This is a genomic window from Hahella sp. CR1 (assembly GCF_029813005.1).
In the GTDB taxonomy this organism is placed as follows: Bacteria; Pseudomonadota; Gammaproteobacteria; order Pseudomonadales; family Oleiphilaceae; genus Hahella.
Genome location: NZ_JAPELK010000006.1, coordinates 57,184 through 114,854, shown reverse-complemented (window position 1 = coordinate 114,854; position 57,671 = coordinate 57,184). Strand labels below are relative to the sequence as shown.

The window sequence follows — 57,671 nt, the reverse complement described above, 5'->3', positions numbered from 1 at the left end:
CTCCAGAGCGCCGTCCCGCAGACGGTAAACGCGGGTGTCGCCGACATGAAGGATATGCGCGATGTCGGATTTGAACACCACAGCGCTGAACGTACAGACGTAGCCTTTTTCCTTGTCATAACGATAAACGCTGCGCTGCCCTTCCGCATACAGCCAGGAGTTGGTCGCCCGCAAAACCCGTTGGGCCGCGTGCTGCACAGTCCAGGCGTCGGAGGTGCAGAAGTAGTCTTCCAGAAAGCTTTTCACCGCCGTCTCACTGGCGACCTGACTGACCGAGCTGCTGCTGACCCCATCGGCCATCGCAAACGCAGCGCCTTTCATCGTAAGTTGCGCGCCCTTGGGAACACAACCGCCATGAAAATCCTGATTGATCTCTTTGCGGCCTTTATCGGTCCATTGACCGAAGGAAAGCGTCAGCTCATTGCACATAAATGTAGTGAGCCCCGACGTCCGTTCGCAGACGCCGGGGCCGGCAACTGTCCTCAGGTGTTGTGTAATCAGGCGCCGATCAAGCCATCGCTTCTTTACCGGACGCCGCCAGTTTGCGTTTCGGCGCTGTTTTGTAGTGAGTGCTGTACAGGGTCAGCCCGGTGAAAGCCAATCCACCCACCAGATTACCCAGCGCCGTCGGAATTTCATTCCAGATGAAGTAATCCATGATAGAGAAATCGCCGCCCATAATCATGGCCGAGGGAAACAGGAACATGTTCACAACAGAATGTTCGAATCCCATGAAGAAAAACAACATGATAGGCATCCACATCGCCAGAACTTTACCGGAAACCGTCGTAGAAATCATCGCGCCGACCACGCCCATGGACACCATCCAGTTACACAGCATGCCACGCAGGAAAATAGTCAGCCATCCAGCCAGACCATATTGCGCGTAACCGAGAGTACGGGCCTCCCCCACGCTGGCGATCTTGGTTCCCACTGCACCGGGGTCCGTATTAAAACCATAGGTGAACACAAAAGCCATCATGAAGGCCACCGTCAGCGCGCCGGCGAAGTTGCCCAGGAACACCAGCCCCCAGTTCCTCAAAACACCATTGGTCGTTACGCCCGGACGTTTATCCAGCAAGGCCAGAGGCGTGAGCACAAACACGCCAGTCAACAGATCGAAGCCCATCAGATAGAGCATGCAGAAGCCAACAGGAAACAGCATGGCGCCAACCAGAAATACGCCCGTCTGCACTGCGACGGTCACCGCGAACACCGCCGCCAACGCCAATATAGCGCCCGCCATATACGCCCTGATCAAGGTGTCTCGCGTAGACATGAAGATTTTTGATTCGCCAGCATCGACCATCTTGGTCACAAACTCTGAGGGGATTAAGTAAGCCATTGCAACTCTCACATCATGTTATAAGTTTCGTGATGGCATTTGGTGTTGGCCGGTCACGACCAATTGGCGTCCTTTTCCAGGAATATCTGTCCATACTCCTTATGCCCTGCTCATTTACAGTGATGGACTCACTTTGGCGTCGGCCACGCAAATGCTGACTCCAATAACGCAATTTAGAGGCCAGGGGTTCATTAAACCCATTTAAAAACAGCAAGTTATGTAGTATATCGCCCTATAATAGGGCAATTTAACAGCCACGCCGCATAGACCTTCGCTCGCATCCGGTGCAGCTTAGAGGGGACAGACATCAGAATTAGTGCAAAAAAATGGACCCGAACTCTCACGTCCGAGTCCATGGTACTGGTATCAGTATCGGAGCATTAGCCCTTTAACGCCGCTTCAGCACCGCAAGTGACGCCAGCTAAAGACCCCGGATATCAACCAATGCTACAGGCACGGTGATATATACGATGAGGACTCCTCCGGCGTATAGGCGCTGCTACCCCACCATGTTTGCCAATAATAGCTGAGACGATTATTGTCTTCTGGAACCCATTGCGGCTTCCATAGTCGCCATGCGGAAGACCAGTAGCGCAACATGTAACCGCCATCCGTGCGACGATATTCCGGTCTACCGCCATAGAAGGTATGGGTGAACACATAATCACCGTGAAAAATTTCTGGAAATTTATCCCCTACAGTCACGCATGCGACGCCAGGGTTGATATCGGCGTCAGGGTTTGCGCTGGCGGGGTGACCGATATCGAAAATGCGTAGCCGCTTATCCTCAACGTCGACATAGTCGGCGAATAACGCTTCCGCTTCCCTGTCACTTTCCGTTTCCTCCTCGTAACCGCAAAAGACGAATTCCAGGCTGTTTAGCCCGGTATCATCGCGGTCTCTTCCCTGAAAGGACTGAATCTTCCCTTTGACGCCGCAAATAGCCCGTTTATCGGAAGACAACGGATCGCTCCACTCTCCCATGTGGAGAACATTATCCGGCGCCACTTTCCTTCCACCGCTACAGGTGAACTCAATGGCGTTAACGCCGGTTTCGTCGCCTCCGTCATGAACGCTATTCCTCCTGACTTTCACATCCATGAAATGTTCCCCTGGGGGACAGGCGGACTTTAAGCCCCAGTCGGTAAAGACGCTTTCATCCTTTATTTTGACAATGACGGATCGGTTCCCGTTTTTGTCTGTACAGTACAGACGCATGGCTTCGATACCGCGCTCATCTTCCCAGTTATTAGACTTGGAGGGCCCTAATGAGACTTGAACGCCTGACGCATAGGCGCCATAAGGACACAGCACGCCATGCCAGTCTCCTTCCTGTTCGATATCGCTGGGTATCGGGGCCTCGTCAGTCTGGCTCCAGCGCACCGGCCTTAGCGGCGGATGCACTACATCTGCGACTAAAACGACGCTATCCGCATTTGAATGATATACCTCCAAGGTATGAAAGCCTTTCGACAGATAGCCGTTGAACTGACTCCACCCCCCACTCTCTCCCGTATCTTCGAGTACGGAGAGTCCATCGATGTACACAGTCACTTTGCTGGAGAGACTTTGTGCATTTTCAAGTCTGTACTTAAATGTCACAAATCCAGGCTCAACGAAGTATCCATTGAGCAACAGCCCCTGGTTGTCGTCATTACTTTCCCATATCTCTCTTTGCTGCGAGAGCAGAGATATTTTATCTTCATTATTGTAATACTCACGCCAAAGCCCATGATTCAGAAAACGACTCGGGTCCGGCGACCAGGAGCCTATACGTTTTGTTGGTGTTAAGTAGCTGCCATAACCTTGAATATTGGGATACTTTTCAAAACGTCTGAACAGATTCTCCCTACGCTTTATATAATTTATATAGAATCGTTCATCCTGATATTTAGCCAGCGCTTGATCACGCCCCTGATAGTGCGTTCTGTAGTTCAATGGATCAAACAACTCCCGATAGAATATAACGCCATGCAAACCGTCGCCACCATCTATCTCCTGTCTACCAAAATATTCAGGATTATTGTTATATATTCTGTAAAACCAAGCCTTCAAATCCAGATTTGAAAGCTCACTTCCTGTGTCGTCACTTACTTTTCTGGCGTATGGCAAAACAGTGGAGCGAATATAGAGTTGATTGAAATAGAGTTCTCTCTGCCGAAGGAGCCTTATATCCTGGGCGACGTCAACTTCACAGTCACCTTCCTCAATTAAATATATGTCCAGATTACCGTCTTTAAGAGTACAGTGCGTGTTTCCGGAAGAATCCAGCCACTGTTTGAGCTTTACATTTTCCGGCTCGCTTTCCACGAGCTGATTCCTCATTTCCTCATAGGCGGTAATAAAATAATTATGGACTTGACCTTCGTTTCCCAAATAGATTGACCAAGCGTCACTAGCCGCGTCAGCAATCTCTTGACTGGGCTGACGTACGCCGTCAATCAATCCTCCGAGCTTGTCCGCAGCGCCATTAAATTCAACAACCGCCCTGGACAAAAGCGTGTTTTGAATAGAGGTCAACTGTATGATTTGCCTGAGAAGACTGCTCAGCCCCTGCTTCGCCTCAAACCCTACGCCGCTGTTACGCATGGATCGGAGTTTGCCAATCTGTGGGTTGAACCTGTCCAGACCCGCCCGAAATTTACTGATGGACTGCGTTATCATCTGCTTGGCGTACTGTCTTTGCACTGTGCAGGCGAGCTCCGTCTGGGGCTTGTAGAGGCACCCCAGCGCCTGATAGTCCTTCACCTTTTCCAGAAATTGATAATAGCCAAAGCGGGCGTCACTCAATTCTGTTTTGCCGCGATTCATTTCCGTCACCACCGCATCAATTGGCAACTCTTCAATCAAGCGGGACAATAACTCAAAAAGACTCTCATCGAGCTCATCAATAGTTATAAAAACCAGATCCAGAGGCGAGTCATCGCCTCTGCCGCATTCATATTCCGGAAACAGATATTTATATGTCACGTCTCCAACACCCCGAGTGGGTGAGTTGTTATGACTTTCAATTACGGCTTTGGGAAAGCTGGCGGCCCATGCTTCAACGCCATCCAGATTACATGGGGATGCGAGGGATTTAACTGAAATTAGAAATAGAATAGCTCCGAGCGCTTTCATGTTCATAATTTAGTCCTTTAAACATGATGAAAGAAACCGACTTCAAATTCATATTTAAAGCGGAGCGATACAATACCGCACAGAGAGCTTCGCAATCCGTGCGCATATGATCTCTATATCGCCAAAATTTATACTAGTACCATATATTCAATACCGCCAAAAAATGAATATTATTTTTCGCATCAACCCATTTTCAAAAAGATACAATAAAGACACAAAATAATTACTTAAAAAAACCTGATACTCTATTGAAATTTTTACTTGATTGGACGCAGGCGTTTTCTTTTTTCGCTTTAAGCAGAAAGGCATGGAGGGTGGTCTATTCTCACTGCTGAAATAGCTGCTTCATACATCCATATGCCCAAACTCATAATGAATTTTCCGCTCCGCCGCCAGCAATTGCACGGTGGCGTGTGCGTTCAGCGCGCAGAAAACTTCCTGTCTGAAGGATTCGTCATGGTCGGTAAGAGAATCTTTGCAACGCAAAAGCGCGTTCACCAAAGCGGTGTAGTTGAGCACCCGCTCCAAGGCGCATTCCCCGCTTTTGCGCGCAATCCACTGCGCAATGTCTTTGATTTGCTCCAGCTTGCGATTGACCAGGGACAGCATCATCCCCGTATCCAGAGTTCCATCCCCGGCAGCCAACCATGAGTGATCAACCAACCGTACTTGCATAGATAAGTGACTTCTGTTGCGTATTTGAAGGGGCCATTCGTGGATCAGAATGGGCTTGAGAAGCGCTACTGGCTATTGATAGATATACCCCATGAACATGACAGAATAACTACAACCGTCATCGGCATGCTCCAAGTGCGCAACATCTTAAGTCTCGCCTCTTTAATGGCGCCGTTTTTTTACAAGTCAGCAAAATGCCTCGTGGATAAGATGGCCTCGCTGCGTTGAAAGCGACCGCACCAAGAGGCGCTCAGCGCAGATCCAATCATAGTAAAAGGAAATTTATCTATGTCGCGTTCATCTCAATCAATAAAATCTAACCGTTCTTCACCACACTTATTTATGCGGACATTCCCCGGCGTTTTGGCGTTGGCGATAAGCGCTGCGGCTGTCGTTACGATCGCCCACGCTGGCGAGTCGCCGCAGAAAGCCTCCACCGTGCGCTTTGAGGACTATCACTTTAGCAATCCCTTGCGACAAGACCTGCAAAGCGGCGCTATTACCGAAGCACAGGCCAGCAGCTTGTTTTACAGCAACCCGAAAGAGTTCGCCCGTCGCTACTATCCGAAAATCACCTTACCCGTGGAACGGAAAAAGTTCCGGGGCATCTGGCGCTATTACGACCATAGTCACTCTTCCAGCACCTTGCCGTACGACGGCGACGCCAGCAAACCAGTTTACGATGGCCACAGCGGAACGGACTTCTGGACCAGCTTCATTGATTTCGGCAAAACCGGCGAATCCGGCAACTATCTCGTTAACCCGTTCCCCAAAGGCGCCGACACGTTCGTGACTGGCATTTACGACGGCGTGGAGGATGCGCCCAATCAACCAGTGGGGTCGGCCGGCAACCATCTGTACCTGACCACCTACCTGAACAAAACGCCGGAGGATTGCGCTCGCGCATTTCCATCGGGCCCGGCCCTGAAACAATGTATCGATGATATTCCCAGCTGGAGCAAGATGAGTACGCGTTTGCTGCACCTGGAGTGTGGGACAGTCATGATCAACGATGTGACTGGATACCCGGATAACTGCGCGCCTGCGCCCTCCTCCCGCATCCAGTTGCCTGCTCGGGTCGGCTCTCTGCAACGGCTGGCGCGAATTGGCTACTCAGGTGACGCGGGGCTGCGCGGCACGCATACGCACATGGAAATTTCACCGCATTTGGTCGATCCTTTCAAAGGACGCTACAACACGGATATTTCCGATTCGTACTTTTTCGACCAGAACTGGGTGGAGCGCATTGAGAATTTCGCCGGCGGCGGCGATCCTCACTTCCGCATCAACGGCAGTTTCTTCCCTCAGGTGACCTATCAAGCGAGCAATAACTATAAGTTCACTTCCCTGTCGCCGATTCAACGGCTCTGGCTGACGGAGAAGCCGGGGGGCGTATCCGTACCGTCAAAAACCGTTGACCTATTGACGACGGCGGTGACCACAAGCGCTCCGGAATTCTCATCCCGGGTAGAGTATGACAATGACTATCGTCCATACACGCTTTACAGCGTGTCTTTCAAAACCAAAGACAACCTGCTGCCGCAGTCCGGCGAATGGGGCGTCGTGGCGGAAGACAACCGCGGCAAATTGAGCAATACGGCGTTCATCAATGTCACTGGCGGCGCTTTCAAGTTGAGCCAGCTTACCTTGTCTCCCAGTCGGGTCAATAAGAACGACAGCAGTAATGTTATGTTTCGTTGGAACGCAAAAAGTTACGACAAAATCTCCCGCTTCCAGCGCAAGATTACTCGTAACGGACAATGCATTAATCCAGCGACAGGCTCGTCTACAAGCCAGTGCTGGAGCGACTGGAACGTGCTGGCCACCAGCTCCTCCAACGCCCCCTACTCATATACCTACAATGTGGAACTGGCGCCGTCCAGCGCATACCGCAACTGGCAAACCGGTAACTATGTTATTTCCATAAAGGGCGAACATGCGACGGGCGTTTGGAGCGACGAGAAGACCGTTAACTTTTATCTCCAATAATCCGTTTCTTTAAGCCTTAGCAGCTTTATCCTTGGCGATAATGGGACCGTCACCATTGTCGCCTTTTTGCATTCTGCCGTTCGAATAGCCTGTCGTTTCTGCTGATTTAATACTTTGCTGACAGCGTCCATACGCCCTTTAAACAAAGTGTATAAAGCCGCTCGTATCAGTGTAATCCCACCTTTACACTGGAAAACCCTAGGTTTTTTCTTTCATATACTCTCAAAAGACTATCCCTTAATGGAGGACCATTCGGGCAGACTCAAACTTATTAACTATAGGGTTTAGATTAGTTTTGCTTAACATTGTTTATTTCGGGCGATTTAATAATCAATTCACCCTGTTTAAGTAACTACTCATCACATTAAGATGACATTGTTTTCGCTTTATATTTTGTCAAACTAATTGACATTAAAAACTTGTTATACAGCCAAAACCGTTGATATATATGCATGGCATAGGAATTGCTGAGGTCGATTTGCTTTGTTAAGTAAATCTACAATGGAGAGAAGTATTCATATGCTAAAAACATTAACCAAGGGATTGTTATTATCAGCGCTGACGGCGTCTTCCGCCTATGCAAGCCAAATCACCTGGGACCTGACCGAAGGCGTTCGTTACGGCTCATACAATAACTCTCTTTCTTATTCGAAAGACGGTATGAACCTCACCGTAACCGGCTGGAGCGACACAAAAGGTCCTGCGGACGATAAAATCGAAGGCGCCCGTCTGGGCCGCTGGAATGGTCTTGGAGTCTGTAACGACGACGAATACAGCAAGACTCGTTGCGCCACCCCAGAGCATTCCACAGACAATGATCCAGGTCGCGATGGCGATTTTGACATGATCATGTTGTCCTTCTCTGAAGCAGTCAGCCTGAGCTCATTTCAAAACGGCTGGTACGCCTACGATTCAGATGTCTCCCTGCTCGCCTACACCGGCGGCGCTTCTACCTACAATCTGAATGATAAAGATTGGGAAGGCCTGCTCAGCGACGGCTGGAACGTGGCTGGTAACTACTCCAACACCATGACCAAAGAAACCGCGACCAGCACGGATCTGGTTTCCAAGTTCTGGTTGATTGGCGCTTACAATCCCGCATTCGGTGAGTTGGGCGAGCTGTGCAACGAACTGAACGATCACTTCAAATTGAAGATGCTGACCATCGACACCGTTGAGTGTCCTGAGCCAACCGCACTGGGCCTTTTCGGCCTGAGCCTGGCGGGCCTTTTTGCGGCGCGTCGCCGCAAGGCCTCTTGATCTAGCATCCAAGTAGCGCCCGATTCCAAGCCGGCCTTGCGCCGGCTTTTTCTAGCCGTGTGGCCGAGCTGACTGAAAGTGGCGCTTATTGATTGATCCTAACGTCAAATTTACAGCGCAGATTTCAGAGTCAGTTTAATGCGCCAACAAACCCCACCCTTTGCCTTGATGGTTAAAGTCCCGACTCAGCCCTGACTACGATTTCTTTATGTTTTCAACATAAACCGAAACAGTTCCATCCCAGTAGCACTTAATGCATCGCCCTTCATCGAACTCGTGGCCGCACGCTTCATAGCCGTATAATTGGTGAGCGCATTCTGGGCACAACGCTGACATCTTCGAAGCTGAAGAAAAAAATTCGCTACCGCACTCATCGCATCGAGAAATGTGTATGTTCGATTCTTCGTGACTCAAAATATAGCCCTTCGCTTAACACCAGTGACGTCGATTAGAGTAAGGAAAGTTATCCATAGCATATTTTGTTATGTATCGATCTCTAGTTTTAAACACGGATTTTTTGATTGTTCTACAATATACCGTTGAGAATCCAATAGTACTTGCACCAAACTGAGAGGTTGAAATGGTGTAGCGTAGACTACATTCTCTTCATCGTTTTTTACGCAACACAAGTACAACTTGTCTAAATGCGCAACCACCGCGCAGCTATACTCCCTAGTACATGGAGCCCAATTAAAAACCTCGTACTTTAACCAAAACATGGAGTTCCACAACAATGCAAATTTTTCACTAACGCTATCCCCTTCCAGCTCGCATTCATGCTCTTGCCAATTAACTTTTTCGGAAAAACGTGTAATAGTTTTCCCTATAGCGCCATGTACTAAATATTGATCGTAGTGCACATTATCATTAGGTGTTATATTTTGACCAGCGACAAATATGTTTGCCTCTATAGTACCGTCGCCACACCCGACATACTCAATCGCAAATATCTTTTTATTTCCGAATACCATCTCCACCACCTCATTCATACTGTTCTGTGCAGCCACCTACTGTAAGCGCCTTTGAACAAATTCCCGGTCAGACTCTGAACACGAAACTGTTGTATTTACTGCTTCGGAAGCATCGTCACTGACCTTGTAGACAGTGTCTATATCAGTTTCCTTAATAGCGCGCGATCTCATTTCTTTGGTACTCCACGCATGCTCGTTCTACAAGCTTAATACTTCAAAGATACCCTCGCCAGTTAAAGCCATTGAATAATTGCCATTTTCTGGACTGTGTAGTTCCTCCCTCTCAACTACCTCTGACCCAGTAGTTCATCCACATCCAAAAAGCGCTAACGGCACCCATTTGCACTGGCTGAGCAGCCTTTATCGGAGGTTGGGAGAGCGGCGCCACTTCAGACTCAACTAGTTGATTTTTAATAATAAATATAAATTTGAGATAAATTGGAGAGAAACCGGATACCCGCGAGATTCATGAAAATCGTCGCCTCTCGATAATCGATCGCATTGACATTTGATCGATGCGTGAGGTGAAAAATGGATCAGTCGCTGTATTATCATTGGAACAATTTATGTCTTTATATGGGTCGCTTTGACGGGACCTATCATTGGCAACATATTGCCGATAGTTTCATTGTCAGTCTGGATAATGAGTTTGACGTTAAACTGGCGAATGGCGAGGTTATTTCCACGCGCTGTTTGATGATTCCCGCTAATGTCCGTTGCGATTTCATTTTAAGCAACCAACGTATTGCATTTGTGTCATCTCATTTCTGGCGCAATATTAAAACCACCCTGACTTATAACTATTATTGTTGTGAGCAGGACGGGCTTCTTTTTGATTTCCTGGACGCGTGTGATATTGCACGCGCTTTCCGGGACTTATATAAGAGACGACCGTGCGCCAATGACGCCAAGGAGATATTGGATCAGATTCTTAACCCTAAACAATATCCGCTTGCTCCACCTTTAATGGATCGTAGAGTTCGCAAGCTGATCGAATTATTGTTGAAGAATCCGGATCTTTCCCAATCCATCGACGATTATGCGGAACTTATGCCGATTTCCGCCGCGCATCTCAGTCGATTGTTCAAGCAGGAAACCAATATTTCATTCTCGCGCTTTCGCCTGGGGGTTCGTGTGATGTATTTCATCAAGCAGTTTTCCCGCAGCCGTAATTTGACTACCGCCGCGCATGATTCCGGATTCGCGGATCTGGCGCACTTAAATAAGTGCCACAAGTTATTGTTCGGCATCTGCCCTTCGCAGTTATGGCTGAGCGAATCTGAACTTAAAATCTGCGTGGCCTGAACAACCATAGGCGAGCCCAGTGAATTGAGAATAACTCTTAACTCCTGTGCTGATATCCGGTAAGAGATTTGTATAATGCAATCCAACCGTTTTCAGCGCAGGAGTGCCCCGTGTCCGACCGAGATTATGAAGAAATGCAAATTGGCGAGTGGCGCATCAATGTGGAAACGAACCGGCTCTATCGTGAAGCGGCGGAGCATCAGCTGAGCGATAAAGTCTGCAAAGTGCTTCTGGCGCTGGCGGAAAATCCCGGTCGGACAGTGAGCCGGGAAACACTGATACAGAAAGTCTGGAATGAAAACGAATATGTCGGCGAGCAGGCGCTGAATACCGCCATCTGGCAATTGCGCAAAGCGTTCAACGACAGCAGTGAAGCCCCTGAATACATCGAGACGATTCCTAAAAAGGGCTACCGCCTGCTCAAGGAAGTCTCCGTCATTCCGTATGCGCCCAAAACGGATATGGCCTCCCCACCTCCCGTTGAGCCTGTGGAAACTCCAGCTCCCGAACCGGAGACCAAAAAAGCGCCGAATAACGCCATAGAACCGCCGCCTGCTGAACCAGCAACAGAAGCGACGCCTCACTCGACCACATCCAGCGCCCCGCCACGGCGCAAAAGGTCCATGATAGTGGGCGGCTCGTTACTCCTGCTGGCGGGGGGCGCGCTTATCGTCAAGCTCATGTATGGCCGTGAGGATGCGCCGCCGGCGCTGACTTATTGGTGTGGCGTCGATGCAGGACGTATGGAGCGCCTGGGCATCGACCCCGCCAGCGCCTGCATGCTGGAGACGGATCTGGGTCAGTTTGGCCTGGCCATCGGCGAGCGCATGGCGCAGATCAGCTCCTCTTATTACCTCTCCGCGGACACAGGCGATATCGCCGGCGACATCTTCTTCTGTGAGAACAACCACAAGCGGCAAGGGCACAAAAATAACAGCCTGCTGAATTTCGTCACTTTAAAAGATCGCTGCATGGCGCAAGGCGACGGCGAAGTCGACATCGCCGAACGCGGCGGCGCTCGTGCGTCGCTGGTCTGTGCGGGATACCTGCCGCAATCCATTCATTTGCAGACGTCGACGGCGGAAAAACATTGCGCCCTGCCCGCCGCCTTAACCACGAATCACCCTAACGCCGTTAAAGATCCGGAGTACTGGTACGGGGTTCGCCGTGACGAACTAGCAGGTCTTGGCATTGATGAAACCGCCAGTTGCCTTCTAACCGCGGAAGACCCCACCTGGATCGACGCCATTGAGTTCGGCTGGATATGGGGCACACAACGCTGCACAGACAGCAGCTCGAATCCGGTTGGATGCGGCGTGGTCAGTCACAATGCGCAACGCACTGGTGCAACGGTGAGCGACTTCTTCACCCAGGAACAACTGCAAAGCCGCTGCGCCGACGGCGCGGACAAAGTCGCCTTAACCCCAACAGGCTGGTGGCGTCCTGAGCACAAAGACAAAACCTCGCTGGACGCCTACCTTCTATGCGAGCAACAGCAGCCCAAGGCGATTCAGTTGTCGTTCAAACCCGTCGTAGGCGACCCCGTTGAGAAGACCTGCGCGTTATATTATTAATCAGGCGGACAAATAGCTTCCTTCTATTTGTCCGTCACGACAGGGCCTGCGCATGTCAGGCCATGTTAATAGTCCGATAGATGAATGTTCCATTGGGATCTTAAAGGTACTGATCATGAATGCTAAAACCTGGCTGCTTGGGATATGGATCGCTCTTATGTCGACGACTTCGCTTGCCGCGGAGCCCAAACTGGTGATCAAAGAGAGTGATTCTCTGCAAGACGTGCTGCGCGGACAGGCGGACAAAAAGATCGGCGTGCTGCTGAATTCCGGCGTCGAGTTGCACGGGGTATTAAAAGAAGTCGGAGCCAAAGTGATTCGCCTGCAGGAGCTGCGCAATCGGGAAACATTCGATGCAGTCATCCCTCTCAGCGAGGTCTCCGCCGTGCTGATCGACAATCATTTATTCGATTGAACCGCCTGATTTCAGGCTCGCACGCGCCCTTCAATACATTGATTTAAAAGCATTAATATAAATTTGAGATAAATTAGAGAGCGATTGGATAGCCGCGAGATTCAGCGGCACATGGGGTCGCCCTAACATCCGTTTCATCAACAACGCAAACGGAGAAACCCCATGAACATCGCGCTAATTATTGCCCTTATTCTGACCGCTGCCGCCATCGGCGAACTGAGACACCGCTACAACAAAACGCAACGCAGCAACCAGAACAAAAAGAATGGGACTCACTGAGCCCATTCTTCGACGGTCAGGATTTATGAACGGGCTTATCCTTCAGCAACGGCTCTGGTATGGGACACTGCTTTTCCTGTGTTTCCCCGACCAGAGGTTTAATCGCCAGCTTGATGCCCGTCGGCGCGCCTTTGACGCACTGGATATAGCCCTTTACGTAGGACAGGCTTTCATCATGGTTATCGAGACGTCGAAACGGTTTGGTGACCTCCACTTCGCCGTCTTTGGTCTTCTGGCACAGTTTGGCCAGCACCGGTTGAGCGTAAAAACTGGACATCTTCGAACCGCGCATGCCGTTATCATTAGCGAACCAGCCGCAGGCATGCCTGTTCTGGTAGTAATTGGTCAAATGACAGGCGACATCGCCCCAGACAAACGCAATGGTGAGATCTTCAGGATAGGTCGGGTCCGTCACCGCCAGCGAACACAGCTCCTCTTCCGGCGCGATGCCCCGTCGCGTGACGTCCGCGCTGTCGAGACCATACTTGGCTGACTCGATTTTGAAGTGCGGCGTCGCCACCTTCAGAACCTCCGGCATACCGCAGTCTTTCTCGCCAGCTTCCGTTTTAATTCTGATATTCGTGGCCTGATAGTTTTGGCATTCCACTGTCGCCTGAACGCCATCGGAAGTCAGTAACTCATGCCCGCCATCTTTTTTCAGGCTGCAGATTTTCTGCAACTTGGCGGTGGTCAGCATGGTGTCCCCGGTTAATGTAGCCGCCTTGCCCCCTTCGCACTTGCGCAAGACAGCGCCAGGGTGACGCCCTTTCACCGGCGTAAACCAGGTATTGCTGGATACATTGAAGTGTTTTTCGGCTTCGATCAGCACCAACTCCCCCGCCCCTGTCGGCAAGCGGCACTCGCTGGCCTTGTTGACCCGCCAGTCGCGGAGATTGTCATCACTGTAGCCGCACCAGTATTCCGCATTCACATGAGCGGCGGCGAATAATAAACAGATGGGAGCCAGTATATATTTGAGAGTAGCCATGATGGGTTTTGTCAGTCTGCTTGCAGATGGTCAGGGGAAGTCCGTTTTGTTGAATGATTATAGGCGTTTATCCGTGGTTTTAAACCAAGCCGGACAAGCCTGACGCAACAGGTTATTGCAAGCTGGCGTCGCGCGCATTTGCTAACATAACTCCTTATCATCTCTTGTTTGGATTTTATTTTTATTCACGTTCATGCAGCCAAAGCTTTACGAATGGGGCGATAAGTCCCTGCTCTTTTACAACGGTCGACCACAGCCCCATCATTCAATGGGTATTACGCCCACCCTGTTAATGGGTAGTCAGCCGTTCGTCATTGAATTCTTGGGAGAGCGGTATTGTTCTAATACGTTTCTGCTGGAGCCCAACAAACCGTTTACAGTGAGTTCGGAAGCGCCGCGAATGGCGTTGCTTCCGCTCAATCCCGCCGCCGAGGATCATGTTTTTTTGCTGCGCAATTACGCCTGGGACCTCTGCGTAGAAGGCGTCTTTTACAAGCAGGATGGTGATTTGCTGCAGCAAACCTTATTCTATCTTGACGAAAGCGACATCCCCCATCCCATCGCCACCTGGTGTCTGTTCAACGCCATCTATGGGGAGGAAAGCCTCATTACGTTGAAGAAATACGATAAGCGTATCGCCAAGGCGGTCGCCCATATCATCCGCAATCCAACCAGCGACCTGTCCGTCGACGCGATAGCCGCGCAGGTGCATTTGAGCCCGACCCGATTCATGACCTTATTCAGCGCCTTAAACGGCCTGAGCTATAACAAATACAAGATCGTCAGTCGCCTGCAATATTTCTTCGAGCGCTACAGTATCGCCCATAACCTGACGCACGCCGCGGCGGAGGCGGGTTTCTACGATTTGTCGCATCTGAACAAGTCGGTGAAGATGTACTACGGCATGAGTCCAAGAGAGTTCCTGGCGGTTGGGCAAGATCTCATCACCATCAGCAGCCCTTCTCATAACCGCGCCTGGTACGCGGACTGGGTTCAATATGGCTACTTCGAACTGACGCAGGCTTATTCCGAAATCAGCGTACCGGAATTACTGGCGCATCTGCGTGACTATGTCAGAGCTGAATAGCTATTTCAGGGATGAATAACGCGCCTCAACACTTGTACTCGCTCTTAATGAGCGGTTTTGACATGAAGACAGCGGAAATTGACAAGTAAGACCCGCGCCGAATCTCTTAAAGTTCACTCCAACGCAGAGCAACCATCGCTCGCAACTTACAACGCTCTTCCAGGCCACTGGGAGAATTGCTCATCAAAGGCATTGGAGTCACATTATGAATCCCCTACTAAAACAACTCAGCCGATCCCTGGCGCCGACCATGTTCGCACTTTGCGCGCTTCCCGCATCCGCCACAGTGATCAATATCGACTTCACAGCGAACAACACTGAAACCGCCTACGTCGGCGCGGACGGCGTTCTCAGCACTGGCGGCGCGCACTGGAATCCAGTGGCGGTGGGCGACTCTCCCGCGTTCTTGCGCGATGAACAAGGCCATCAGTTTGACGCCAGCGTCGCCTGGACGGACCATGCCGGGGATGTCGTTTATCACCATGCCGGCGGCAATGAACTTTCAAATTCAGGCGTCGGCGCCGCGCCGGACGATATTGACGGTATCAACCGCGTCTTTTTCTCCGGCGCCAGCTTCTCGCCTTATCAGCTAACTATTTACGGCACGGACGATCTGCGCTTCGCCTTGCTGACGGCGTACAGTGAAATTGGTTATGCGCCGGATGCGCCCAACTCCCGCTACCGGGCGGACGGCGCCTGGGGCGACGGTATTTTCTATCAGGTGGACTTCGCCGAATATCCCGTGGATGGGAGCATTGCCGGCGTAGGCGATGCGTTCGGACTGGGCTTTGGGTTCGCTATCTTTGAAGGCGCCATCACCGGTCTGCAGGTCGCTGGCGAGTTTACGCCCTTTGACGCCGGAGAGCCCCATGACGTGCCGGAGCCAGCCGCTTGGGCGCTGTTATCTTTAGGCTTGCTTGGCGCAGCCGTTAGAAAAGCGGCGCGATCAAAAGCGCGGACAGCCGCCTGATCACCTCGCCGCGTTAGAGTCACTCATAAGAAGAGAGGCGGCAGGGATCGCCGCCTTAAACTTCATTGCGGGCGTTTTCCGAGATAAAACACCCGATTTCAATCTCGTTGTTCAACTTGGCGTCGGCATAGCTTTGGGGCAATTCAAACTCGTCCACTGCATCCCAGTGGCCGTTTTCATACAGCACGGCTGATTGCACTTCCTCGACCCGAATGCCGTCGTCCGCAAGATAGCGCGTCAGATTCTCGATTGCTTCTTCCCGGGTTTGCGCAGGAACGACGCTGCGACCATAGTAATAGGCGCTGCCATCCTGCGGCAGAGTACTCTCCGGCGCGACTTTACATTTCGTATCCACCACCCAGAACGATGTCATAAACACCTCGATTTAACGCGTTATTATTAACATGGCAATGATATTGGCATGTTGATAAACAGGCCCATGAATGCGCCTGCGCGGCGGCGATATTGCGTGGTCAGTGGCTCGCGCCGCCCGCCTGTTCGATCAGTAAATCATGAATGGCCTGACCGGCTTCCAGAATATGTTTTTTCAGCAACGCCGACGCCGCTTTCTTGTTGCGCTGGCGACAGAATTCCAATAAATCCGCGTGTTCCCTTTCGGCCTTTTCTATGCCGGTAGTGAACAACAATTGCAGACGGATATAGCGGTCGGATTTGATGTTAAGGCTACGCACCACTTCCATCGCCTGAGGCAGGTTGGCGGGATGATAGAGGGCGGCATGCAGTTCGTAATTCAGTTCGCTCCAGCTCTCCACCTGATCTCCGCTCTCCACCGCTTCCTCGAAGGCTTTAAGTATTTTCTCCGCTGCGGCCAGATCCAGATCAGTCATGTTGTCGATGGCCTGCTCCAGCACATGACATTCAATCAACGCCCGCAGCTCAAACAGTTCGCGAATTTCCGAAGGACGCAACTCTGTCGCCGTAGCGCCTTTGTGGGGCTCAAAACAAACCAGCCCCTGCGCTTCCAGTTGCAACAGCGCCTCCCGCACCGGGATGCGGCTGACGTTAAACTCTTTGGCGATGGCGTCCTGTCGCAAAGGTTCCCCCGCCACAATTTCTCCAGAGAGAATTTTTTTACGCAGAATATCTGCGACCATCTGTGTACGGGTTTTATAAACGGCTGCGGTGCTCATAACGGACAATAAATGATCCCGGGTGTCAAAAAAGGAGGCGATATTAACATGGCAATGATATTGGCATGTTAATACTCAGGCGCATGGATGCGCCTGCGCGGCGGCTAGCCGCGGGAGACAGGGCCTGACATGCGCAGGTCCTGTCGTTGCGGACAAATAGAAGGAAGCTATTTATCCGCCTGATTAATAGTATCATTTTAGGCGCTCGCTGCAGTAGTCAAGAAAATTTCCTCTGGGCGAGCGATGATTTGTGCGGGCGTGTTTATTATTTCACTTCAAATCCATGGGCGTAGGGGTCTTCGCTATCCACCCAGATAGTGTTGTGACCATAGACTCTGGCCCAACCTTGCACGCTGGGTCGTATCCCCTGATAGGAGCCCACTGTCGCCACATCTTCCACTCGGCCCTGGAACAGGCTGCCGATGATGCTTTCATGCACAAAGGTATCGCCGACTTTCAGTTTACCTTTGGCGAACCATTGCGCCATGCGCGCGCTGGTGCCGGTGCCGCAGGGAGAGCGGTCGATGGCGCGGTCGCCATAGAACACAGCGTTGCGGGCGTCCACGCCGGGCTGCTTAGGTTTGCCGGTCCAGAGTACATGGGATACGCCGCGTACGGTAGGGTCGTCAGGGTGAACGCATTCCACCACTTCATCGACAATACGACGAATCAACGGACTGAAGCGCAGAATCTGATCCACGCTGAAGTGCTCCAATCCGGGAAAGTTCTTTTGCGGATCTATGATGGCGTAGTAGTTGCCGCCATAGGCGACATCCACCACCAGTTCGCCAATGTCGGGAACCTGCACCGCCACTTCGCTGTGCGCAAGATAAGCCGGCACGTTATAGATTTTGACGCTTTCGACTTTGGCGCCCTGCTGCGCGTAATCAATGGCGATTTTGCCCGCCGGTACGTCCAGAATCAGTTTGCCGGGAACCCGGGGACGAATAATCGCGTTCTCGATGGCCGCGGTGACCGTTCCAATGGTTCCATGACCACACATGGGCAGACAGCCGCTGGTTTCGATAAACAGGATCGAGGCGTCGGCGTCCTCGGAACAAGGGGGATAGACAATGGACCCAGACATCATGGAATGCCCGCGAGGCTCAAACATCAGCGCCTGACGAATCCAGTCGTAGTGCTCCATGAAGTACTGCCGTTTCTGGCTCATGGTGCTTCCAGGTAAAGCCGGATAGCCTCCCGCCACCAGTCGCACCGGATTGCCGCAGGTATGCGCGTCGATACAGAAAAACGTGCCTTCTCTCATATCCATATCCCTTCTTGTCTTATTTTTGCAGTGATGCTTGGGCTGTCATTAGAACGAATTCAACCATCAGCAGCCATCGTAACTGGCGATGGATTGTCCGCCCTCAGATAAATGTATATTTTATACAATATTCAATTTCACAAATGAAGAGGACTTTCAATGCAAGAGCTGGACACGGACATCACGGTATTGGGAGGCGGTATAGTCGGCGTCTGTTGCGCCCTGTCGCTACAACAGGCGGGCATGAAGGTTAGTCTTATTGACGGTCGTGGCGTCGGCGAAGGGTGCTCCCGGGGCAATGCGGGACACTTCGCCACGGAGCAGATACTGCCTTTGGCCACGCCGGGCCTGTTGTGGAAGATTCCCGGCATGCTGATGGACCCGCTGGGACCAGTGGCGATCCGATGGGCCTATCTGCCTCATATCGCACCCTGGCTGGTTCGCTTCATGCTCAATACCCGCGAAGCCTCTTACAATCGCAGCGGTAAGGCGTTACAAGCCTTGAACGCCGCCTCCCTGCCCGCCTGGCGTCGCCTGCTGGCGGGCACAGGCGAGGAAAGCCAGATCCGGGTCAACGGCTCATTGCTGACCTTCGAACGCAACGCCAGCTTCCAAAGCTATCAAACTACGCTGGACACGCTGCGCACTCGCGGCGTCAAAACCCAGGTTCTGAATGGCGCTCAGGCGCGAGAACTGGAGCCCGGATTGGGGGCGACAGTCAAACACGGCGTATTTTTCCCGGAAACCGGCCATACCGCCAACCCCTATCACCTCACCCGCACGTTGGGGGCGCTCTTTCAAAGCCGGGGCGGAACCGTGCTGAACAAGATGGTGAATAGCGCTACGCCAACGACCGAGGGTGTGCAACTGCACTGTGATGGGGATCAGATTCGGGTTCCCAAACTGGTGCTGGCGGCGGGCGCCTGGTCCAAACCTTTGGTGAAGCAACTGACCGGGAAGTCGATCCCTCTGGATACGGAGCGCGGTTATCACCTGATGCTGCGCAACGCGGGCGCTTCTCTGTCGATTCCCGTCACCTCCGCCGAACGGCGCTTCATCATGACGCCTATGAGCGAAGGATTGCGTCTTGCCGGCACCGTTGAGTTCGGCGGTTTAAAACAGCCCGCCAACATGCGCAGGGCGACCATGCTCGCCACTCACGCCCGCGCATTGCTACCCGGACTGGACGACGCCCAGGGCGAAACCTGGATGGGATTCCGCCCTTCTCTCCCCGATTCGCTTCCCGTCATTGACCGTGTCGGCGAACGCCGCCAGATCATTCTCGCGTTCGGACATCAACATTTGGGGCTTACTCAAGCCGCGCTGACCGGTGAGCTGGTGCGTCAGTTGGCGACGGATCAAACGCCAACCATCGATCTACAGTCTTTGCGTTTGAGTCGCTTTTAAGTGTCGAATAGTCAGGCGTCTACTCCACGCCTGACTTCTCTGACAGGAATTTCCTAATAAGTATTACTCGAAATACGCCCAAACCATAAATATACACTTGTCTTAAAATGCTTTTCGCACGGCCATTTAACTTAATACCATTTAATTAATAAAGTTAACTTAACAGAAGTTGACACCCAATTAAAAATCCCTCTCATCTAGCGCAACATAAGCTCTCATAGAAAAATAAACCATTAGGCTTAACCCATTAAATATAAGCCTCAAATATATAATTATAAAAACAAAGTTAAGTTATCTTTTCCCGTGAAAAACCTCACAAAAGAAACTCTATTCCATATACTCTTCACCCCCATAAAAATATATTCAATTCGCCCCCTCGGTTTCTCAAATATACAAAGCAAGTCATTTCAGGATAAAAGATGAACATGAAAACACACAGGATAGGCTTTTGCGCAGTCAGCCTGTCATTACTCACCGCCACGTTATTGACTCCCTCTTTCGCTGAAGCGGCCAACTGTGAAGCAACGCCGGTCAGCGGAAAAATTTATAGCATTGTAAACAGAGAAACCGGATTGACGCTGGACATCGAAGGATACAGCAAGGCAGACGGCGCGGCGTTGATTCAGTGGCGCACAAAGGGCTCCGCCAACCAGAAATTCAGAGTCACGGATGTCGGCGGCGGCAACATAAAGATTGAAGCCACGCATTCCAATCTGGCGCTGGACGTTCTTAACCTGGCTCAACATGACAACGCCGATCTCATCCAGTGGCCTTATTGGGGCGGCCTCAACCAGCAATGGTTTCTGGTGAAATCAAGCACCGGCGGATACAGCATTCGGGCGCGCCATACCGAGAAGGCGCTCACCGCGCAAACGCCGGATATGGGCGCCCGCATCGTGCAGTCAACGGATACAGGCAGCGGCTTGCAGCGCTGGTATTTCAACCCTATTGACGGCGAATGCAGCCAGGTTAATGGATTCGCCGGGCAGCCCGGGTCTGACGGCCTCACCACCACTACTGGCGGAGCCGGCGGCGCGACGGTTATCGCCACCAACTGCCAGACGCTGACTTCCGCCTTGACGTCCGAAGGCTCCAAAACAGTCATCGTTCCAGACAACACAACGATTGACTGCCGTACGCCAGTACGTAAAGTCAGCGCCTGCGCCATGACCTGTCCCGCTTACCAGGACCAGAACAAAACCTTCTATAGAGTCCCGGTCGGCAGCCAGACATGTACGGAGCTCGGCGGCACATCCAATGACACCGTATCGGTCAACCGCGATGAAAGCCGGATACATATCAAATCCAATAAAACGCTGATGGGCCAAGGCGCAAACAGTCGCATCATTGGCGCTACATTAAATTTCTACGGCGTAAAAAATATCATCGTCAAAAACTTAACGATCGAAGGCGTGAATCCACATCTGGTAGAAGCTGGCGACGGCCTCACCATTGAGAACTCAAGTCATGTATGGGTGGACCATATTCGAGCCAAAATGATCAGTGACGGACATATTGATATCAAAAACAGCCGCAACTTGACGCTGAGCTGGAACCACTTTGATGGCTACAATCCTTATGTTTGCGGCAACCAACATCACTACACCATGCTGGTGCAGGATTCCCATGTCACGATAGACCACAACTTCTGGGACCGCGCATCCGGCCGCAATCCGAAGCTATATGGCTGGGATACTCGCGCGCACATTTATAACAACTACTGGAATAACATCACCTATTTCTCCATCAGCACATCCAATGGCGCGCAGGGTCTGATTCAGAATAACCATTTTGAAAACGCCCGCTCTCCACACTGGAATGAATCCGGTTACATGAAAGCCTCCAATAACGTTTATACCGGCTCGTCGGCGACCGACCCCAAACGGGACAGCGGCGACGCCGTTCTCTATGACATCGACATGTATCCCTACAAACTGGACAACGCGTCTAATTTGCCGGGGATTCTGAAATCACAGACCGGTCCTCGCTAAACCACGCAATACTTCGGTTTCGCCCGTTTTTATAGGGACATTTCCCCCATGGCAAGGACGCCAACTCCCAGCCTCAGCTCTCTGCTTGGCAATCTCCTACTATCTCTTCTTTCTATCTCCTCTTTGGTTCTCACTCTCATGATCCGTCGTGAGGTTGACGCTCCATAGCGGCTGTTTTGCGATTCGCCGTAACAATTTTTTCTCTGCGATGACTAACCTTCCAAATTTTAAAGCGATGTATATTGTATACAATATACCGTTTGCATAAGATGAAAAGTGATGCCCCACTCAGTCGCCTTGGCTCAACAAAGGGACTGGGCGGGAAAACAAAAACGACCGATCGCAAAGGAAATAAGGATGAACATAGATGGCGTACTGGTTCCTGTCGTCACCCCCTTCGATGACCGGAATCAGATAGATTATCCGGCGCTGGGCCGACTGCTTGACCACCTCATAGACTCCGGCGTACGAGGGATCGTCGCCTGCGGCACCACAGGCGAATACTACACGCTCAGCACGGAGGAGCGCCGCGACCTGATGGCGTATATCGCCAGACAGGCAGGCGGCCGCACGCTGTTGATCGCCGGCGTAAACGATACGCATACCGCTGGCTCCATCGCCAAAGCGAAGGAAGCCAAAGAGATGGGATATCAAGCCCTCATGCTGGCGCCGCCGATCTATTGCCTGCCTCAGCAACACGAAATCATTCAGCATTATCAAAGCGTCAGCTCAGCCGTGGGCATGCCGATCATCATGTACAACTTCCCCGCCCGTTCCGGCGTGGAGATCAGCATAGAAGCCGTCATGGAGCTCGCCAGTGACCCGAACATCATCGGCATCAAAGAAAGCAGCGGCGATTTCAGTCGCGCACTGACCCTGATCAACGCGGACCTGCCGAACTTTCAGGTGGTATGCGGCTCGGATGATCAGGCGGCGGATTATTTCTTCTGGGGCGTGCGCTCCTGGATCGGCGGCGCGGCCAACTATCTTCCCAAGGAACATGTGGCGTTGATCGAGGCGGCGCAAGCGGGCGACTATCAGCGCTTGCGGGACGGCATGCGCAAAATCCTCCCCGCCCTGAAGAATCAGGAGAAAGCGGATTATAACCAGAAAGCCAAAGTCGGCTGCGCTTACATCGGTTATCCCGTCGGCGACACCCGTCCACCACTGGCGTCGATCAGCGAAGGAGACAAAGCGGAATTTCTGGAAGCCTTGGCGGCGGCCATCGTAAATCAATAACAACAAGGACGAAAAACAATCATGCCTATAAAAAAAGAAGATGTTTTTCAATTGGCCAGAGACGCTCAACTTTATGCAGGCGCGCTGGTTCCCGGCCTCGACAATAGCCATGAACTTCACCTCGACACCCTGAACCCGTTCAATCAGCAGGTCATCGGTCGGGTGCAGCGCTGCAACGGCCGCCATGTGGATGCGGCAGTGAAAGCCGGTCGCGCGGCGTTCGAGTCTGGCGTCTGGTCAACTCTGCCGCCGGGGGAACGCAAACGCATCATGCTGCGTTGGTCGGCTCTGCTGCAGGAGCACCACGAAGAGCTGGCGGCGCTGGACTGTTTGGACGCAGGCAAACCCATCAGCGAATGCCTGAATACGGACATACCCGACACCATTCACACCATCGCTTGGTACGCTGAAGCCGCCGATAAGCTGTTTGGAAAGATTTCCCCTACCGCCAGCGACAACCTGGGGCTGATCGTGAAGGAGCCCATTGGCGTAGTCGGCGCCGTACTGCCCTGGAACTTCCCCGCCCTGATGCTGGCCTGGAAGGCCGCGCCCGCTCTCGCCGCCGGCAACTCCCTGGTGATCAAACCCGCAGAGCTGACGTCCTTAAGCGCCTATCGCATCGTGCAACTGGCCCACGAGGCGGGAATACCAAAAGACGTACTGACGCTGGTCACCGGCCTGGGGGAAGAAACCGGAAAACCTCTGGGACTGCACCCGGACGTGGACATGGTGTCCTTCACTGGCTCAACCGAGGTGGGCCGACTGTTCCTGAGTTACTCCGCGCAAAGCAATCTCAAGGAAATCGTACTGGAGTGCGGCGGCAAGAGTCCGCAGATTATCTTCGAGGACAGCTACGCTTTGGAGGAAATCGCGGACAATATTCTCTCCGCCGCCTTCTGGAATATGGGAGAAAACTGCAGCTGCGGCTCGCGTTTGATCGTTCACAAAAACGTGAAAGAAGACCTGCTCAAAATACTGCAAAAGCGGTTAGTCGACGGCTGGAAAGTCGGCGATCCACAGGCCCCGGAAGCCGCCATTGGCCCCATGATCGAGCCGGCTCACTTCGAAAAAGTCTGCGGTTATATCAAGGCGGCCAAAGAGGAAGGCGCCAAGTTAATACGAGGCGGCGAAGCTCTGAAACTGGGAGCGGGCATGAGCGTTGAGCCCACGATTTTCGATGGCGTCACCGCGGAAATGACGTTGTTTCAAGAGGAAGTATTCGGGCCCGTTCTCGCCGTCTCAGCCTTCGAAACGGAAGCCGAAGCCATTCATTTGGCGAACGCCACCAGTTATGGTCTGGCCGCCTCTCTCTACACCTCCGACCTGCGCCGCGCGCAACGGGTCTCCCGCGCCATCAAGGCCGGCACGGTCTCTATCAACTGCTTCTCAGAGGGCGACATCGCCACGCCCTTCGGCGGTTACAAAACCTCCGGTTTCGGCGGCAGGGACAAAGGCCTGGAAGCACTGGAGCAGTACGTGCAGACCAAGACAGTGTGGTATGGGGGATAAATTCTAACTGCGCCAATAACGCTGCGCGTCTCTGCGCAGCGTTGGCAATAATCCGTCAGGTCCTAGCCTGCAGAACGCTTAAATAAATTATAGGCGTCAACGCCGGGATCAAATCCTGTTTGCGCGAACTCCAGTCCTTCACTGGCGGGGTCGATGCAGTTCCAAAACGAAGCCGCTGTATTCAACACAACGCCTCTCAGATACCAGTTAGGGTCTAAGGAGCTGATCGCGTTACTCAGCTGCATATCCTGCGGTTTACGCCATTCCCGCAACCAGTGCCAGGCTTCCCGTCTGTGCGCCGTGCTGGAAAAAATTACGCCGTCATTCGCTTTTCTGGCGTTTTCTATCACAAAGATGGCGCTTTGATCGCTCAAAGGCACTTTATTCTCCGCAAGAAACTTGTTCGTTCCGTACACCAACTGGCCAAACCAACTCGTGCTGGATTTAGTCGCTTCTGAAATACGCTCTCTCGCATCTGGCATTTCTGTTCTCCTTACTCGCCAAATTTTTAATCTCTTCCAAAGGAAATAAATCCCCTTCGGATACATCATTCTGCTCGTACAACATGATCAATAACGCCAATGAAGATCGGCGAATTAACCTCTCGGCTCAAACACAGCCAAGATACTTCGATAGTAAATTAACTGCCGTATAAACAGTAAGTTAAGATGAGATTAAATGTTCTACATCACTTTCTGGAAGGGATTCGAGAGAATCAAAGAGAACCTGCTTGACGCGTCAATATCAGCGCATGGCGACAGTCAGTAGCATTGCCATTCCAACGTCCATTCGTTTTTCTTACCAGAGGCGGTCCCGCGACCGAAATAACCGACTCCTTGATCTCCCCACATCCAGCCGCCCTTTTCAGTCGAGTCGATTTGAAAGACATAATCCGGAACGGCGTCGTGCTTATTCCAGGGAGCCCAGAAGATCTCAGATTGAATCAAGCTTGGCCAGCCCCCTAATTTGAAGCCATCGACATTTTCAAACAGGTCGTAATACTCATCTTCGAATTCATCAGGACAGTCGACAGGTAAGTCTTCCCAACAAGGGTAATCCTGCTCAATCAACCGAGGCCTCATAGGAAGGGCTTTGATCGAGCTTCCCGTTGCAATGTTCTGCAATGGGACAAGATCGGAAGTACTCGTATAAGTTCGGATCAGCCACTTCGTCCCATTTGGGTCGTGATCTGGAAGCTCATCAGGACAGATAAAGATGCAAATAAAAGCCAGATCTTCAAGCCCTTTAGGTTTAAATGGAAGCCCTGAAAGATTTATCTGCGCAAGCGCATGCATGGGGCATCCAGCGTATTCAGGCCAGGCTTCCCCTTTTCCACCAGAAGTCACTTTGCCGAACCAGGAACTTAACCGGTCCTCTGGAGGCTGAACCCCGCCAATATCAAAGACAATGGCTTTACGGGCAATTTGGCTCTTAAATTTTTTGATTGTTGTTTTCATTTTTTAAATTTGATTTGTACTTATTCCATTAGTCCAAACCTAATCCCGAGAGCCTTACGGCCACGGAGGTAAAGATTTTTCCCTGCGCCAAACGAGTCCATTAGATCACTATGCATGACGGATGAAGTAGACGTTCACACCTATCTGTGAATTGGTCGACGCAGTGGCCTGAATTCCCCATGCGCTTTTAACCTCTATTGGATGTCAGTTAAGTTATTTTTAAACAGCCCAATCCCCAGGCTTAGTATTTCAGCGATTTCTATTATGTTGGTATTGCTCCAGGTAATTCCTGAGGAAGATCTACTACGATCATAAAAGTAGTAGTTATTATCAAAGAAAAGCTTTTCATAAAGAGACCGTTTTGACTGAAATTCTTTCCTAAAGCTATTAGTCTCCCCAAGACAGCTATAGAGTGAGTCGTCGATCAAATTCCATGCAGATAGGGATTGACTTGCGTCGAAGCCATTCTTCTGTGGGGCTTGGATAAATCTAATAATTAGATCCAAGTCCACTAATATTGGGTCGCTATTTTTTTCTATTTCAATTCCAATTAACTTGGCAAAATCCTCAAGATGAGAAATGGAAGAAAACTGCGCGAGCTTTCCGTGAATCAGGGAAATCCTTGAGGGGCTTTCCGTTGACCAAATAAGGAAGCGATCAGTATTTTCCAGTCTGAACAGGTATGGATAGTACTCTATTTTCTCCACTTTTAATTTCCTAATAATAGCTACAGGCCAGCATTAAAATATCCATCTGGCGTCGTCCGCCTTGAATATAAGGTTGTAGAAGATGACTTTAAAACAGCTCAAGGCGAATTTCTTTTATTCAACCAATATGTACAACCTAACTCGCTTTTAATGCGCAGAAATGCTCCCCAAAATGCTTCCATTGGCGTGCTCTGGTCCAATCTCAGTGCACAATTTCCTTCAGAGAGCTTTCATAGATAAGACGTTCGTATTTTAGCGCTTCAATAAAGCTATTCATACTCCTCATACACCGGCAGTTCTTTATTGATGTCATACCAGCTTGCTTTGTCGGAGACCCAGATGTGGCTTCTTTCCTGGGATTGTGGGTCATTGTCCAGTGAGCCCAGTCTTAGAATGATGAAGGGGGTGTTTTCTCTTTTCGCGTAGACCTGCGTGCCGCAACATGAGCAGAAGAAGCGGGATTTTCCTGGGGAGGATTCGAAGGCCTTCAGGTGCTCTGCGCCTTGCAGGTTGAAGTCATTGTCGTCCACTCGCGCTACGCTGGAAAAAGCGGCGCCGTGGGCTTTTCTGCAGGTTCGGCAATGGCAGTGGATGATGTCGCCCACTTTTCCCGTAATGTCGTATTTCACTTTGCCGCAAAGGCAACTACCTGAAATCATGATTCAACTCCTTAACTATTTCCGGGGCGTCAGGCCCTGGTCAGCGCCTTAGTGTATCCCACAAAGAGTGACGCAGACATTACCCCCCCTCACAATGGCCTCTCTTACTGCGAAGGAGATAGCGCCCTCTTCCTCCGTAGCATCCTTGAACGGTTCTACATCCGTCCAGTTTTCCAGGACGAACGCTTCTATGTCCGCAAGTGAAATTCGCGGCTCTTCCGTGAACATGGGCATGGATATCATTAGTGTCATTGAGTTTCTCTTATTAATCTCTTTGTTAAACTCTTGTCTTGATTTATTGCATTAATCATTTGGCTTAACTCCCTGGAATATCACATATGCTTTTTAACTTTATAAAAAGCAGCCCTTCTTATAATAAAAACGCCATCAATTAAAAACTAAAAAAGCATAAATCAATATATAACAATGGCCTGACGACCCGATATAACCGGCCGCGATCAGCCCATAAAAAGTAAGACAAAACTGTTTTAGTTTTTTATCCATGGTCGCCTTGCTTAAACCGACAATCCTGACTAAACAGTTATGACGCATCAGGGGGAGTCATTCCTCTGACTAACCGCCGAAAAGTATGGCGCGTTCCCGCGCGCGCTTCTCAGGGACATGCGAGAGCAAACCGAATTACCGCTGTTTTCTCGCGCCGTGAGGAAGGAAGCGCACGCACTGCCGCAAGGCGAAGTTTGTAGTACGAAGGACGCTTTCATTCACTACAACGATTAACAAGGACCAGTACCATGTCAACAGCCGCTTCCACCACTAAACCAGACCAAAGCAAAGAGTGCGTGATCACCAATAACTGCACCTCTGACATCGTCATTCTGTCTCCCACTACCGCTCAGGCTCCTGGCGACACCCAGAACGCCAGCGTTTACGATCAGGATCTGGAAATTCTCTCATTGCTCGAAGGCGGAACCGTCATCAGCCAGAATGGTTCCGGGACGGTTTACCTGGACCAGTATTACACCGATCCCAACACCAAACAGCAGCAGTATTCTCTGGTTTATAACCTGCTGGCCAGCACTTCCAGCTGGTATTTCCCGGTAGACAATATCGGTGTCATGCAAAATATCTTCGGCTCTCCCGTTACCTTCCCAGCACAGACGGTGACCACGGATGAGCAGCAGTCCATAGCCAATGCGGCCACGTTCTATCAGACCATCGCCGCCTACCCTACCTCACAGCTAACCCAGAACTATGAAACCGCCATGAACGGCGCGCAGACTACCGCGCAAGGACAGGCGGACGGCAGCGCGAATTCTTCCGACAATGTGGCCAATTCCATTACCGACAGCGTCAATGCTTTCTTTGCGTCCACCAAGGGCTTCCAGAACGTCACCCTGGCGGGTCTCGTCGCCGTGGAGTCCTACTACAGCAAATTCCCGTTCGTGTGGGCGCAATATGACAGCACAACCTATTACCTGTACAGCAGCGATGGCAATACCACCTCCTTTGTGGGCACGCTCTCACTAACTAAACCGTCAGCGCTGGATCTCAGCAAACCCAATGCGGGATACGTCTGCACTTTCACTCCGGCGAAAGACCCTACTGACACCAGCACTGTGGATGTTGACTCATCACAGGCGAAAACCCTGACGTACAGCAATGCGCTTTTCGTCGACAACGTGAACGCGGATATCCCGGATGTAGCGGTGAAAGGCACCTTCCAATTGAAACGCGTGTTCACCCAAAACCCGTCCGACACTCAGATCATCCCCGTGCTGACCGGCACCATCGCAGGCGAAACCTGTATTGGTTTTGATTCGCCGCAACTGAGCACCGATCAGAGTTCGGAATTCTGGAACACCCTGTTCCACCCGAAAAACTCCGCGCAAGTGTTCAATTCCATCATGACCATTGGCGGCGCAGTGATGATGCTGCATTTCGTGGGGTCCACTCTGTACGGCATTTTCAAGTGGGTCAAAAACCGCGGCAAAGCCAAAGAGCCCACCACTGAGGATTTGTTCAAGCAACAGCAGGAAGCGTTTGAGAAGGCCCTGAACGAGAAGATCGACACCGCCGTGCAGAAGCTCACCAACGGCAAACAAAACGCGCCGGAGGATACCGAAAGCGCACTGGAGGAGATCAATTCGGAACGGGGCTCCATTGATGACAACCTGAACGCCATCAACCTGGAAGAAGGCCTGAAAGTCGAAGCCAGCACGCTGGAAATTCAGGCGCAATATGAAAGTGAAATGAACGGCCAGCAACTGGAGCAACTGGAATCCAGCGCCACTAGCATCAAGAACTCCAATGACGCTCTGAACAGCGCCACAGAAGAAAATCTCCATGATGTCGTCACTGAGCAGACCAGCGCGTTCAAGGACATTCAGGCCAATACCTCCGCGCTGACGGAATCCCTCGATAAGTCCATCTCCAGCGAGCAGCAGGCGCAGATTGAAAGCAATCAGGCCGCCAGCGAAAAAGTCAGCGAAGATATCGAGAATTCGGAGAAAAATGCGGAAGAGGACGCCTCCAACAGCGATCCCAAAGCGGAAGACGAAATCAAGCCACTCGAAGATTTCTAAACACCCACTTCATTGACCACTGGCGACGGGGTGCGCAGCGACGCGCATTCCCGTCGCCGCCTTGTCACGCCCTACTCACGCTTGAAGGAGATCCGCATGGCCGCAAATGTGGTTAACATCGACAATCAATATAGCGAAGCTCTCGATATCTATACGTTTACCGTGCCTTCCGGCGCCTCGGCGGATAATCCCAGCACTATGTACCCGGTTTACACCAAAGTGGACTCCGTCGCCGCCAATTCCAAAAAGACCTATACCCCCTCCAACCCTCTGGAAAATCTGTCGTTTGCGCGCCAGTCGGACGGCATGCCGCTGCTGAATCAGGTCACCAATATCCTCGGCGACACCAATGTCACCATTACGGCGGACGACCTCACCAGCGCGCAAAAAGCCTTCGCTTTCTACCAGGCTTACAAGGGCAGTCCCTATAGCCCCAATGCGCTGGCGGTCAACGATATCATTCTGAACAACAGCGATCTGACGCAACAGAACCAAAAACTGAATCAATGGTTCTCCGATAACAATGTCGGCTTTGACTACAACACCTTTTCCTCGGTTTCCTATTGGGCGGAAAACGACGTACGCGCATGGGCCGGCAGCGAAGGCCTGACCCTCTACTGCTACAACCCTCAACCGCCGCAACCCATGATTCCGCTGGTGTTGCCGAAAGACAGCAGTGGCCAGATTATTCTCGGCGCCGATGGCAGCGCTCTGTATCAACCCACCAGCGGAAGCACGGTGGAGCTGACGCTGAGCAAAGGGACGCTGACCTCCAACGGCGCCACCGACACCAGTGGCGTCAATCTCAGCGCGGTGATGCAGGACATGATCATGCATGGCGGCGACGCCGGCGTTTACGAGCTGTTCTTTACCGGCAAAGTCGATGGCGACGACGTCATTGTCCAGCCCTATCAGGTTCCGCAACTGGCCTGGTGGATGTCCGCCTATGACTTGGCGTACACCGCTTACACCGCCATTAACATCATCATGATCAGCCAAACGGTCATCGCCCTGGCGAAGAACCTTCCCACGCTGTTCAACGCATTGAAAACCGGAGGCCAAGCGGTCATCAGCGCAGTGAAGTCCGACCTCAGCAACGTCGCGCAATGGATATCCAGCAAGTTCACCAGTGCGGCGGCGGACAACGGCGATCTGGTGAATGTGGACGTGGATACCGATGTGGACGTGGATGTCGACGTGGATGTCGATACCGACGTGGACACGGACGTCGATGTGGACGTAGATATCGACGTGGACATTGACATAGATATTGACGCCCTGGTGGTGGTGGACGTGGATGTGGATATCGACGTAGACATCGACACTGACGTAGACACGGTGGTGGACAATGTCGTCGACAACGTGACCGATATCGATACCGACATCGATACGGATATCAATGTCGACAGCTCGGCGCTGGGCTCGCTGGTGAAGAACATCGGTCAGTCTCTTTGGGCCAACAAAGGCGCTATTTTCAAGTTTGTCCTGAAAAACGCCGCCGTGATGGGGGGTATGACCGCCGCCCAGAAGCTGTTGGGTATGTGGGGCAAAAAGGCCGGCGACAGCTATGCTGACGAACAGCCTTCCGAAGCCGCGCCCCTGGGCTTGCTGATGGATTACATGGAAAACCCCGCCAACACGATTCAGGAACGCTGGACCACCTTCTCTTACTACGTGGACCAAGGCGCCAGCGCTGACGAACAGAACATGGCGGTATCCGGCATCCTGTCCCTGAAAAACGACGCCGAGGATCAGGCCTTCAGCGCCTGGCGCTGGAGTCAGGACGACGAGAACGCGGCGGTCAACGCCATGGCGCAGTATTCCTCGCAAAGCGACTGGCCCAAAGCCTACACCACTCTCGCCAGCTATACCTATCAGGGCAAAACGCTGCCGTTGAAAGTCGGCGCCAGCGTCGCCCTGAAATTCGTCGCCAAAATTCTGTAAGGGAGAACGTCACATGGCGAGCGCTTATCCAAAATATGAAGATCATCAGAAGCACTGGGAAGAACTGGCTCAGGGCATCGCCGCGCTGAAGGAGACTGTGAGAGAGGTCGAGGAAGGAGAAATCCCCGCCGGCTCAAAACAAGGCGAGCTCATCATACTGGGGACCGGGATCGAAACCATTGGCATCTCCGTCGGCGACATCCGCCTCATCGAAGAAGCGGACAAAGTGCTGTACTGCGTCGCCGACCCCGCCACCGTGGTCTGGCTCAAGCAGTTGCGACCGGACTCATTGGATCTGTACGTGCTGTATGGAGAGGACAAAGTCCGCTACACCACTTACATGCAGATGACGGAAGCCCAGCTCTACTGGGTGCGACAAGGACTCAAGGTCGTCGTGGTGTTCTACGGCCATCCGGGCATATTCGTGTTGTCCACGCACCGGGCGATCAAACTGGCGCGGCGGGAGGGCTATAAAGCCACCATGAAGGCGGGCGTCTGCGCGCTGGACACATTGTGCTCCGACCTGGGCATCGACCCTTGCTACCCGGGCCTGCAGACTCACGAAGCCACTGACTGCCTAGTCCGGCGTCGCCATTTGGACGCCAGCCTTCATGTGGTGTTATGGCAGGTCGGCCTGATTGGAGAAATGGGTTATCGCCGGCAAGGATACCTGAATAACAAGTTTTCCTATTTCATCCACTGGCTGCAGTCCATTTACGGAGCTGACTATGAAGTCACCCACTACATTGGCTCCCGCTATCCCACCATCGACCCGCTGATCGAAACCTATCGCCTCAGCGAACTGCATGATCCGGCGAATCAGGTCAGGATCACCGGCCTGTCCACGTTCTACATTCCTCCTATGCAGGTGGTCCCGACGGATTATCAGACCGCCGTTGACCTGGGCGTCATCGAGCCTGGGCAGAAACTGATGACGCCCCGCTCGCCCCTGCGGGAAATCGACCGCTATGGTCCCCGGGAAATGAAAGCCTTCGACGCCTTTAAGCGCTTTCGCATTCCCGCTTCCTACAAATGGCAGGATGAAACCGCCGCCAGCCGCTTCCTGATTGAACTGCGTTTCGATACGCGTTTGCAGGATCTGTATCGCCGCGATCCTGGCGCCGCGCTGAAAGACCCTCGTTTCAGCTCGTTATCAGATCGTGAGCGGGCGATGCTGGCGTCACGGGATTCCGGCGCCATTCAAATCGCCGCCAAAGGCGCCTATATCCGCTCCCCCGCCACAGAAGCGACGGTGACCGCCTGTCTGACGCAAAAGTCCGTCGCGATGGAGCTGGTGAAAACACTTGGAGACCAGCCCAAAGCGGAAGCCAGGGCCGCCTTCGAGACCTGGTTGAAGTCGCGGAATTATCAAGTTGAGTGGGCGCATTTGGGCGGGGCCATTGATTTTATCTTCCGCAATAATCTGTTCCCCTGGACCGGGGTTTATATCGAGCCCGAACAGCAGTTTGTGATAACCATTATCGGCGCCAGAAAACAGCGCCATAAAAGCGTTATCTACATCAATGGCGCCCGCATCCGATCTTTTGCGTTTGACTCCGGCGCCATTCGCTGGAAGGCGAGCAGCCAGGTCCCCCATCACGGTTTTCTGCGCCTGGACGTGGACGCCAACGGCGCACGCCGGCTGATCGGCAAGATCTGGAGCGACGCCAACAGTGACGGCGCCCAGTCCGCTTTTGTCGCCCTGGAAGCTAACCCCGAACGTAAAGCGCTTAGCGCCCAAGCCTGCAGTTTCAACGGATGTGATGACCTTGGCGCCATCTATGGAGAATACGCCGTTCGCACCGATGGACGCTTTTACCGGGACATCAACGAGTTCAAAGTGTCAGAGACTGGATTGACGATTAACCAGCACGTGGTTCCAGAGTTCTCTTTCAACAGAGGGACACTGCGCTGGCGCGGCGGCGACAAAGCCTGCTACGAAGGAGAAGCGACCTTTTTGCGCGATCCCATCATCAACTCCATTGAGCTTTACGGCGCAACCCGCTCCCACGAAGAGGAAGGCGTTTTCACGTGCTACGGCTCCTCCATCTCTGCAACGACGCCCGATTATTGCGGACCGACTCTGCCTGACTGGGCCGCGCGCCACTTGGCGGATATCGCGCACCACAACAGCCCTAAGGGAGGATTGCTGTTATGGCATAAGTGGGAAAAGTTCAATCTCACGACCTTTATCGTCAATCGCTATTTAACCCATCTTCTTTAATCCTTGAGGAGGAATGCGCCTTGAACGCCACACACGAACTCAGCGATCACCTCGAAGCGTCGGAAAATATCGCCAACGTCAGCCAGTTGGCGGGCGTCGTCGCCAGCCTGCCGCAGAACGCCAGCACCACTCATTACGGGGCGGACGGCAAGCAAATCGCGTCCTATTCCAAAACCAGTTACGCCAACTTAAAACTATCCCCGCAGGGCGACATTCAGGGTGGAACCCTGAGCCATAGCGCAACAGACGCCAATGGCAACGCGTTGAACAGCTCCACCCTCGCCTTCGCCAACGGCAATGTCGCCACGGCCAAAACACAGATCAACAATCGCTTCGCCAGTGGCGTCGCCAAGCAGGTGGAAGCGGATTTCAGTAATGTGAAATGGACGCCAGCCACCACTATTCACAGCGGTCAGGTCAAATTCACCTCACGCCGGGGCGATTCTCAAAGCCTGCGCAGCGACGGCGTCGTCACTTACGCCAATGAACTGATAACGAGCGGATCGTTTCGCCATTACTCGCCGGAGGGACAAGGCGGCGTAGAGGGCTATACGGACATTGATTACAGCAACACCAAGTTCGTCGGCGACCGTATTATCGGCGGTTACTTCTCCGTCTCCTCCAAGAACGCCGCGCGCGCGGAGAACTCGCAATCCAATGTGTTCATGAACGCCAGCGGCGCCATAGACCAGATTCACACCAAAAATTTCGACCCGGCATCCGCCGCAATGAAGTCACAGGTTTTGACGGAGTTTCAAAACACCCAGTTCAACGCCCGTAATGAAATCGACGGCGGCGAAGCCCATTACAGCATCAGCGACCCCAACGGGGTCTTGCAGAACAAAACGGTGGTGACCTATCAAAACGGCGTCCCGTCGAATACCGTCACGCAAAACTACGCTAACAACCAAGTCCTCAGCAAAGTGGTTTCATCGTATGAAGGCGCGACTTTCGACAATGAACTGCGAGCCATCAACAGCACGGTTCATACCCGGGAATACAACGCGGCGGAGAAGCTGATGTCGATGACGGACGCCAGTTATAACGCCAGCGGCGCGCCCACCAAAATTCAAAGCCGCACTCTGGACCCGGACACGCAAACGCCCCTGTTTCTGATCGAAACTGACTACGCCAACACGCAGTTTAACTATCGCCGCAAACCCATTGGCGGTCATGCCAAAATCACGACGACCAATCTGAAAGATTCCAGCTCCATCGAAACGATCAAAACCTTCACCTCGCCCACGGCAGCCAGCGCAACCGCCCACGCAGAAGAACTGATGGCGATGCCGACGCAACCTTCAGCGCCCCAATACCTGACCCACACCAGCACGATGAAAAACGCGGAGGGTCAAACGACCGCTTATAAGAAAACCATCACTCGCAGCGATGGCTCATTACTTAAAACCGTGGTCACCAATGTCACTGACGATAAGCCGACTTCCGTCGCTGTGACGCTCTATGCCGCCGATGGTAAAACCGTCGCCAAGACTTACGCCATGGATGTCAGCGGGGTCGCCGTCAGCGCAGGAAAAGTCAGCGGCGCGATGAAGATAACCACCAAGTTTCGCGGCCAGATCCTTAGCAGCGAAAGCACTCTGGAGTTTTGATCTGATGCTCAGCCGCGCCCTGACACTGACTTACGATACGGAGCAGTATCCGTTCCAGAAAGTGTTGTCGCACTATGTCTTTAAAGTGCGGCGGCTGGACCAGTTGCATGTGGCGTGGCGACGGCAGAATAACCGGGAGGAACTGCATTATCAGGACAACATGGCGCTGCGCAGGCTGATGCAGCGCCTGCCTGACGACGCCCTGTTCTATAAGGTGTATCACGCCTGGATCGCCAATGTGCTGGCGCCCCGCTACGGCGGCAAAATCAGTTACTCCGCGCACCCGAAAATGCGCGTGCATCTGGCTGGAACCGGCTGTGTGAGCGACTTTCACCGCGACGCGGACGTCACCGGCAGACTGGATCAGATCAACTGTTATCTCCCCTTCACCGACGTGTTTGAAACCTGCACGGTATGGTGCGAAGAGCGCTACGACAGCAACACCTACCAGCCGCTCACGTTGAAGTATGGAGAGGCCTTGATATGGGACGGCGGCTTGCTAAAGCATGGGACATACGCAAATCAAACCGATAAGACTCGCGTCAGTTGCGATTTCAGGTTCAAAGCGAAGGCCCCAGGCCGAGTCCGTTCGCCTTGGAGCGAGGTTCTCGCTGACCGCCAGCCAGAAGCCCAGGCTGAGCTATGAGCCCTCTTGATTCCGTGTCCTGACCATCTTTTCCAGCACGACAAGTTCATCGGTGGTCAGACAATGGTGAGTGATGTGATCGTCGCCGCCTAAATGGCGTTTGAGATTATCCATCCAGTTTTTGCAGATTCTGATTTGCCGCAGGATATCTTCCGTCAGGGCCTCATCTCTTTCCAAAGCGGAAAGCTGCTGCATTTTCCCGTTTATGCAATTTAACGCTTCATGTTTCTGGCAAGTGACGCCAATCTTGCTCCACGTCTCGTCTATCAAAGGGGCGTTGATCATAGAGGACCTCAGCGCATAACGACTACAGGCTCTTTTGGAGCCGCCATTATTGAGTTTTCAGGATAGCGAAAGAAAAAAGAGTCTGGCGCAAAACGGATGACGCTGGCGCGCCAGACTTGTCCAGGGTTGCGTATCTTCGAGACCTTACTTTAGGGAATTATCAGCGAGGGAGTAATACGGGAGGCTACGGAACTTTTTCGGGAATATCTCAGTAGTATTACTGAACGCCTGTGGCATTTTCCCGCCCAGAACATCTACTGCCTGTCCACTAGGTCCGCCAGCTTTCTGCGCTTTCTACATCTAATATTTCGCCCCTGCTCCGTAGCGCTACGGATATCAGCGTTCATTTTTGCGTAGCGGTACGAATATTCGGGCGGGCGATGAGTGTATATTGTAGATAGCATTAGAACTCGATTCACACTGATCGCACTGAAGTAGGAGGAAAACACCCCTTGTACATCAACTATTCGATTTTGACTGCCGGGATACAAGACTCCAGCGCAGCCCTCGTCCATACCCAGCAAAACGCAGCTCGTCTGGGCGCCATTCTCGATATTTCTATCGGGCGTATCGTGGAGGACTCAGGGAAGCGAAATGAATTTTCTATCGCCAAAAAAGCAGTGGAAGTTCGGCGCTGGTATGACGTTGCATCCCGCAATTCAGACGTGACGCAAATGCAACGCTTTGTCGAGGAGCGCCTGCAGGAAGATGGCTATCCCAAAAACAGCTTATTCAAGAAGTGGGCGACGCAGTACTTTCAGTTGTACCAAGCCCATTGATAACGCGCTATACGCGCCGGCGACGCCCGCCGCAGCTGGCTAGCCGATTGTCTTTAATAAATCGTCGCAATCTCCCAAAGCGGCGATGAAATCAAGTTGAGTCATATGCGCTTCCAGTTTACTGAAGTAATCTGGGTAGCGCCGTTGGTACTTGGCTCGGAGTTCTTCGAAGTGAGTCATCGCGCTCATATCCGAATTTTCAACCAGCTTCGCCAGTTTGATGACTTCCCTGCGCAACGTCATGGCGGAGGGAATATCGGCGTCCTCCGGCGGCGCCGGCTGCTGGTTAAGGCTGTATAACAGCCCCTGAATGGCGTCGCTCATCACGTCCAGCTCACCTTGCAAACGACCCAGCGGACCACTGCTATAAGAACCATGAATCGCCTCACGCTCCACTTGCTGCGTCAGTCTGGCCAAATCGTCCGCGCCGACGGTGGCGGCGATGCCTCTAAACGTATGCAATGCACGGGATAACTCAGATGGCGCTTTACTCAACAGAGCGCTATCCGACAGGAAATCGCGCACCTTGGACAATTCAACGCTAAAGCAACTCACCGCCATACGAAACGCCCCCATATTGGAGCCAAAGCGCTTCAAGGCGGCGCTGACGTCCAGGCCGATTCTCAACCCCGCGTCAATCAATTCCTGCCATGGAGGGAGACTGTTATTGAAGACGGATGCAGGGGCCTCTTTGCCGCTTGTATGTTGCAGGATGGTCGCCACCACTTCCTTGATGTCGAAAGGCTTGCCGATATGATCATTCATCCCGGCCATCAGGCAACACTCCCGATCGGAAGCCATGGCGTTGGCGGTCATCGCCACAATAGGCAGGCGCTTTTCTCCCAGCGTGTTGCGAATTTCACGAGTAGCGGTGTAGCCGTCCATATCCGGCATTTGAATATCCATTAACACCAAGTCGAATTGGGGCGAGGCCTTTTTAACCGCCGCGACCGCCCACCTGCCTCCGCCTACGATCTCCACCTTCGCCCCCACCCGCGTCAGCAGCTCTGTCGCGACTTGCTGGTTGGTGATATTATCCTCCACTAACAGTAAACGTAATCCAAGCAAGGGCTTACTGGCGGACGCGTCGGAAGCGGACACGTCTTCATCAAGCCCGCCTGATTGCGACGCCTGAGCGTTGACGACCGCATCCAACAGCATGGAGGCAGTAACCGGCTTGACTAACAGGCCGTCAAGAATCGATTTGTAGTTGAAGCCCACCTTATCCAGCACATTCTTGCCGTGGGCGGTCATCATGATGATCAGTGGGCGTTTTTCCAGCAACGTCATGCTCCGAATGCGACGACAGGCCTTCAACCCATCCATACCCGGCATACAGTAATCCATGAATATCGCATCAAACCGACCTGTGACTGGAGATTCCAACTGCGTAATAGCTGCAGTCGCCGACGCAGCGATATACACCTCCCAGCCGAAGGAGCGGGCGATGCCGGCAATGGCGGCTTGCGCATACTTATTATCGTCAACCACCAGCACTTTCAGATTGCGCAGCTTCTGCGATAGCGGATAGGCCGTCGAAGCGCTCAGGCTGTGATTTTCATCCAGCTGCAATTCCAGCGTAAACGAAAACACACTGCCTTTGCCCAGACGGCTTTGAACCCGAATATCCCCTCCCATCAGGTTGACCAGTTGGCGACAGATCGCCAGCCCCAGGCCAGTGCCGCCAAATTTTCTGGTGGTGCTGGTTTCCGCTTGTGAGAAGCCATCAAAAATTAACTGCTGGTGCTCTTCGGAAATGCCAATGCCAGTATCGCTGACGCTGAACGCCAGCGCGGCGCTTTGCGAGGTCAGTTTCACCATGCGTATCGACAGCGTGACCTCACCTTCATGGGTGAACTTAATCGCGTTGCTCACCAGATTCAGCAGCACTTGCTTCAACCGCAGGCTATCGCCAATCAGGTACAAAGGCGCCTGCGGATCAATTTCAAATAGCAGTTCGAGTTCTTTGTCCCCCAAATTGGCGGACATCATGGCGCTGATCTCGCTCATTAGCCGGTCAATGTTGAAGGGATGGGGGTCCAGCGCCAGCTTGCCCGCCTCTACTTTGGAGAAGTCCAGAATATCGTTGAGAATCGATAACAAAGAACGGGAGGCGGCGGTGGTTTTCTCCACATAGTCCATTTGCTGGCTGTTCAGAGGCGTCATTTGCATTAACTGCAACATGCCGATGATGGCGTTCATCGGCGTGCGAATTTCATGGCTCATATTCGCCACAAAATCCGATTTGGCTCGGGACGCCTTTTCTGCGCACTCCTTGGCCAGGGTCAACTCCATGGTTCTCTGCTTGACCTTCTGCTCCAGGTTGAGATTGAGCTTATATACCTCCTGTTGAATGGCCATCTGCTCGGAAATATCCCGGATAGCGAACGCAAAGCCGACGACATCTCCTTCCTCCGCTTTAATAGGCGACGCCGCCACCGAAACATCCAGCAGCCCGCCGTCCTTACAGCAGCGCTGTGTGTTGATACTGCGCACCGGGTGCCCTTCCCGGATCATTTGCAGGGCGGAGTGGGTTTCTTCCCGTACCTGCTGAGGAACAATTAACTCGTCTAAAGGTTTGCCCTGAACCTCTTTCTCGGTAAATCCGAACATCTGCTCCGCGGATTTATTCCAGTCGGATACCCGCCCGTTCAGATCCAACCCGATGATCGCCTCGCTGGAGCTATTCACAATCGCCGCCAACCGGGCCTGCTCCAGGGTCGCCCGCCACCGATGACGCATCAACAGCAAATAGAAATACAGAATCAAGCCCATTACGCTAATAACGCCAGCGAGCATTTCCAACGCAAACACGCCAGCCTGCGCCGCTGGATTTAAAATATAGGCTTCCGGCAAACTGATGATGAGCGTCACGCGTCTGTCAGCATCCAGCGGATCAAGCGCCAGGGTCCGTTTCGCGGCATACACAAAACCTTTGCCGGCGTCATACACCTCCAATCCGCCACGTATCCCTATCTCCCTGTACTCCTCCTGCCAGCGATAACGTACGCCTTTATCGAAGCCATAAGTCTTGCTTGCATCAGGATGCAGCAGGAAGTCATGATCTTCGTTCAGGAAGAAGATCGTGAGTTCAGGGGGCAGCCCGCTTATCAGGCCCGCCATGAGCGTATTCACATCCACATTGATAATCACAATGCCGAACAAATCGCCCTGCTCATCATAAACCGGCGTCGAGACACGCAATGTGGGCACACCCGGTTGCTCTACTTCACCGAACTCCCGATTTAAATTGAAATCAGAGACATACACTTCATTTTCCGCCCGCTCAAGGGTAGCGAGAAAGTAGTCACGACCGCCTTTATGCTGCAATTGTCCTTCCGGAACGGCGATGATTTCGTTCCCTCGGTTGTTCACGCGAACCAGCTCAAGCCCATTATTAGCCACCCCGATAAAACGGATTTGCGAAATCTCTCCGCTGGTCTCGATGAACTTGGCAAAAATAGTGGTCAGGCGGTCTTTTAATGTACTGATGGAGTTTTCTTCTTTGGGGTCAAATCCGCCATTGGCCGCGGCGCGGATAATGCCCTGTACGGGAGGCGTCTGGGCGAGAAAGAGGGTGTATCGCTTAAACTCGTCGACTTCTTTGTTAAGGGTTTCGACCCGATGGCGCACCTGCTCATACAAGGCGCTCTGTTGTTGCGCGAGCTCCCTTCTCTCTTCAACGGAATAAGCTAACCAGTAGACGGGAGCGGAAAGTAGCAGAAATATCAGAAATGCCAGTAATAACGCCTTTAAGCCAAAGTGCGAGGCAGAAGACACCCAACGCTTCACCACCATTCCCTTACCTGTCCTTGCCGGCCTGATCACCATGGACGGCGCAACGATGTTTCCGGTCAACCGCAATTCGGCGCTAATTCAAGTTTAGTCGAGATACCGCAACAAAGTGTTACAGAATGTAAGTAAAACCTCGACATTTTGTAGGCATCCTCACCGCTTAACGCAGATAAATTATCCCCTTACACAAGGTTTGCGCGTTCTTGGCGGCTTAACTAATCTTTTAATATCCCCCAATGGAATTCGTGGCTAGGACTGGCTAATGAAGCTCAAGTATTTGTTGATTGTCGCCTTTACGCTAGTCGCATCGCTGCCGCTCATGTTCACGTTGCAATACCTGAACAGATTCACCACCGAGCAATATCACGCAAAAATAGAATCCCGACTATCTGAAATTTCGCTTGCCCACAAGAACCGCCTGCTTGGCTCTGTGGAAAGGCTGGTGGAAAGCACGGCCCTCATTTCCAGCCGGACGCAAATGCGCGTCAGCCTGGACGACTGGAACAACATGGAGAGTCAGAGCGAAGCGCGCAGAATTAAAAGTATTATTGAGGACGCCAAGGCTGGCCGTGAGAATATCAGAAGCATCACGGTCTACGATAAAATGCGCCAGCCTGTTTCCAGTACTGCAAGTAGAATGAAACCGCTGCGTGCCCCCCCCTCAGCCAACGGCAATATCTTCATTTTTTTCAATCAAGAGGAAAACGTCACCCAGGTGTCCGTCATCATGCGCCTGATATTCCAGGAGACGCTAATTGGCGCCATTAAGGTTGATTACGACTTGGGGAGCATCCTTCATGAGCAAAGCGAAGGTTTAGGCGATAGCGAAAAATGGATGTTCGCTTTACGCGACCATGAAAAGTTCCTGCTGGTCGAACCCGTGGATCAGAATAAAGCGCGAGTATCCTATCGGGTTATTCCATCAGGCCCCAAAAACACTCCCATCATTGAAGCCCTGCAAGGCAATGAAATCGTCATGCGCAAAGCGACCGATCTGGATGGCGCGCCAGTGATCGCCTCCACCCGATACTTGCCAACTCTGGGCTGGGGGCTGGTGTCGGAGCTGGACGAATCGGAGGCAACCGCCATCGTGGCGGAGGAAAAGCATCGCTTATTCTTCATCGAAGCGATGATCGTCATCTTCTCAATAGCACTGGGGGCCGCTGTCAGCCTGTACGTCGCCAGACCCATTGAAAGCCTGATCAAACAAGTTGAGAACGCCGCTGACGGTCAGCCCTATGAAAGCACGCTGCCGGCGAGTTTATTCGAGGTAAAACGTCTCTCCGGCACCTTTAACAGCATGTCCAAATCCATTAACGAGCTCAGAAATAATATTGAAAGTAAGGTCTTCGAGAGAACCAAAGAACTCGACAAAGAGAACATCGAGTTACGGGAAATCGCCGCCCGGGACTCTTTGACCGGCCTCTACAATAGACGCTTCTTTCAAAACCGTTTGAACTATGAGTTCAGTCGCGCGAAACGCTATAGCTCGGGTCTGACGCTGGTGCTGCTGGATATCGATCACTTCAAAAAAATTAACGATACCAGAGGCCATGCGGCGGGAGATGAGGTGCTTATCCGGTTGTCCGCGTTTCTGAGTCAGTCGCTCCGAAGCTCCGACTTAATCGCCAGAATAGGCGGCGAAGAGTTTTGCATTATCCTTCCCGAACATTTGGACGACGGTGTGAAAACCTTCATTGACCGGCTGCGCATCGATATCTCCTTGCTGGAGTTTCAGCATGAGAGCGAGACCTTTCAGGTCACCTGCAGTTTTGGCGTAGCTGGATGCCGCAATGACATCACTCACCCCAAAGAGATTCTAAAAAAAGCGGATGAAGCGCTTTATGAGGCCAAGCGCACCGGCAGAAACCGAATCGTGTATGAGTCGAGCTCCAACGTAATTGTGGATATAAAAAGCAGAAAGAAATAGCTTTCCGCCATACGTAAGTTTTGGCTGGAGCCACGAGCAATCAGACCCGCTCAGGGTGACGTAACCGCTATCAGGGATCGATAGCGGACTCAATGACAAATGACTTTTCAAACTTCGCTATTTCAAAAATCTTCCTGATTTCCCTGGAACAGTTGATGATCTTTATTTTCGCGTTATTGCCTCCCAGATAACGCCGCATGTTCAGCAACATACCCAGCGCCGAACTGTCTATGCGAACCGTCTGCCGCATGTCGACGCAAAAACTTCGCGCTTGCGGGTAGGCTTCATAAGCTTTCCTGAATTGATTTACCAGTCCGAAGTCAAACTGACCCCGAATGGTGATAGTGACAGCGCCGTCGCTGGAAGATTTAGTCTCTACGGTCATAACCCGCTTTTCCCTGCATGGTGTTCGATTTCAGAGCCCAAGGTCAGCCTGGCGATGTCATCCAGCACGGCATAAGAGTGTGGATACAGGCTTCCCACAAAGGCACATAGCGAGTGTAATAACTATAGTTCATCAAAAAGATTACAGCAGGCGTTGTTTGGCGATCCGTCTGTTTCCTGTATTTTCAGCCCTTCCCTCTCATTCCCCTGTATTCAGATCCAGAGCGATATCGTGCGCAAAGGCCAGTAAGAGCTAGAATGAACGAAACCTACTGGTATTCACTCAGTATGTTTATTCCCAAAGAATTCCCCATTCACAAAAACCGCCTCGTGCTGGGGCAAATTCGGCCTGTACCGTGACGATACGCCAGAAACTTACACCGTATACTACGATGAATACCGCTGCGGCCAGAGTCGGAAAGACGTGGATTTTTAACGAACTGACAGCGTTCAAAACAGGAAAAGATGGCTCTACACTACTCGTGCAGAGCGGATATTGAGAGCCTGATCAGGCAAGAACGGACATGACGATGTCAACGTCAGAAAGATCAAGGCTTCGCCATACGTCCCAGCAACGGACAGGTAGACGGCTCTTTCATCGCCTCACTATCCGCTCGCGCTGGCGGCAAAGCACTGAGTTCAGGCCTGACCGGTAAATGCTCAGGTAGCCGTACGTTCCACACCAATCCGACATTCATCAGCCGATTCAGCACCCACCAACCGGGGTCAGACTGTCCTTTATAAATCCCCAGCATGGCCGAGCCGGGAAAAGCATGATGATTGTTATGCCAGGACTCCCCCATGGTCAGCAATCCTGCAAAGCGCACGTTATGGCCTTGAACCGCAGCGCCATTAACATGCCAGTCCCGCTCGCCGCTGTTATGCGCAAAGTATCCAATCAGCCAATGCCCCGTCACAGACACGGCGACACGCACAGAAATACCCCAAACCACCCAGCTAATGTCTCCGAGCCAATACAATAAAAGCGCCCAGGGCAACTGCTGCCACATCCAGGTCCTTTCCATGAATCGATAGACCGGATCATCTTTTATGGCGCTCTCAGGAGAAAATTCGGGAGGACGCTCCAGTCGCAAATCACAATTGAGCTGACGCCACCCGTCCCTCAAAAAACCTGTTCCATGGCGAAGATACGAATGACACTTGGCCTTTCTCTGCGCCCAGTCCCGCAGGTCATGCTGATACACCATTCCCAACGGCCCCGCCATCCCCACCAACACCCCGAGATGCACGAAGAAATACTCCATCCACTTCGGACACTCATAACTCCCATGAATCAACCGCCGATGCATCCCCAACGAATGCCCCAGACAAAGCGTCGCAGCAGTAAACACAACAAACACCAGCAACGCATCCAACGAAAAGGTCAAATACCCGCCAATAAGCGCTATCAACAAATGCCCCAAATACCAAAAGGACTTCAAAGGCGCCCACACCACCTCACCCGTGTCCGGGCAACAATTAGCCGTTTCTTGAATTCTGGGGACGCCGTGGTTTGTTTGCATATTTGGCTCGCTATTTTCCATGCAAAAATCTACTGGGATTGACAGTGTAACCCTGCTCTAACAAAAATGCCTGAGGCATTTCGGATGCTTACGTAAAAACATGCTCACCACTAATTCAAAGTAAATATCAACCAAGTAAGTCGATATCGCACTCCATAAACTTGAGTTTTTTCTCATCACTCATAAAACATCGCCACTGCCGTATGAGGGCTATAAAAGAGCTTAGTTTCATATCGACGCTAGATTCATCCCACTCACTCTCCAGATACACTCGGTTTCCCTGAATAATCAGATGACATGAATTAAAACTCATCTTCCAACTACTTCTTTCACAAGCGCACTCTTCAGCCTGAGCCACCAGCCTATCGCAAGCGTCAGCGCTTCGGTTATCTTCTAAAATATCTCGTAATGCTTCATAACCACTGTCAACAGAGACCATGGCGACTCTATATTTCCCGAAGTGAAACGCTACTTTCATGATGGAGACTCAGTCTAAAACCGATGTTAAACGCTATCAATTTTCTAAAGCGCCTAACCTACTACTTTCTACCACTAGTATTTCTTAAGGACTTTATTCATGGCGGCGTAGTTATAAAAATACAAATTCAAAAAACTTCCCGTTATGATAGTGAGAGTCACCCCAAGAAGCGTAGTCAATCTTTCAGAACCATCTAGATAGTATGTGCAAAAACTTAAAATTATCGCCACCAAGGTAGCTAACGATAGTAGCCTGCATAGATTAAGCATAGCGGCCCCTTCATAGATATATCTAGCGCCGCAACTACCACAGATGAGCTTGAGCCTCACATGGCCATATAAAACAGGAAAAGCAATAGTTCTCTTACATGATGGGCACTCTACGCCAGTCTTCATATTATCACTCCCCTGTAAATCCACATAGCAACCCCTATAGAGATTAAACACTTTCTACCCAGAAGAAACTACATTCTGGCTAAGCAGAACATCCTATGAAGTATAATATAGACTATCACCAATCACCCTATACTTAACAAAAACTTATATCCCTTCACTCTCCTTTATAACGGCCTTTTCCTTAATAAGCCTAGCAATGCATACAAGTGCAGCTACGAATACGGCTATAACAACGCTCCAAAAAACCAGGGGGTCTTGTTCCATATTGACATCTTTACCGGGAAGAGGGAAAGTCCCAAACATTACAGACAAAACTGAATACAATATAGTAAAAATATGTGCAAACAATCTTATGGCGAAGCGTATTCTACCCATATATTTTCCCTCGACTTCAAACTGGTGCTTGGTATAAAAGCACGGGGCTGACAGCAGACCTCAGTCTAACAGGAGTTTTTACTTTCTAGATGATCAAGCCGATACCTTAACGCCGCTCTCACATTCATTAGAGCTTCACCTAAAAGATTCTGACCTTTCCAATTATTGGGGTCGTTAACCCCTTTGTCTTCTACAGCCATGCCTATTCCCCATACTTTGTCATAGGGAGATGCTTCCACCAAGTAATAATCGCCTGTAGAGATCAAGGTCTCCTGCAAATCAGGGTTTTGCGAAAACTTAGCCATATTGCCCTGAAACACTATAGCTTCTTTAAAGAGGTCCCAAGTTTTTTGGTCAAAATTCAATACATTTCTACCAATCACTTTTTGCTGCTTTGGACCGGTCGCAGCCAGAATACCTAATGCTGATTCTTCATCGCCAAATAATTTAGCTTTACTATACATCATAAACTGTTCAGCACAATTGAACTCAATGCCAGCAACCTCAAATTTGCTTGGATGCCACTGACTGAACGGTCCATGCCAGAAGAAAGCAAAAGGCTGCTTCTTTCCATCAGAACCATGTGGAAAAACCAAGTAATCGAGATTACTTATAGAGACATCATGGAGATATGCGTTCTGTACTCGCTGCATCCACTCCTTGTATGTCTTTGCATCATCAAACTCAGGTTCCAGCCGAACACCTTTGTTTTGTATTTGAAATTGAGGCAAGTTGCGTAAAGCACCTTTCTTATCGCTTAGTATAATTTCCACTAATTCTTGGTAGTCCTTTTCTCGTAGCTCAAAGGGGCTCCACTTAACTTGAGGGTGAATTTTCTTATCAAAGTATTCTTTTGCAATATGATAAGGAGGAATAACACCACAATATATAGGATCCCCTTGCAAATTTATTAAAAAGCCATACAAATCGGACTCACATTCTTTCTCGTCCTCATAGAGCTCACTAACAACGTATTTCACAATCATATTATTGACACTTCCTATGGCATTACGATAGAAGAAAAATAATTAATAGGATAACCAGTTCTGCAGCCCAACTTCCAATTCAACCACCAATATTATATAACACGACACATCATAGCCTTTATAAGCGAACTCATAAACAAAGTCGCAGTTCGGGTGACAATTTACTCAAGCCCCATTTCGTCAACCCCAGACATTCCCCTCCCAGATGAGTCAATGCTTAAGAAATCTCTCAATAACTCTCAGAATCAGTCATGAGGAAGACTTTTTATGGAACAGATGGCATTTTCAGAATGCCGAATACCAGATCAAAAAGAGCAACGAGTGGCGCTTTGCCATGACGTGGACAGCACTCAAGGCTTGATCCACAGCCTTGAAGCGACGGAAGCGAATGTGCATGACATCACAGTTGTGGACAAATTGCTGCATGGAGAAGAAAACCTCAGTTTAGTGATGCCGCTTACCAAGGCATTCGTAAGCGTGAGGTACACGGAAAGCAGACGAGTGTCGCCTGGTTCGTCGCGAAACGTTCTGGCATGCGCCCGCATATTGAGTAAAGATCATCAAAGAATGGGGGCGTTTAAAGCCAGCATCAGAGCCAAAATGGAGCATCCATTTCGCTACATCAAGCAAGTGTTTGGTAATGGCAAAGTCCGCTATCGAGGCTTGGCGAAGAACAGGCAGAAGAGCTTGCTGTGCTACAAGAGAGTTATGAGACATCGAAATCCGCTTAAGACCTGTCTAATCATTGTGAACAGGATCACAGCTACATCTTCCAGAGAAATTTACGTAGCCCAAGATTCGCTCATCAATCCCAAAATAAGGGTATACAATGAACGACTTATGGTTAACCCATAGCCACTTGTGAGTTATCCAGCCTAAGGATTGAAATAACAACAAAGTGAGGAAGACGATGCAAATAGGCATACCCAAAGAGAGTAGACCTCATGAAAAGCGTGTGGCGGCGACGCCCAAATCAGTTGAGGAGTTGATCAAACTGGGGTTTTCGGTGGCGGTTGAGGCCGACGCCGGCTGGCTGTCCAGTTTCGGCGACGGGATGTATGAAGAAGTCGGCGCCAAGATCGTTTCAAGAGAAGAAGCCTGGGGAGCGGATATCGTTCTCAGGGTAAACGAACCCAGTGACGAAGAAGTCGAACTGCTGAAATCCGGGGCGACACTGATCGGGTTTATCTGGCCCTCCCAGCATGAGGAATTACTGCAGAAGCTGGCGCAACAGAACGTCACTGTCCTGGCGATGGATTCCGTTCCCCGCATCTCCCGCGCCCAGTCCATGGACGCGTTAAGTTCAATGGCCAACATCGCCGGATACAGGGCGGTGGTGGAAGCCTCTCACCACTTCGGTCGTTTTTTCACCGGACAAATCACCGCCGCAGGCAAGGTGCAACCCGCCAAGATCCTGGTCATCGGAGCCGGCGTCGCCGGGCTGGCGGCGATTGGCACGGCGGGCAGCCTCGGCGCGATTGTGCGCGCCTTTGATACCCGTCCCGAGGTGAAAGAGCAAATCCAGAGCATGGGCGCTGAATTCCTTGAGGTGGATATCGAAGAGGAAAGCTCCAGCGGCGACGGCTACGCCAAAGTGATGAGCAAGGCCTTTATCGAAGCGGAAATGAAGCTGTTTTTGGAACAGGCGAAGGATGTAGACATTATCATCACCACCGCCATGATTCCCGGTAAACCGGCGCCCAAACTGATCACAGAGGAAATGGTGAAAGCCATGCGCCCCGGCAGTGTGATCGTCGATCTGGCGGCGCCCAATGGCGGCAACTGCGAGCTCACCCAGCCTGGCGAGATGGCGGAGATTCATGAAGTCAAAATCGTCGGCTACGTCGACCTCCCCTCACGCTTGCCCACCCAGGCCAGTCTGTTATACAGCAACAATCTGGTCAATTTGATGAAGCTGCTGTGCAAAAACAAAGACGGCGCCGTCGACATCAACTTTGAGGACGAAGTTATTCGCGGCGTCACCGTCGTGAAAGACGGCGAGATAACCTGGCCGCCGCCTCCGATTAAAGTCAGCGCCGCGCCGCAACAGCCGAAGACGGCTTCCGCGCCGCCTCCGCCCAAGTCGCAGCCGATGTCGACTTCCCTCAAACATGGCTTGCAGGCGGCCGGAGCCCTGGCGTTGATGTGGCTCGCCAGCGCGGCGCCCTCGGAGTTTCTGTCTCACTTTACGGTTTTCGTACTCGCCTGCATCGTGGGTTACCACGTCGTCTGGAGCGTCACTCATGCGTTGCACACGCCATTGATGAGTGTCACTAACGCCATCAGCGGCATTATCGTCGTCGGCGCGTTACTGCAGATCAGCAGCGACAGCCTGTTAGTGACCTTTTTGGCCGCCGCCGCAACGCTGATTGCGACTATCAATATCGTCGGGGGATTTGTCGTCACCCAACGCATGCTGAAAATGTTTCGGAAATAGGAGAAGCGACTCATGTCATACAGTGTAATCACCGCCTCCTATATCATTTCCGCCGTGCTGTTCATTCTCAGTCTGGCGGGTCTCAGCAAGCAGGAGACCGCGAAAACCGGCAATCTCTACGGCGTCATTGGTATGGCGCTGGCGTTGCTGGCCACTATCGCCAGTCCACAGGTATCCACCGTCTGGTTGATCATTCTCGCCATGGCCGTCGGCGCCGTGATTGGCGTAAAAGTCGCCTTAAAGGTGGAAATGACGCAGATGCCTGAACTGGTGGCGATCCTGCACAGCTTCGTCGGTCTCGCCGCCGTGCTGGTCGGCTATAACAGTTACCTGGAACATGCTCCGCTGAGCGGCGCGCTGTTGAGCATTCATCTGACGGAGATCTTCCTCGGGGTCTTTATCGGCGCCGTCACTTTTACTGGCTCGATTGTCGCTTTCGGGAAGTTACGCGGCTCGATCAGCTCCAAAGCCCTCATGCTGCCCCATCGCCATAAGCTCAACCTGGGCGCGGGCGTCGTTTCCTTCTTGCTCATGCTGTATTTCGTCAAAGCCGGCGGCAGCGGATTCAGTCTGCTTCTGATGACATTGATCGCCCTGTTTATCGGCTGGCATTTGGTGTCATCCATCGGCGGCGCGGACATGCCTGTCGTCATCTCCATGCTCAACTCCTATTCAGGATGGGCGGCTGCGGCGGCGGGTTTCATGCTGTCCAACGACCTGTTGATCATCACCGGGGCCCTGGTGGGCTCTTCAGGGGCGATTCTCTCCTACATCATGTGTAAGGCGATGAACCGCTCCTTTATCAGCGTCATCGCGGGCGGTTTCGGTAATGATCCCGCGCCTGAAGACGCTGATGCGGAGTATGGCGATCCTCAGGAGATTAATGCGGAAGGCGTGGCGGACATGCTGAAAGGCTCACACTCTGTGATCATCACTCCCGGATACGGTATGGCGGTGGCGCAGGCGCAGCATCCTATCTATGAAATCACCCAAAAGTTGCGTGAGCATGGCGTGGAAGTGCGTTTCGGCATTCATCCTGTGGCGGGCCGTCTTCCCGGACATATGAACGTACTGCTGGCGGAGGCGAAAGTCCCTTATGACATCGTCCTGGGCATGGATGAAATTAACCAGGATTTCCCGGAAACGGACACCGTCCTGGTGATCGGCGCCAATGACACCGTGAACCCCGCTGCGTCGGAAAATCCAGGAAGTCCGCTGGCGGGCATGCCGGTGTTGGAAGTATGGAAAGCGAAAAACGTCATCGTATTCAAACGCAGTATGAACGCAGGCTACGCCGGCGTTCAGAATCCGCTGTTCTTCCGCGATAACGCCTTTATGTTGTTCGGCGACGCCAAAGCCAGCGTCGACGCTATCCTGAAAGCGATTTGATAACGCACTCAGCTCAACAGGTTCGCCGTTAAGCGCCTGTTGAGCTGATCCGGTGCCAGGGATGCCAGGAATGCATCACGTCATTTACGCGATAGTCAGATAGATATCCACTTGCGAGTCCGGGCTGTCAGGGCCCGTGAATCGTCTGTCGTAAAGTTCAAAGTCAGGGCCTTCGATTCTTTCCAGATTGCTTTCCGGCAAGTCTCGGGAGCAGGCTTTGCGAAAGGTGGCGTTGAGCCCCGCAACCGGTCCGGTGTGAGTCAAAACGGCGTAACGCGCCGCCGCCACCTCAACGGACACCATGCCTTGGGGAACCGGACTCCCCGCCTCCACTTCAACGCCGGCGATATAGCGGAACTCGCCGTCTTCCAACGGCAGGCACAGACCGTAGGATGCTTCGTAATTAACCCGGCCGCGGATTTCATCCTCTCTGGGGAGATATCGGCCCCACAGCATGGGAATAGAGTCCCGGACATCGCTGCTGCGATACTCCATACCAATAAGGGTGAATGCGGGAAGCTCTTTGACTAGCGGTTTTACTGCAGCGCCTTGTGTCGAATTCATACTATTGTTCTCCATAATGGGTTGCTTCAGGTAAATCAGCAATTCATTGAGAAGCTTGCGTTTATCTTCGATTTCCCGCTCCAGCCCGGTGGCGTGTCTACATAGCTTGTTGCGTAATACATGTTCATCGCTCAACGCCCCCTGCTCCTTGAGACTGCGAATGCTTTCCAACGGCACGCCCATATCGCGCAGCCATAAAATGCGTTGCAGTTCGTCGATTTGCGACGGCGCATAATAGCGATATCCATTTTCACGACCATATACCGCTGGATGAAACACGCCAGCGCTCTCGTAATAGCGCAAGGTTTTGGTGGATACATCGAATAGACGGGCCATCTGCCCTATCGTCAGCATGCTATTCCTCAACTCCGTCAATGAATGCTCACCCTCAGCTTGAAGCTTCCCCCAAGGGTAAGGTCAAGCGTGGCCCAGAAAGAACAAATCCATCATCAACTTTTATATACCAAACAGAACTCATCCCAAAGCACTAATAAAACACCCTATTTGGCTTAATGATAGCTTTAAGTAGATGTTTTATTTTATTGATTCATAGAGCAAAGGACTTCCGTCTCTCCGTCCGTAGAAGCAAACGTATTATGTCGAGAGGAGTTTTGAATGCAATTAAAATACATCGCCCACATGATGCTGCTGACTGGCGCCCTGTTCCTTGCAGGTTGCGGCGGCTCAGGAGGAGCTGGCGGCGATAACGTGACGGACAACGGCGGCGACGATACCTCCCCTGCTGACTGCCAAATGACGGAGTTGGACAAGCAGTTGCTCAAAGCGCACAACCAGATCCGCGCACAAACGCGCACCTGCGGCGATAAAGAGTATGGCGATGCTCCCGCGCTGACCTGGAATTGCAAACTCGCCGCCGCCGCTAACGCCCACAGCCGCGACATGGCGGACAACAACTTCTTCGACCACATCGGCTCCAACGGCCTCGGCGTCGGCGCGCGGGTGAAGTATCAAGGCTATTTCTATCAGGTTGTCGGAGAAAATATCGCGGCGGGTTATGGCTCAGTCGCGCAAGTCATGCAAGGCTGGCTGGACAGTCCCGGACACTGCGCCAACATCATGAGCAAGAACTACACGGAAATGGGCGCCGCCAGAATCGACGCCTCCGGCGCAGACTATCCCAGCTATTGGACAACGGATTTCGGGCATAGATAACACCCATTACGCCAACACTGTCACATTAAATTCATAACGAAATAGTTTTTCGGCAAAATACAATTTTAATTAGGCCAAAAGAACTAAATTAATTTAATGTTTTTGGCTGAATGATCCTCCAATGGATATGTTTTATCCTCTTCAACTCTCTATTTATATCTCTCTAATTATCTGTTTTTAAATGCGATATTTTTAATATCGCCTCAATATCATTCGTTTACGGCTCGTTTGTTAAGTTTGATTTAAAAACAGTAATTCAATAACACATAAGTACACAAATAATTACATATAAATCGGCGGGACTTCACATTTTATAATTGTTGTCACGCCGCTTATAGCCCGCGTTTCTACACCAACGTAATATTGCGGGTTTTTTGATCAACGCCAATGTAGAGAACGAGGAAATAAGATGTTGCGGTTTCATCCTTTAGCCGGATCAATACTCCTGGCAAGCGCCATCGCTTTGACCGGCTGTGGATCAGACGACGACGCCAAATCCGGCGACAAGAATAAGGGCGTCGATAACGGATCGGAAGTTGTCGACGGAACAACTTCCGGCGGAAGCGATACCGGAAACGGCGACACTAATAGCGACGACTCCAACAGCAGCGGTGACGCCAGCGACGGCGGGTCTGATGGAGACAGCACGACGGGCGGCGACTCCAGCGGCGGAGACTCTGTTGATGGAAGCACTGGCGGCGACGATACCGACGATGGAGACGACGCCTCTGACGATAGCTCCAGTGGAGACGGTGCGGGCAGTGACGACGACACAGATAGCGACGACTCTGATGACGATAGCTCAGGCAGCGACGCCAACCAGCCCCCCACTATTTCCGGGACGCCCAGCCCGTTAGCCAAAGAAGGCGAGCCCTTCAGCTTCTCCCCCACTGTTAACGATATAGACGGCGACACCCTTACATTTCAGTTAGTGAACGGCCCATCCTGGATGAGCATCAACACTGACACCGGTAAAGTTACGGGCTCCCCCAGCGCAGATGACCTGGGCATGGCGAAAGGCATTGTCATTCGCGTATCTGACGGAGAAAAAAGCGCTGATTTGAAGTTTGATCTGGAAGTCGCCTTCAATCCCGTGGAACAGGCCATTCGTACCGGCGACGCACTGGTCGTCGAAAACAGCCGTGATCTGGCGTCCGCCGCGTTGCGCACAATTGAAGCCAACCGCACCCGCTACAATCAAGCCCGCATTGATCTGTTCCAGCTGAATACCGATGGAACCGCCAAAGGCGACAGTCTCACCGCCATTGATTGGGACCCTACTCACGACGCCGCGCAGATAAGCGCCATGTTTGGCGAAAACGAAGCCATCCTGATATCTAATGCAGCCAATGAAGGCAAAACCGTTTATAACCGCGGCTTTGGCGTTATCGGCGAAGACGATACGCGCTATATGGTCCTCGGCGGCAACCCTATGCGCGAACGCGGCGGCGCCAACGAGCAAATGCACCAGTTCATGCAAAACGCGATCGTCTGGCTGACCGGTAGAAATAATTTCGACGCACAACCGCTTAAGCTGGTCATGGCGCAAATGGATGAAAGCTACTGGTTTCATGACGCCACCGGCGCGCGCAAGTGGCTGGACCAGCGCTATGGCGAAAACGTCAGCTATAACGCGCAGGGAGATTGCGATGGCTCCAAGCTGGCGGACTGCCTCAATACAAATCCGGACTTGCTGATCATTTCCCAAAAAAGCGAGGAAGCGGACGTTGACGCCATCACTGCGACGGTAGCCGCCGCCATGGCGAAAGGGACGCCAGTGCTGTATCTGCACTGGGACGGCAATTTGACCAGCTTGGGAGGCAATCTTTTCACGCTGTTTAACGTGTCCTACCAGGAAGACAACTACTGGAAAAGGCTCTATCTAAGCAGTTATGACTCCATCGACGACATGGGCAAGATTCCGGAGAGCGTCACACAAGTTAAAACCATGCTGACTCACTTTGAAAACGAGGACTACGCTTTCGACTGGTCCGCCTGTGATGGCGAGAACTGCTCCGCCGTCAGCGGCCTGAATGCCGGTTTCTTCGAAGGCGCGGACGAAGTGCGCAGCATCATGTCCAATCTGGACAAGAGTAAGACGGATATCTTCGCCAACGAAGGTAAGCGCTATCAGAAGTTGCTCGCGTTATTGGGCGACCACTACCGCGCCGGCGCCACCTATCCTATGGACAAGATTACGACAGAAGATAATGCGTTCCTGAAATCGCTGTACGCGGACTACTCGGTCTACAACTACCGCGCGCTGAATCCCGCACAAAAGGATATGGGCAATTTCAGCCGCAGCAACTTCGATCATGTCTCAACCGTCACCAAGACCATAGACATGGAAAGCAAACGCTATTTCCGCGCCGCCGGTGTTTACGCTTTGCCTGGACACACGGTCAAGGTGACTCGCCTCGACAGCGCCGACGTGGCCACCTCTATCTTTGTCAACACACAGCGTTCCGGGGCCACCCATCAGTTTGAGAAGAACGGCTATACCCGTCCGAAATTCCTGCAGACGCCGAAGTTCAGTATAAAGACCGGCGAGAGCATTACCTTCACCTCCACCTACGGAGGCCCGGTGCAAATTGAATTTGGGAGCAACGGCAAGAACGTTTCTTTCCGATTCGAGAATGTGGGTGAGCATCCCTTCTGGAACGGCGAAGAAGACAACGCCAGCTTTGAACAGGCCTTGGCTCAGGGCGACTACGATTGGGCGGAACTCGTGACGCCAGGTTTCGAAGTGCACTCCAAGCTGGACAAAATGCGTAAGTCCATGCAGGACGAAAACTGGAAAACCGGCGCAGCTTTGGCGGCGGGAACCATGCGCTACATCCATAACTTCCCGCACATCCTGGCGGGCTTCAAAGGACCTGGCATTGACGTAGTGGCGGAGATACATGACTTCGCGGCGGCGCACAGCCTGGAAATCGAGCATATCGATATCGTGAAGCACATGAATGCGGATCAGGCCACCTGTGGTTATGGCTGCTCAGGCAACCCTTATGACGCCTATTGGGAGTTCAGCCCGATTGGACACGGCGACATTCACGAGCTAGGTCATGGTCTGGAGCGCGGTCGTTTCCGCTTCAGCGGCTGGGAAGGACACGCAAGCACCAACCCATACTCCTACTATTCGAAGTCGCACTACTATCTGGATACCGGTAAAAACCCGAGCTGCCAGTCGTTGCCCTTTGAAAGCATGTTCAATGTGCTGCGTGACTCGGTCAGCAAGTCCGATCCTCAAGCTTATGTACAGAGCCAGAAGTTAACCGGATGGTCCAACGGCGCCGGCATCACTATACAGATGATGATGACCGCTCAGGGCGAAGGCAAACTAAATGACGGCTGGAACCTGTTACCCAGACTGCACATCCTCGACCGCAACTTCAACGCGGCGTTAGCCAGCGAGGAAGCCTGGTCAGCGGCGAAAGCTAATTTGGGCTTCTCCCAATACAGTCTGGATGAAGCAAAAAGCATTAACAGCAACGACTGGATGACAGTGGCGGTATCCTACGCGACAGGCTTGGATTTCCGTGATTACCTGTCCATGTGGGCGTTGCCGTTTAGCGCTAAGGCGTCAGCCCAGGTTGCGTCCTTCAGTCTGCCCGTGGCGCCGCGCAAGTACTATGCGTCTGGCGGCGACCAGTTCTGTTATGGCCTGGATAAGCCGAGCATTCTCGTAGACGGCGTGCAAACCTGGCCCAGCCTGTAAAACTTTACTCGTCTTCCTTAGCGAAGATCAGGTGATTAATAAAGCGGCGCATAGCGCCGCTTTTCATTTCAGGCGCGCCTAAACAAGTGTCCGGGAAAGCGCACAACCGTCAGAAAATTTACAAGGTTAAATTTAAAGAACTGGTTTTTCTTGTCCGGTTCTACTGACATGTCAAAGCGACAAAATATTTTAATCCCTTCTTTTTATTTCTTTTTTTTCAATAGGATAAGCGACTTTCATTAAGTGCTTCCGTATGTCTGTTTTCTCAGACTCGCCCCTCCCACTGTCAGTAAATTTTACGGATTAGGTAATACGGACTACTTAATGACAGCCTGTCACATTGAAAAATAAGGTTAATTGGGTTTTGGCACAACGAATGCGTGAGAAAGCGGTGATGTACCCAGACCTACTTACCCCAATTAGAAGAAAAGGAGTTGGTTATGACCTCAAGAATAAAACACGCCCTTACAGCGCTGTCTTTGAGCGTAGCCGCAGTCAGCGCACATGCCGTTACTATCAACGACGGATATAACGGGGCCGGCCTCTCATACAACGCCGACGTTTTTGGCGATCCCAATGTCTACCAAGTCGACCGTATGGAAGTTACCTACGACAGCGACAACCTCTATGTATCCGTATTCACAAACTTTTTCGAAGGCGCGGACTCATACGGGCACAAGTATGGGGATCTCTTTATAAGCGTCGATGGCTGGAGTCCTTTCGGTAACGCAGCAGATCGCTACAAAGACGATGACATCACCAACGGTGAAAAGTGGGAATTCGCTCTGGACACCTCCACTGGCGATCTTTACAGCCTGTCCATGGTTGATTACATGGATCAACTAGTCAGCTCCGGCACCAGCAGCAGCGTTCGAAAAAACCAGGAAGTCGCAGTTAACACCAGCAAAGCCACTTTAGTGGCGGGTGAGACTTCAAGTGTAGATTTAAGCGGCGTCAGCACAACAGTTGGAACCATGGGCGTATTGTCATTCACGTTAACGCTGGCTGACCTCGGCATCACAGACCTGAGCTCTTCCACAGCACTGGGTCTACGTTGGGCGGCTACGTGCGCTAACGATGTTATTGAAGGCGGATTGAGCGTTCCAGAACCAGGCACACTGGCGATGT

The 57,671-nt window shown here is 51.9% G+C and carries 45 protein-coding genes (2 of these 45 only partly in view); 24 read left to right on the top strand and 21 right to left on the bottom strand.

Features of this window, described 5'->3' with window-relative positions; translation table 11 throughout:
- The 4 genes from ONV78_RS16115 to ONV78_RS16100 form a co-directional block, all read right to left on the bottom strand.
- On the bottom strand, nt 1-429 hold the 5' end (the start) of the coding sequence (locus ONV78_RS16115) for a bifunctional protein-serine/threonine kinase/phosphatase (RefSeq protein ID WP_279504578.1). Its footprint begins 1,293 nt before the window's first position; 429 of the gene's 1,722 nt are visible here — the first part of the coding sequence; the start codon lies at nt 427-429; the stop codon falls past the left edge of the window.
- A 79-nt stretch (nt 430-508) separates the two neighbouring features.
- Entirely contained in the window at nt 509-1,345 is an 837-nt protein-coding gene (locus ONV78_RS16110) for a formate/nitrite transporter family protein (protein WP_279504577.1), read from the bottom strand.
- Between the two features lie 447 nt (nt 1,346-1,792).
- The gene (locus ONV78_RS16105) at nt 1,793-4,315 is read right to left on the bottom strand and encodes a hypothetical protein (protein ID WP_279504575.1); all 2,523 of its coding nucleotides are present in this window, start codon (nt 4,313-4,315) and stop codon (nt 1,793-1,795) included.
- Nucleotides 4,316-4,810: 495 nt separating this feature from the next.
- Nucleotides 4,811-5,140 (bottom strand): hypothetical protein, encoded by a 330-nt coding sequence (locus ONV78_RS16100; RefSeq protein ID WP_216738215.1) that lies wholly within the window; start codon nt 5,138-5,140, stop codon nt 4,811-4,813.
- 288 nt (nt 5,141-5,428) lie between these two features.
- Between ONV78_RS16100 and ONV78_RS16095 the strand changes: the two genes are divergently transcribed.
- Both ONV78_RS16095 and xdp1 read left to right on the top strand, forming a co-directional pair.
- Nucleotides 5,429-7,129: a hypothetical protein gene (locus tag ONV78_RS16095; RefSeq protein WP_279504573.1), complete on the top strand. Its 1,701-nt coding sequence runs from the start codon at nt 5,429-5,431 to the stop codon at nt 7,127-7,129.
- A 519-nt stretch (nt 7,130-7,648) separates the two neighbouring features.
- Nucleotides 7,649-8,389, top strand: a complete 741-nt coding sequence (xdp1, locus tag ONV78_RS16090; RefSeq protein ID WP_279504571.1) for an exosortase-dependent surface protein XDP1 — start codon at nt 7,649-7,651, stop codon at nt 8,387-8,389.
- 482 nt (nt 8,390-8,871) lie between these two features.
- On the opposite strand, the gene ONV78_RS16085 is transcribed toward xdp1, so the two are convergent.
- Entirely contained in the window at nt 8,872-9,396 is a 525-nt protein-coding gene (locus ONV78_RS16085) for a hypothetical protein (RefSeq protein WP_279504569.1), read from the bottom strand.
- A gap of 495 nt (nt 9,397-9,891) precedes the next feature.
- Between ONV78_RS16085 and ONV78_RS16080 the strand changes: the two genes are divergently transcribed.
- From ONV78_RS16080 to ONV78_RS16070, 3 genes are all read left to right on the top strand, one after another.
- Nucleotides 9,892-10,665, top strand: coding sequence for an AraC family transcriptional regulator (locus tag ONV78_RS16080; RefSeq protein ID WP_279504567.1), 774 nt, complete (start codon nt 9,892-9,894; stop codon nt 10,663-10,665).
- A gap of 110 nt (nt 10,666-10,775) precedes the next feature.
- A complete protein-coding gene (locus ONV78_RS16075; RefSeq protein ID WP_279504565.1) occupies nt 10,776-12,239 on the top strand; it encodes a winged helix-turn-helix domain-containing protein in 1,464 nt (487 codons plus the stop codon).
- Between the two features lie 115 nt (nt 12,240-12,354).
- The gene (locus ONV78_RS16070; protein ID WP_216738221.1) at nt 12,355-12,654 is read left to right on the top strand and encodes a hypothetical protein; all 300 of its coding nucleotides are present in this window, start codon (nt 12,355-12,357) and stop codon (nt 12,652-12,654) included.
- Between the two features lie 295 nt (nt 12,655-12,949).
- Here the strand turns inward: ONV78_RS16070 and ONV78_RS16065 are convergent, their stop codons facing one another.
- The gene (locus tag ONV78_RS16065; RefSeq protein ID WP_279504564.1) at nt 12,950-13,921 is read right to left on the bottom strand and encodes a hypothetical protein; all 972 of its coding nucleotides are present in this window, start codon (nt 13,919-13,921) and stop codon (nt 12,950-12,952) included.
- A 193-nt stretch (nt 13,922-14,114) separates the two neighbouring features.
- Between ONV78_RS16065 and ONV78_RS16060 the strand changes: the two genes are divergently transcribed.
- Both ONV78_RS16060 and ONV78_RS16055 read left to right on the top strand, forming a co-directional pair.
- Complete coding sequence (locus ONV78_RS16060; RefSeq protein WP_279504563.1) at nt 14,115-15,008, top strand: AraC family transcriptional regulator; 894 nt, start codon at nt 14,115-14,117, stop codon at nt 15,006-15,008.
- 205 nt (nt 15,009-15,213) lie between these two features.
- Nucleotides 15,214-15,978, top strand: a complete 765-nt coding sequence (locus ONV78_RS16055; RefSeq protein ID WP_279504561.1) for a PEP-CTERM sorting domain-containing protein — start codon at nt 15,214-15,216, stop codon at nt 15,976-15,978.
- A gap of 55 nt (nt 15,979-16,033) precedes the next feature.
- Here the strand turns inward: ONV78_RS16055 and ONV78_RS16050 are convergent, their stop codons facing one another.
- The 3 genes from ONV78_RS16050 to ONV78_RS16040 form a co-directional block, all read right to left on the bottom strand.
- On the bottom strand, nt 16,034-16,351 hold the full coding sequence (locus ONV78_RS16050; RefSeq protein ID WP_279504560.1) for a hypothetical protein: 318 nt from the start codon (nt 16,349-16,351) through the stop codon (nt 16,034-16,036).
- Between the two features lie 100 nt (nt 16,352-16,451).
- Nucleotides 16,452-17,129, bottom strand: a complete 678-nt coding sequence (locus ONV78_RS16045) for a GntR family transcriptional regulator (RefSeq protein ID WP_279504558.1) — start codon at nt 17,127-17,129, stop codon at nt 16,452-16,454.
- Between the two features lie 265 nt (nt 17,130-17,394).
- Nucleotides 17,395-18,396: a 4-hydroxyproline epimerase gene (locus ONV78_RS16040; RefSeq protein WP_279504556.1), complete on the bottom strand. Its 1,002-nt coding sequence runs from the start codon at nt 18,394-18,396 to the stop codon at nt 17,395-17,397.
- A gap of 159 nt (nt 18,397-18,555) precedes the next feature.
- Here ONV78_RS16040 and ONV78_RS16035 point away from each other — a divergent pair, with 159 nt between their 5' ends.
- From ONV78_RS16035 to ONV78_RS16020, 4 genes are all read left to right on the top strand, one after another.
- Nucleotides 18,556-19,803 carry an FAD-dependent oxidoreductase gene (locus ONV78_RS16035; protein ID WP_279504552.1) on the top strand — a complete coding sequence of 416 codons (1,248 nt, stop codon included), beginning with the start codon at nt 18,556-18,558 and terminating at the stop codon, nt 19,801-19,803.
- A 419-nt stretch (nt 19,804-20,222) separates the two neighbouring features.
- Nucleotides 20,223-21,794, top strand: coding sequence for an RICIN domain-containing protein (locus tag ONV78_RS16030; RefSeq protein ID WP_279504551.1), 1,572 nt, complete (start codon nt 20,223-20,225; stop codon nt 21,792-21,794).
- Between the two features lie 357 nt (nt 21,795-22,151).
- A complete protein-coding gene (dapA, locus tag ONV78_RS16025) occupies nt 22,152-23,033 on the top strand; it encodes a 4-hydroxy-tetrahydrodipicolinate synthase (protein WP_279504549.1) in 882 nt (293 codons plus the stop codon).
- A gap of 21 nt (nt 23,034-23,054) precedes the next feature.
- Nucleotides 23,055-24,542, top strand: a complete 1,488-nt coding sequence (locus tag ONV78_RS16020; RefSeq protein ID WP_279504547.1) for an aldehyde dehydrogenase — start codon at nt 23,055-23,057, stop codon at nt 24,540-24,542.
- Between the two features lie 62 nt (nt 24,543-24,604).
- On the opposite strand, the gene ONV78_RS16015 is transcribed toward ONV78_RS16020, so the two are convergent.
- The 5 genes from ONV78_RS16015 to ONV78_RS15995 form a co-directional block, all read right to left on the bottom strand.
- Nucleotides 24,605-25,024 (bottom strand): hypothetical protein, encoded by a 420-nt coding sequence (locus ONV78_RS16015; protein WP_279504546.1) that lies wholly within the window; start codon nt 25,022-25,024, stop codon nt 24,605-24,607.
- 279 nt (nt 25,025-25,303) lie between these two features.
- A complete protein-coding gene (locus tag ONV78_RS16010) occupies nt 25,304-25,999 on the bottom strand; it encodes a DUF1963 domain-containing protein (protein WP_279504544.1) in 696 nt (231 codons plus the stop codon).
- Between the two features lie 194 nt (nt 26,000-26,193).
- Entirely contained in the window at nt 26,194-26,706 is a 513-nt protein-coding gene (locus tag ONV78_RS16005; RefSeq protein ID WP_279504541.1) for a hypothetical protein, read from the bottom strand.
- Between the two features lie 269 nt (nt 26,707-26,975).
- Nucleotides 26,976-27,365 (bottom strand): GFA family protein, encoded by a 390-nt coding sequence (locus ONV78_RS16000; RefSeq protein WP_279504539.1) that lies wholly within the window; start codon nt 27,363-27,365, stop codon nt 26,976-26,978.
- A gap of 48 nt (nt 27,366-27,413) precedes the next feature.
- Nucleotides 27,414-27,617, bottom strand: coding sequence for a hypothetical protein (locus ONV78_RS15995; protein ID WP_279504537.1), 204 nt, complete (start codon nt 27,615-27,617; stop codon nt 27,414-27,416).
- Between the two features lie 500 nt (nt 27,618-28,117).
- Between ONV78_RS15995 and ONV78_RS15990 the strand changes: the two genes are divergently transcribed.
- From ONV78_RS15990 to ONV78_RS15970, 5 genes are all read left to right on the top strand, one after another.
- Nucleotides 28,118-29,908 carry a hypothetical protein gene (locus ONV78_RS15990; RefSeq protein ID WP_279504535.1) on the top strand — a complete coding sequence of 597 codons (1,791 nt, stop codon included), beginning with the start codon at nt 28,118-28,120 and terminating at the stop codon, nt 29,906-29,908.
- Nucleotides 29,909-30,004: 96 nt separating this feature from the next.
- Nucleotides 30,005-31,852, top strand: a complete 1,848-nt coding sequence (locus ONV78_RS15985; protein ID WP_279504533.1) for a hypothetical protein — start codon at nt 30,005-30,007, stop codon at nt 31,850-31,852.
- Nucleotides 31,853-31,865: 13 nt separating this feature from the next.
- A complete protein-coding gene (locus tag ONV78_RS15980) occupies nt 31,866-34,076 on the top strand; it encodes an SAM-dependent methyltransferase (RefSeq protein WP_279504531.1) in 2,211 nt (736 codons plus the stop codon).
- Between the two features lie 20 nt (nt 34,077-34,096).
- Nucleotides 34,097-35,686, top strand: a complete 1,590-nt coding sequence (locus ONV78_RS15975) for a hypothetical protein (RefSeq protein WP_279504529.1) — start codon at nt 34,097-34,099, stop codon at nt 35,684-35,686.
- 4 nt (nt 35,687-35,690) lie between these two features.
- Nucleotides 35,691-36,332, top strand: coding sequence for a streptomycin biosynthesis enzyme StrG (locus ONV78_RS15970; protein WP_279504525.1), 642 nt, complete (start codon nt 35,691-35,693; stop codon nt 36,330-36,332).
- Here the strand turns inward: ONV78_RS15970 and ONV78_RS15965 are convergent.
- Nucleotides 36,327-36,617, bottom strand: coding sequence for a hypothetical protein (locus ONV78_RS15965; RefSeq protein ID WP_279504524.1), 291 nt, complete (start codon nt 36,615-36,617; stop codon nt 36,327-36,329). The two genes, ONV78_RS15970 and ONV78_RS15965, sit on opposite strands and share 6 nt — an antisense overlap.
- Nucleotides 36,618-37,069: 452 nt before the next feature.
- Here ONV78_RS15965 and ONV78_RS15960 point away from each other — a divergent pair, with 452 nt between their 5' ends.
- Nucleotides 37,070-37,396: a hypothetical protein gene (locus tag ONV78_RS15960; protein WP_279504522.1), complete on the top strand. Its 327-nt coding sequence runs from the start codon at nt 37,070-37,072 to the stop codon at nt 37,394-37,396.
- Nucleotides 37,397-37,435: 39 nt separating this feature from the next.
- On the opposite strand, the gene ONV78_RS15955 is transcribed toward ONV78_RS15960, so the two are convergent.
- Nucleotides 37,436-41,254 carry a response regulator gene (locus ONV78_RS15955; RefSeq protein ID WP_279504521.1) on the bottom strand — a complete coding sequence of 1,273 codons (3,819 nt, stop codon included), beginning with the start codon at nt 41,252-41,254 and terminating at the stop codon, nt 37,436-37,438.
- Nucleotides 41,255-41,453: 199 nt separating this feature from the next.
- Here ONV78_RS15955 and ONV78_RS15950 point away from each other — a divergent pair, with 199 nt between their 5' ends.
- Complete coding sequence (locus ONV78_RS15950) at nt 41,454-43,121, top strand: diguanylate cyclase (protein WP_279504519.1); 1,668 nt, start codon at nt 41,454-41,456, stop codon at nt 43,119-43,121.
- A gap of 70 nt (nt 43,122-43,191) precedes the next feature.
- Here the strand turns inward: ONV78_RS15950 and ONV78_RS15945 are convergent, their stop codons facing one another.
- The 4 genes from ONV78_RS15945 to ONV78_RS15930 form a co-directional block, all read right to left on the bottom strand.
- A complete protein-coding gene (locus ONV78_RS15945) occupies nt 43,192-43,506 on the bottom strand; it encodes an STAS domain-containing protein (protein WP_216738244.1) in 315 nt (104 codons plus the stop codon).
- A gap of 547 nt (nt 43,507-44,053) precedes the next feature.
- Nucleotides 44,054-45,028: an acyl-CoA desaturase gene (locus ONV78_RS15940; protein WP_279504517.1), complete on the bottom strand. Its 975-nt coding sequence runs from the start codon at nt 45,026-45,028 to the stop codon at nt 44,054-44,056.
- 127 nt (nt 45,029-45,155) lie between these two features.
- A complete protein-coding gene (locus tag ONV78_RS15935) occupies nt 45,156-45,506 on the bottom strand; it encodes a hypothetical protein (protein WP_279504515.1) in 351 nt (116 codons plus the stop codon).
- Between the two features lie 835 nt (nt 45,507-46,341).
- A complete protein-coding gene (locus ONV78_RS15930; protein WP_279504512.1) occupies nt 46,342-47,262 on the bottom strand; it encodes an NADAR family protein in 921 nt (306 codons plus the stop codon).
- Nucleotides 47,263-47,529: 267 nt separating this feature from the next.
- On the opposite strand from ONV78_RS15930, the gene ONV78_RS15925 reads away from it, so the two are divergent.
- From ONV78_RS15925 to pntB, 3 genes are read left to right on the top strand one after another with little or no spacing between them, the layout of a single operon-like run.
- Nucleotides 47,530-48,117, top strand: a complete 588-nt coding sequence (locus ONV78_RS15925; protein ID WP_279504508.1) for a hypothetical protein — start codon at nt 47,530-47,532, stop codon at nt 48,115-48,117.
- A gap of 55 nt (nt 48,118-48,172) precedes the next feature.
- Complete coding sequence (locus ONV78_RS15920; protein ID WP_279504506.1) at nt 48,173-49,699, top strand: Re/Si-specific NAD(P)(+) transhydrogenase subunit alpha; 1,527 nt, start codon at nt 48,173-48,175, stop codon at nt 49,697-49,699.
- A 12-nt stretch (nt 49,700-49,711) separates the two neighbouring features.
- Complete coding sequence (gene pntB, locus ONV78_RS15915) at nt 49,712-51,088, top strand: Re/Si-specific NAD(P)(+) transhydrogenase subunit beta (protein ID WP_279504504.1); 1,377 nt, start codon at nt 49,712-49,714, stop codon at nt 51,086-51,088.
- Between the two features lie 84 nt (nt 51,089-51,172).
- On the opposite strand, the gene ONV78_RS15910 is transcribed toward pntB, so the two are convergent.
- Nucleotides 51,173-52,006 (bottom strand): GyrI-like domain-containing protein, encoded by an 834-nt coding sequence (locus ONV78_RS15910; RefSeq protein ID WP_279504502.1) that lies wholly within the window; start codon nt 52,004-52,006, stop codon nt 51,173-51,175.
- A 261-nt stretch (nt 52,007-52,267) separates the two neighbouring features.
- On the opposite strand from ONV78_RS15910, the gene ONV78_RS15905 reads away from it, so the two are divergent.
- From ONV78_RS15905 to ONV78_RS15895, 3 genes are all read left to right on the top strand, one after another.
- Nucleotides 52,268-52,825 (top strand): CAP domain-containing protein, encoded by a 558-nt coding sequence (locus ONV78_RS15905; RefSeq protein WP_279504500.1) that lies wholly within the window; start codon nt 52,268-52,270, stop codon nt 52,823-52,825.
- A 409-nt stretch (nt 52,826-53,234) separates the two neighbouring features.
- Nucleotides 53,235-56,543 (top strand): ImpA family metalloprotease, encoded by a 3,309-nt coding sequence (locus tag ONV78_RS15900; protein ID WP_279504499.1) that lies wholly within the window; start codon nt 53,235-53,237, stop codon nt 56,541-56,543.
- A 440-nt stretch (nt 56,544-56,983) separates the two neighbouring features.
- Nucleotides 56,984-57,671: the 5' portion of a PEP-CTERM sorting domain-containing protein gene (locus ONV78_RS15895; RefSeq protein WP_279504497.1), read on the top strand. 50 nt of this gene lie beyond the right edge of the window; the window shows 688 of its 738 coding nt (coding positions 1-688); the start codon lies at nt 56,984-56,986; the stop codon falls past the right edge of the window.

What these genes read in the sequence shown, in the direction of transcription:
- ONV78_RS16045 (WP_279504558.1), bottom strand. Translation starts at nt 17,129, where the DNA reads ATGAGCACCGCAGCCGTTTATAAAACCCGTACACAGATGGTCGCAGAT.
- ONV78_RS16095 (WP_279504573.1), top strand. Translation starts at nt 5,429, where the DNA reads ATGTCGCGTTCATCTCAATCAATAAAATCTAACCGTTCTTCACCACAC.
- ONV78_RS16010 (WP_279504544.1), bottom strand. Translation starts at nt 25,999, where the DNA reads ATGAAAACAACAATCAAAAAATTTAAGAGCCAAATTGCCCGTAAAGCC.
- ONV78_RS16070 (WP_216738221.1), top strand. Translation starts at nt 12,355, where the DNA reads ATGAATGCTAAAACCTGGCTGCTTGGGATATGGATCGCTCTTATGTCG.
- ONV78_RS16040 (WP_279504556.1), bottom strand. Translation starts at nt 18,396, where the DNA reads ATGAGAGAAGGCACGTTTTTCTGTATCGACGCGCATACCTGCGGCAAT.
- ONV78_RS15965 (WP_279504524.1), bottom strand. Translation starts at nt 36,617, where the DNA reads ATGATCAACGCCCCTTTGATAGACGAGACGTGGAGCAAGATTGGCGTC.
- ONV78_RS15925 (WP_279504508.1), top strand. Translation starts at nt 47,530, where the DNA reads ATGGAACAGATGGCATTTTCAGAATGCCGAATACCAGATCAAAAAGAG.
- ONV78_RS15970 (WP_279504525.1), top strand. Translation starts at nt 35,691, where the DNA reads ATGCTCAGCCGCGCCCTGACACTGACTTACGATACGGAGCAGTATCCG.
- ONV78_RS15940 (WP_279504517.1), bottom strand. Translation starts at nt 45,028, where the DNA reads ATGCAAACAAACCACGGCGTCCCCAGAATTCAAGAAACGGCTAATTGT.
- ONV78_RS15905 (WP_279504500.1), top strand. Translation starts at nt 52,268, where the DNA reads ATGCAATTAAAATACATCGCCCACATGATGCTGCTGACTGGCGCCCTG.
- pntB (WP_279504504.1), top strand. Translation starts at nt 49,712, where the DNA reads ATGTCATACAGTGTAATCACCGCCTCCTATATCATTTCCGCCGTGCTG.
- ONV78_RS16100 (WP_216738215.1), bottom strand. Translation starts at nt 5,140, where the DNA reads ATGCAAGTACGGTTGGTTGATCACTCATGGTTGGCTGCCGGGGATGGA.
- ONV78_RS16020 (WP_279504547.1), top strand. Translation starts at nt 23,055, where the DNA reads ATGCCTATAAAAAAAGAAGATGTTTTTCAATTGGCCAGAGACGCTCAA.
- ONV78_RS16080 (WP_279504567.1), top strand. Translation starts at nt 9,892, where the DNA reads ATGGATCAGTCGCTGTATTATCATTGGAACAATTTATGTCTTTATATG.
- ONV78_RS15935 (WP_279504515.1), bottom strand. Translation starts at nt 45,506, where the DNA reads ATGAAAGTAGCGTTTCACTTCGGGAAATATAGAGTCGCCATGGTCTCT.
- xdp1 (WP_279504571.1), top strand. Translation starts at nt 7,649, where the DNA reads ATGCTAAAAACATTAACCAAGGGATTGTTATTATCAGCGCTGACGGCG.
- ONV78_RS15985 (WP_279504533.1), top strand. Translation starts at nt 30,005, where the DNA reads ATGGCCGCAAATGTGGTTAACATCGACAATCAATATAGCGAAGCTCTC.
- ONV78_RS15930 (WP_279504512.1), bottom strand. Translation starts at nt 47,262, where the DNA reads ATGATTGTGAAATACGTTGTTAGTGAGCTCTATGAGGACGAGAAAGAA.
- ONV78_RS16065 (WP_279504564.1), bottom strand. Translation starts at nt 13,921, where the DNA reads ATGGCTACTCTCAAATATATACTGGCTCCCATCTGTTTATTATTCGCC.
- ONV78_RS15950 (WP_279504519.1), top strand. Translation starts at nt 41,454, where the DNA reads ATGAAGCTCAAGTATTTGTTGATTGTCGCCTTTACGCTAGTCGCATCG.
- ONV78_RS16015 (WP_279504546.1), bottom strand. Translation starts at nt 25,024, where the DNA reads ATGCCAGATGCGAGAGAGCGTATTTCAGAAGCGACTAAATCCAGCACG.
- ONV78_RS16055 (WP_279504561.1), top strand. Translation starts at nt 15,214, where the DNA reads ATGAATCCCCTACTAAAACAACTCAGCCGATCCCTGGCGCCGACCATG.
- ONV78_RS15980 (WP_279504531.1), top strand. Translation starts at nt 31,866, where the DNA reads ATGGCGAGCGCTTATCCAAAATATGAAGATCATCAGAAGCACTGGGAA.
- ONV78_RS15945 (WP_216738244.1), bottom strand. Translation starts at nt 43,506, where the DNA reads ATGACCGTAGAGACTAAATCTTCCAGCGACGGCGCTGTCACTATCACC.
- ONV78_RS16060 (WP_279504563.1), top strand. Translation starts at nt 14,115, where the DNA reads ATGCAGCCAAAGCTTTACGAATGGGGCGATAAGTCCCTGCTCTTTTAC.
- ONV78_RS15910 (WP_279504502.1), bottom strand. Translation starts at nt 52,006, where the DNA reads ATGCTGACGATAGGGCAGATGGCCCGTCTATTCGATGTATCCACCAAA.
- ONV78_RS16110 (WP_279504577.1), bottom strand. Translation starts at nt 1,345, where the DNA reads ATGGCTTACTTAATCCCCTCAGAGTTTGTGACCAAGATGGTCGATGCT.
- ONV78_RS16050 (WP_279504560.1), bottom strand. Translation starts at nt 16,351, where the DNA reads ATGACATCGTTCTGGGTGGTGGATACGAAATGTAAAGTCGCGCCGGAG.
- ONV78_RS16035 (WP_279504552.1), top strand. Translation starts at nt 18,556, where the DNA reads ATGCAAGAGCTGGACACGGACATCACGGTATTGGGAGGCGGTATAGTC.
- dapA (WP_279504549.1), top strand. Translation starts at nt 22,152, where the DNA reads ATGAACATAGATGGCGTACTGGTTCCTGTCGTCACCCCCTTCGATGAC.
- ONV78_RS16000 (WP_279504539.1), bottom strand. Translation starts at nt 27,365, where the DNA reads ATGATTTCAGGTAGTTGCCTTTGCGGCAAAGTGAAATACGACATTACG.
- ONV78_RS16030 (WP_279504551.1), top strand. Translation starts at nt 20,223, where the DNA reads ATGAACATGAAAACACACAGGATAGGCTTTTGCGCAGTCAGCCTGTCA.
- ONV78_RS15920 (WP_279504506.1), top strand. Translation starts at nt 48,173, where the DNA reads ATGCAAATAGGCATACCCAAAGAGAGTAGACCTCATGAAAAGCGTGTG.
- ONV78_RS15995 (WP_279504537.1), bottom strand. Translation starts at nt 27,617, where the DNA reads ATGACACTAATGATATCCATGCCCATGTTCACGGAAGAGCCGCGAATT.
- ONV78_RS15900 (WP_279504499.1), top strand. Translation starts at nt 53,235, where the DNA reads ATGTTGCGGTTTCATCCTTTAGCCGGATCAATACTCCTGGCAAGCGCC.
- ONV78_RS15990 (WP_279504535.1), top strand. Translation starts at nt 28,118, where the DNA reads ATGTCAACAGCCGCTTCCACCACTAAACCAGACCAAAGCAAAGAGTGC.